This window comes from Limnohabitans sp. Rim8 (assembly GCF_945901735.1).
Classification (GTDB): domain Bacteria; phylum Pseudomonadota; class Gammaproteobacteria; order Burkholderiales; family Burkholderiaceae_C; genus Limnohabitans_A.
In genome coordinates this window covers 1-53,725 of sequence record NZ_CAMDLM010000001.1, presented here as the reverse complement: position 1 = coordinate 53,725, position 53,725 = coordinate 1, and the positions used below count along the sequence as shown (strand labels likewise).

The 53,725-nt window shown below is 58.9% G+C and carries 65 protein-coding genes, 5 tRNA genes and 1 pseudogene (1 of these 71 cut by a window edge); 55 read left to right on the top strand and 16 right to left on the bottom strand.

The window, feature by feature from the left end; translation table 11 throughout:
- From Q0O99_RS00355 to Q0O99_RS00345, 3 genes are all read left to right on the top strand, one after another.
- Window positions 1–704, top strand: partial view of a TPM domain-containing protein gene (locus Q0O99_RS00355; RefSeq protein ID WP_293747376.1) — the 3' portion only. 190 nt of this gene lie to the left of the window's left edge; the window shows 704 of its 894 coding nt (coding positions 191–894); its start codon lies off the left edge, out of view; it ends in the stop codon at window positions 702–704.
- A gap of 1 nt (window position 705) precedes the next feature.
- Entirely contained in the window at window positions 706–1,248 is a 543-nt protein-coding gene (locus tag Q0O99_RS00350; RefSeq protein WP_293747374.1) for a TPM domain-containing protein, read from the top strand.
- 71 nt (window positions 1,249–1,319) lie between these two features.
- A complete protein-coding gene (locus Q0O99_RS00345) occupies window positions 1,320–2,390 on the top strand; it encodes a DUF6352 family protein (RefSeq protein ID WP_293747372.1) in 1,071 nt (356 codons plus the stop codon).
- A gap of 13 nt (window positions 2,391–2,403) precedes the next feature.
- On the opposite strand, the gene Q0O99_RS00340 is transcribed toward Q0O99_RS00345, so the two are convergent.
- The 5 genes from Q0O99_RS00340 to Q0O99_RS00320 are packed head-to-tail and all read right to left on the bottom strand — an operon-like array spanning window position 2,404 to window position 8,065.
- The gene (locus Q0O99_RS00340) at window positions 2,404–3,786 is read right to left on the bottom strand and encodes a formimidoylglutamate deiminase (RefSeq protein ID WP_293747686.1); all 1,383 of its coding nucleotides are present in this window, start codon (window positions 3,784–3,786) and stop codon (window positions 2,404–2,406) included.
- Between the two features lie 12 nt (window positions 3,787–3,798).
- Window positions 3,799–4,410 (bottom strand): HutD family protein, encoded by a 612-nt coding sequence (locus Q0O99_RS00335; protein ID WP_293747370.1) that lies wholly within the window; start codon window positions 4,408–4,410, stop codon window positions 3,799–3,801.
- 4 nt (window positions 4,411–4,414) lie between these two features.
- The gene (locus tag Q0O99_RS00330) at window positions 4,415–6,595 is read right to left on the bottom strand and encodes a TRAP transporter permease (RefSeq protein WP_293747368.1); all 2,181 of its coding nucleotides are present in this window, start codon (window positions 6,593–6,595) and stop codon (window positions 4,415–4,417) included.
- Window positions 6,596–6,605: 10 nt separating this feature from the next.
- Window positions 6,606–7,097 carry a DUF1850 domain-containing protein gene (locus Q0O99_RS00325; RefSeq protein WP_293747366.1) on the bottom strand — a complete coding sequence of 164 codons (492 nt, stop codon included), beginning with the start codon at window positions 7,095–7,097 and terminating at the stop codon, window positions 6,606–6,608.
- Complete coding sequence (locus Q0O99_RS00320) at window positions 7,094–8,065, bottom strand: TAXI family TRAP transporter solute-binding subunit (RefSeq protein ID WP_108354446.1); 972 nt, start codon at window positions 8,063–8,065, stop codon at window positions 7,094–7,096. The genes Q0O99_RS00325 and Q0O99_RS00320 overlap by 4 nt, the downstream gene beginning before the upstream one ends.
- Before the next feature lie 186 nt (window positions 8,066–8,251).
- Here Q0O99_RS00320 and Q0O99_RS00315 point away from each other — a divergent pair, with 186 nt between their 5' ends.
- From Q0O99_RS00315 to Q0O99_RS00290, 6 genes are all read left to right on the top strand, one after another.
- Entirely contained in the window at window positions 8,252–9,262 is a 1,011-nt protein-coding gene (locus Q0O99_RS00315; RefSeq protein ID WP_293747362.1) for a LysR family transcriptional regulator, read from the top strand.
- Window positions 9,263–9,363: 101 nt separating this feature from the next.
- A complete protein-coding gene (locus Q0O99_RS00310; protein WP_293747360.1) occupies window positions 9,364–10,548 on the top strand; it encodes an FAD-binding oxidoreductase in 1,185 nt (394 codons plus the stop codon).
- A gap of 67 nt (window positions 10,549–10,615) precedes the next feature.
- Window positions 10,616–11,854 (top strand): ABC transporter substrate-binding protein, encoded by a 1,239-nt coding sequence (locus tag Q0O99_RS00305; protein WP_293747358.1) that lies wholly within the window; start codon window positions 10,616–10,618, stop codon window positions 11,852–11,854.
- Window position 11,855: 1 nt separating this feature from the next.
- Window positions 11,856–13,538, top strand: coding sequence for an ABC transporter permease (locus Q0O99_RS00300; protein WP_293747356.1), 1,683 nt, complete (start codon window positions 11,856–11,858; stop codon window positions 13,536–13,538).
- The gene (locus tag Q0O99_RS00295; protein ID WP_293747354.1) at window positions 13,535–14,278 is read left to right on the top strand and encodes an ATP-binding cassette domain-containing protein; all 744 of its coding nucleotides are present in this window, start codon (window positions 13,535–13,537) and stop codon (window positions 14,276–14,278) included. Before Q0O99_RS00300 ends, Q0O99_RS00295 begins: the two co-directional genes overlap by 4 nt.
- A gap of 18 nt (window positions 14,279–14,296) precedes the next feature.
- A complete protein-coding gene (locus Q0O99_RS00290; protein WP_293747352.1) occupies window positions 14,297–14,902 on the top strand; it encodes a CDP-alcohol phosphatidyltransferase family protein in 606 nt (201 codons plus the stop codon).
- A gap of 2 nt (window positions 14,903–14,904) precedes the next feature.
- Here Q0O99_RS00290 and Q0O99_RS00285 read toward each other — a convergent pair whose 3' ends face one another.
- The 5 genes from Q0O99_RS00285 to Q0O99_RS00265 form a co-directional block, all read right to left on the bottom strand.
- Complete coding sequence (locus Q0O99_RS00285) at window positions 14,905–15,309, bottom strand: VOC family protein (RefSeq protein WP_293747350.1); 405 nt, start codon at window positions 15,307–15,309, stop codon at window positions 14,905–14,907.
- Window positions 15,306–15,671 (bottom strand): DUF1801 domain-containing protein, encoded by a 366-nt coding sequence (locus tag Q0O99_RS00280; protein WP_293747348.1) that lies wholly within the window; start codon window positions 15,669–15,671, stop codon window positions 15,306–15,308. The genes Q0O99_RS00285 and Q0O99_RS00280 overlap by 4 nt, the downstream gene beginning before the upstream one ends.
- Before the next feature lie 85 nt (window positions 15,672–15,756).
- Window positions 15,757–16,602: a putative phage abortive infection protein gene (locus Q0O99_RS00275; protein WP_293747346.1), complete on the bottom strand. Its 846-nt coding sequence runs from the start codon at window positions 16,600–16,602 to the stop codon at window positions 15,757–15,759.
- 71 nt (window positions 16,603–16,673) lie between these two features.
- Complete coding sequence (locus Q0O99_RS00270) at window positions 16,674–17,126, bottom strand: hypothetical protein (RefSeq protein WP_293747344.1); 453 nt, start codon at window positions 17,124–17,126, stop codon at window positions 16,674–16,676.
- Between the two features lie 44 nt (window positions 17,127–17,170).
- Window positions 17,171–17,587, bottom strand: coding sequence for a TIR domain-containing protein (locus Q0O99_RS00265; protein ID WP_293747342.1), 417 nt, complete (start codon window positions 17,585–17,587; stop codon window positions 17,171–17,173).
- 421 nt (window positions 17,588–18,008) lie between these two features.
- Between Q0O99_RS00265 and Q0O99_RS00260 the strand changes: the two genes are divergently transcribed.
- From Q0O99_RS00260 to Q0O99_RS00235, 6 genes are all read left to right on the top strand, one after another.
- A complete protein-coding gene (locus Q0O99_RS00260) occupies window positions 18,009–18,410 on the top strand; it encodes a type I restriction-modification system subunit M N-terminal domain-containing protein (protein ID WP_293747340.1) in 402 nt (133 codons plus the stop codon).
- 30 nt (window positions 18,411–18,440) lie between these two features.
- On the top strand, window positions 18,441–18,698 hold the full coding sequence (locus Q0O99_RS00255) for a DUF4258 domain-containing protein (protein WP_293747338.1): 258 nt from the start codon (window positions 18,441–18,443) through the stop codon (window positions 18,696–18,698).
- Window positions 18,699–18,701: 3 nt separating this feature from the next.
- Window positions 18,702–18,899, top strand: coding sequence for a DUF2283 domain-containing protein (locus tag Q0O99_RS00250; protein WP_053173388.1), 198 nt, complete (start codon window positions 18,702–18,704; stop codon window positions 18,897–18,899).
- A 223-nt stretch (window positions 18,900–19,122) separates the two neighbouring features.
- Window positions 19,123–20,250, top strand: a complete 1,128-nt coding sequence (locus Q0O99_RS00245) for a Fic family protein (protein WP_293747335.1) — start codon at window positions 19,123–19,125, stop codon at window positions 20,248–20,250.
- 213 nt (window positions 20,251–20,463) lie between these two features.
- Window positions 20,464–22,626, top strand: a complete 2,163-nt coding sequence (locus Q0O99_RS00240) for an FAD-dependent oxidoreductase (protein ID WP_293747333.1) — start codon at window positions 20,464–20,466, stop codon at window positions 22,624–22,626.
- Window positions 22,623–23,378, top strand: a complete 756-nt coding sequence (locus Q0O99_RS00235) for a DUF3047 domain-containing protein (RefSeq protein WP_293747331.1) — start codon at window positions 22,623–22,625, stop codon at window positions 23,376–23,378. The genes Q0O99_RS00240 and Q0O99_RS00235 overlap by 4 nt, the downstream gene beginning before the upstream one ends.
- A 27-nt stretch (window positions 23,379–23,405) precedes the next feature.
- Here Q0O99_RS00235 and Q0O99_RS00230 read toward each other — a convergent pair whose 3' ends face one another.
- Window positions 23,406–24,155, bottom strand: coding sequence for an IclR family transcriptional regulator (locus Q0O99_RS00230; RefSeq protein WP_293747329.1), 750 nt, complete (start codon window positions 24,153–24,155; stop codon window positions 23,406–23,408).
- Window positions 24,156–24,306: 151 nt separating this feature from the next.
- Here Q0O99_RS00230 and Q0O99_RS00225 point away from each other — a divergent pair, with 151 nt between their 5' ends.
- From Q0O99_RS00225 to ubiA, 4 genes are all read left to right on the top strand, one after another.
- On the top strand, window positions 24,307–25,569 hold the full coding sequence (locus tag Q0O99_RS00225) for a Rieske 2Fe-2S domain-containing protein (RefSeq protein ID WP_293747327.1): 1,263 nt from the start codon (window positions 24,307–24,309) through the stop codon (window positions 25,567–25,569).
- Window positions 25,570–25,607: 38 nt separating this feature from the next.
- The gene (locus Q0O99_RS00220; RefSeq protein WP_293747325.1) at window positions 25,608–26,591 is read left to right on the top strand and encodes a tripartite tricarboxylate transporter substrate binding protein; all 984 of its coding nucleotides are present in this window, start codon (window positions 25,608–25,610) and stop codon (window positions 26,589–26,591) included.
- Between the two features lie 5 nt (window positions 26,592–26,596).
- On the top strand, window positions 26,597–27,376 hold the full coding sequence (locus Q0O99_RS00215; RefSeq protein WP_293747323.1) for an SDR family NAD(P)-dependent oxidoreductase: 780 nt from the start codon (window positions 26,597–26,599) through the stop codon (window positions 27,374–27,376).
- Window positions 27,377–27,492: 116 nt separating this feature from the next.
- Window positions 27,493–28,344: a 4-hydroxybenzoate octaprenyltransferase gene (gene ubiA, locus Q0O99_RS00210; protein WP_293747321.1), complete on the top strand. Its 852-nt coding sequence runs from the start codon at window positions 27,493–27,495 to the stop codon at window positions 28,342–28,344.
- Window positions 28,345–28,380: 36 nt separating this feature from the next.
- Here the strand turns inward: ubiA and proC are convergent, their stop codons facing one another.
- Window positions 28,381–29,205, bottom strand: a complete 825-nt coding sequence (proC, locus tag Q0O99_RS00205) for a pyrroline-5-carboxylate reductase (protein ID WP_293747319.1) — start codon at window positions 29,203–29,205, stop codon at window positions 28,381–28,383.
- An 88-nt stretch (window positions 29,206–29,293) separates the two neighbouring features.
- Between proC and glpK the strand changes: the two genes are divergently transcribed.
- From glpK to Q0O99_RS00110, 19 genes are all read left to right on the top strand, one after another.
- Window positions 29,294–30,796: a glycerol kinase GlpK gene (glpK, locus tag Q0O99_RS00200; RefSeq protein WP_293747317.1), complete on the top strand. Its 1,503-nt coding sequence runs from the start codon at window positions 29,294–29,296 to the stop codon at window positions 30,794–30,796.
- A 258-nt stretch (window positions 30,797–31,054) separates the two neighbouring features.
- Window positions 31,055–31,423, top strand: coding sequence for a 50S ribosomal protein L14 (gene rplN / locus Q0O99_RS00195; RefSeq protein ID WP_108354459.1), 369 nt, complete (start codon window positions 31,055–31,057; stop codon window positions 31,421–31,423).
- A gap of 9 nt (window positions 31,424–31,432) precedes the next feature.
- Window positions 31,433–31,753, top strand: a complete 321-nt coding sequence (rplX, locus tag Q0O99_RS00190) for a 50S ribosomal protein L24 (protein ID WP_108354460.1) — start codon at window positions 31,433–31,435, stop codon at window positions 31,751–31,753.
- A 2-nt stretch (window positions 31,754–31,755) separates the two neighbouring features.
- Window positions 31,756–32,295 (top strand): 50S ribosomal protein L5, encoded by a 540-nt coding sequence (gene rplE / locus Q0O99_RS00185; RefSeq protein ID WP_293747311.1) that lies wholly within the window; start codon window positions 31,756–31,758, stop codon window positions 32,293–32,295.
- 8 nt (window positions 32,296–32,303) lie between these two features.
- Complete coding sequence (rpsN, locus tag Q0O99_RS00180) at window positions 32,304–32,609, top strand: 30S ribosomal protein S14 (protein ID WP_293747684.1); 306 nt, start codon at window positions 32,304–32,306, stop codon at window positions 32,607–32,609.
- Window positions 32,610–32,627: 18 nt separating this feature from the next.
- Window positions 32,628–33,023, top strand: coding sequence for a 30S ribosomal protein S8 (gene rpsH / locus Q0O99_RS00175; RefSeq protein WP_293747309.1), 396 nt, complete (start codon window positions 32,628–32,630; stop codon window positions 33,021–33,023).
- 13 nt (window positions 33,024–33,036) lie between these two features.
- A complete protein-coding gene (gene rplF / locus Q0O99_RS00170; RefSeq protein WP_293747682.1) occupies window positions 33,037–33,570 on the top strand; it encodes a 50S ribosomal protein L6 in 534 nt (177 codons plus the stop codon).
- An 11-nt stretch (window positions 33,571–33,581) separates the two neighbouring features.
- Window positions 33,582–33,947: a 50S ribosomal protein L18 gene (gene rplR / locus Q0O99_RS00165; RefSeq protein WP_293747307.1), complete on the top strand. Its 366-nt coding sequence runs from the start codon at window positions 33,582–33,584 to the stop codon at window positions 33,945–33,947.
- A gap of 17 nt (window positions 33,948–33,964) precedes the next feature.
- A complete protein-coding gene (rpsE, locus tag Q0O99_RS00160) occupies window positions 33,965–34,483 on the top strand; it encodes a 30S ribosomal protein S5 (RefSeq protein WP_019429274.1) in 519 nt (172 codons plus the stop codon).
- Between the two features lie 14 nt (window positions 34,484–34,497).
- Window positions 34,498–34,680, top strand: coding sequence for a 50S ribosomal protein L30 (rpmD, locus tag Q0O99_RS00155; RefSeq protein ID WP_293747304.1), 183 nt, complete (start codon window positions 34,498–34,500; stop codon window positions 34,678–34,680).
- 10 nt (window positions 34,681–34,690) lie between these two features.
- On the top strand, window positions 34,691–35,122 hold the full coding sequence (gene rplO, locus Q0O99_RS00150; RefSeq protein ID WP_293747302.1) for a 50S ribosomal protein L15: 432 nt from the start codon (window positions 34,691–34,693) through the stop codon (window positions 35,120–35,122).
- A 22-nt stretch (window positions 35,123–35,144) separates the two neighbouring features.
- Window positions 35,145–36,464 (top strand): preprotein translocase subunit SecY, encoded by a 1,320-nt coding sequence (gene secY / locus Q0O99_RS00145; RefSeq protein ID WP_293747300.1) that lies wholly within the window; start codon window positions 35,145–35,147, stop codon window positions 36,462–36,464.
- A gap of 104 nt (window positions 36,465–36,568) precedes the next feature.
- Complete coding sequence (rpmJ, locus tag Q0O99_RS00140) at window positions 36,569–36,682, top strand: 50S ribosomal protein L36 (RefSeq protein WP_028820150.1); 114 nt, start codon at window positions 36,569–36,571, stop codon at window positions 36,680–36,682.
- 24 nt (window positions 36,683–36,706) lie between these two features.
- Complete coding sequence (rpsM, locus tag Q0O99_RS00135; RefSeq protein WP_019429278.1) at window positions 36,707–37,072, top strand: 30S ribosomal protein S13; 366 nt, start codon at window positions 36,707–36,709, stop codon at window positions 37,070–37,072.
- A gap of 19 nt (window positions 37,073–37,091) precedes the next feature.
- Entirely contained in the window at window positions 37,092–37,496 is a 405-nt protein-coding gene (rpsK, locus tag Q0O99_RS00130) for a 30S ribosomal protein S11 (RefSeq protein WP_019427456.1), read from the top strand.
- Between the two features lie 87 nt (window positions 37,497–37,583).
- Window positions 37,584–38,207, top strand: a complete 624-nt coding sequence (rpsD, locus tag Q0O99_RS00125) for a 30S ribosomal protein S4 (protein ID WP_062407211.1) — start codon at window positions 37,584–37,586, stop codon at window positions 38,205–38,207.
- Between the two features lie 100 nt (window positions 38,208–38,307).
- The gene (gene rpoA, locus Q0O99_RS00120; RefSeq protein ID WP_293747292.1) at window positions 38,308–39,300 is read left to right on the top strand and encodes a DNA-directed RNA polymerase subunit alpha; all 993 of its coding nucleotides are present in this window, start codon (window positions 38,308–38,310) and stop codon (window positions 39,298–39,300) included.
- An 81-nt stretch (window positions 39,301–39,381) separates the two neighbouring features.
- The gene (gene rplQ, locus Q0O99_RS00115; RefSeq protein ID WP_293747290.1) at window positions 39,382–39,768 is read left to right on the top strand and encodes a 50S ribosomal protein L17; all 387 of its coding nucleotides are present in this window, start codon (window positions 39,382–39,384) and stop codon (window positions 39,766–39,768) included.
- An 18-nt stretch (window positions 39,769–39,786) separates the two neighbouring features.
- Window positions 39,787–39,863: transfer RNA gene (locus Q0O99_RS00110), tRNA-Met, on the top strand.
- Window positions 39,864–39,963: 100 nt separating this feature from the next.
- Here the strand turns inward: Q0O99_RS00110 and Q0O99_RS00105 are convergent.
- Genes Q0O99_RS00105 through apaG form a run of 4 tightly spaced genes read right to left on the bottom strand, consistent with a single transcriptional unit; the run spans window position 39,964 to window position 42,361 of the window.
- Window positions 39,964–40,437, bottom strand: coding sequence for a CinA family protein (locus tag Q0O99_RS00105; protein WP_293747288.1), 474 nt, complete (start codon window positions 40,435–40,437; stop codon window positions 39,964–39,966).
- A complete protein-coding gene (locus Q0O99_RS00100) occupies window positions 40,437–40,907 on the bottom strand; it encodes a phosphatidylglycerophosphatase A (protein ID WP_293747680.1) in 471 nt (156 codons plus the stop codon). Before Q0O99_RS00100 ends, Q0O99_RS00105 begins: the two co-directional genes overlap by 1 nt.
- A gap of 56 nt (window positions 40,908–40,963) precedes the next feature.
- Window positions 40,964–41,923, bottom strand: a complete 960-nt coding sequence (thiL, locus tag Q0O99_RS00095; protein ID WP_293747286.1) for a thiamine-phosphate kinase — start codon at window positions 41,921–41,923, stop codon at window positions 40,964–40,966.
- A 45-nt stretch (window positions 41,924–41,968) separates the two neighbouring features.
- The gene (gene apaG / locus Q0O99_RS00090; protein ID WP_293747284.1) at window positions 41,969–42,361 is read right to left on the bottom strand and encodes a Co2+/Mg2+ efflux protein ApaG; all 393 of its coding nucleotides are present in this window, start codon (window positions 42,359–42,361) and stop codon (window positions 41,969–41,971) included.
- 29 nt (window positions 42,362–42,390) lie between these two features.
- Between apaG and rpe the strand changes: the two genes are divergently transcribed.
- The 17 genes and pseudogenes from rpe to rplK all read left to right on the top strand — a co-directional run.
- Window positions 42,391–43,071 carry a ribulose-phosphate 3-epimerase gene (rpe, locus tag Q0O99_RS00085; protein ID WP_293747282.1) on the top strand — a complete coding sequence of 227 codons (681 nt, stop codon included), beginning with the start codon at window positions 42,391–42,393 and terminating at the stop codon, window positions 43,069–43,071.
- 4 nt (window positions 43,072–43,075) lie between these two features.
- Window positions 43,076–43,807, top strand: coding sequence for a phosphoglycolate phosphatase (gene gph, locus Q0O99_RS00080; RefSeq protein ID WP_293747280.1), 732 nt, complete (start codon window positions 43,076–43,078; stop codon window positions 43,805–43,807).
- 285 nt (window positions 43,808–44,092) lie between these two features.
- On the top strand, window positions 44,093–45,592 hold the full coding sequence (gene trpE / locus Q0O99_RS00075) for an anthranilate synthase component I (protein WP_293747278.1): 1,500 nt from the start codon (window positions 44,093–44,095) through the stop codon (window positions 45,590–45,592).
- A gap of 2 nt (window positions 45,593–45,594) precedes the next feature.
- Window positions 45,595–46,176 (top strand): aminodeoxychorismate/anthranilate synthase component II, encoded by a 582-nt coding sequence (locus Q0O99_RS00070; protein ID WP_293747276.1) that lies wholly within the window; start codon window positions 45,595–45,597, stop codon window positions 46,174–46,176.
- Complete coding sequence (ltaE, locus tag Q0O99_RS00065) at window positions 46,173–47,240, top strand: low-specificity L-threonine aldolase (RefSeq protein ID WP_293747274.1); 1,068 nt, start codon at window positions 46,173–46,175, stop codon at window positions 47,238–47,240. The genes Q0O99_RS00070 and ltaE overlap by 4 nt, the downstream gene beginning before the upstream one ends.
- A gap of 4 nt (window positions 47,241–47,244) precedes the next feature.
- The gene (locus tag Q0O99_RS00060) at window positions 47,245–47,940 is read left to right on the top strand and encodes a LysE family translocator (protein ID WP_293747272.1); all 696 of its coding nucleotides are present in this window, start codon (window positions 47,245–47,247) and stop codon (window positions 47,938–47,940) included.
- A gap of 38 nt (window positions 47,941–47,978) precedes the next feature.
- Window positions 47,979–49,007 carry an anthranilate phosphoribosyltransferase gene (gene trpD, locus Q0O99_RS00055; protein ID WP_293747271.1) on the top strand — a complete coding sequence of 343 codons (1,029 nt, stop codon included), beginning with the start codon at window positions 47,979–47,981 and terminating at the stop codon, window positions 49,005–49,007.
- Window positions 49,008–49,144: 137 nt separating this feature from the next.
- Entirely contained in the window at window positions 49,145–49,933 is a 789-nt protein-coding gene (trpC, locus tag Q0O99_RS00050) for an indole-3-glycerol phosphate synthase TrpC (protein WP_293747269.1), read from the top strand.
- Window positions 49,933–50,694, top strand: coding sequence for a uracil-DNA glycosylase (locus Q0O99_RS00045; RefSeq protein WP_293747267.1), 762 nt, complete (start codon window positions 49,933–49,935; stop codon window positions 50,692–50,694). Before trpC ends, Q0O99_RS00045 begins: the two co-directional genes overlap by 1 nt.
- A 62-nt stretch (window positions 50,695–50,756) precedes the next feature.
- Window positions 50,757–50,842, top strand: a tRNA-Tyr gene (locus Q0O99_RS00040).
- Window positions 50,843–50,929: 87 nt separating this feature from the next.
- Window positions 50,930–51,003, top strand: a tRNA-Gly gene (locus Q0O99_RS00035).
- 30 nt (window positions 51,004–51,033) lie between these two features.
- Window positions 51,034–51,108: transfer RNA gene (locus tag Q0O99_RS00030), tRNA-Thr, on the top strand.
- A 73-nt stretch (window positions 51,109–51,181) separates the two neighbouring features.
- On the top strand, window positions 51,182–52,372 hold the full coding sequence (tuf, locus tag Q0O99_RS00025) for an elongation factor Tu (protein ID WP_293747265.1): 1,191 nt from the start codon (window positions 51,182–51,184) through the stop codon (window positions 52,370–52,372).
- 10 nt (window positions 52,373–52,382) lie between these two features.
- Window positions 52,383–52,458: transfer RNA gene (locus tag Q0O99_RS00020), tRNA-Trp, on the top strand.
- Window positions 52,459–52,557: 99 nt separating this feature from the next.
- Window positions 52,558–52,941 carry a preprotein translocase subunit SecE gene (gene secE, locus Q0O99_RS00015; protein ID WP_100120363.1) on the top strand — a complete coding sequence of 128 codons (384 nt, stop codon included), beginning with the start codon at window positions 52,558–52,560 and terminating at the stop codon, window positions 52,939–52,941.
- Window positions 52,941–53,522: a transcription termination/antitermination protein NusG gene (gene nusG / locus Q0O99_RS00010; protein WP_019430861.1), complete on the top strand. Its 582-nt coding sequence runs from the start codon at window positions 52,941–52,943 to the stop codon at window positions 53,520–53,522. Before secE ends, nusG begins: the two co-directional genes overlap by 1 nt.
- Before the next feature lie 126 nt (window positions 53,523–53,648).
- Window positions 53,649–53,725: pseudogene (gene rplK / locus Q0O99_RS00005) on the top strand (50S ribosomal protein L11); the annotation flags it as partial.

The window sequence follows — 53,725 nt, the reverse complement described above, 5'->3', positions numbered from 1 at the left end:
CCGCGCCCGAGGACATCGCCGACTTCACCCAACGCCTGGGCGATGCCTGGAAGATCGGTCGACGCGGTGTGGGCGATGGTTTGCTGTTGGTGGTGGCCCTGAACGACCGCCGTTTGCGCATCGCGCCGGCCAAGTCGCTGGAAGGCGCGGTGCCCGACTTGGCAGCCCAACGCATCATTGACCAGGTCATCACGCCCGCATTTCGCCAGGGCGATGTGGCCGGTGGGCTGCGTGCCGGCCTCAGCCACCTGCAAGCCCGCATCGAGGGCGAGGCCTTGCCACTGCCCAAAGCAGGGGCACAAGGCGGCCAACCCACTGGGGCTGCCAAGGTGGATTGGGTGAATCTGGCCGTTTTATTGCTGGTGGCTTTGCCCGCCGTGGCGGGCGTGTTGCGCCGTGTGCTGGGGCAGCGCTTGGGCGCATTGGCCAGCGGGGGCGTGGTCGGTGTGGTGGTTTGGAGCATGACCGGTCTGCTCTGGCTGGGGGGCATCGCCGCCATGCTGGGCCTGATGTCAGCGCTGTTCATGCAGGCCCTGCCCAGTGCTCTGGGGCGGCGCAGCCAGGGCGGCCGTGGCGGTGATTTTCCCGGTTGGGGCGGTGGCACAAGAGGTCACTCCGGTGGTTGGGGTGGGTCTGGTGGCGGTGGGTTCTCGTCCGGCGGCGGTGGTGATTTTGGGGGCGGTGGCGCCTCCGGGAGATGGTGACATGCGCGAATCGATGATGACCCATGGGGCGCGTTGGTGGCGACACCGCTGGATGCCCGAGCATGCCGCCGAGCGGGCCGTGCCCCCGGCCATGGCCGAGCAACTGCAGGCCCGGGTGAACGCCAGCGAAACGCGGCACAGCGGCGAAATTGTTCTGTGCGTCGAAGCCGCCTTGCCCAACAGGGACCTGTGGCGCGCGGGGCGAGAAGCACCCTTGCCTGCGGTGATACGAGAACGTGCACTCTCGTGGTTTGGCAAACTGCGCGTGTGGGACACCGAACACAACAACGGCGTGCTCATCTATTTGTTGCTGGCCGAACGCTGTGTCGAAATCGTTGCCGACCGGGGCATCAGCCGCCATGTGCCGGATGCGCATTGGCAAGCGGCGGTTCAAGCTTTGGGCCAGCACTTGCAAACCGGCGACTTCGACACCGGTCTCACGCAGGCCCTGCAGGAAGTCTCGGCACTGCTGGTCCAGCACTTCCCGCTGCAGGCGGGCGAAGCCAATCCGAACGAGCTGTGCAACCGGGTGGTTTGGGCCTGAATCAGCGGTCTGGTCAGAACCAGCACAATCGGCATCGACACCCCGCCGGGTTGCAAGACAAAAGAGCCAACATGCACAACTTCTGGATCGCTTGCGGTCACCAACACCTGACGCGCAATGCACGCGGCTGGCTCTGCGCTACCCCCGACTATTGGCGGCTGTGGCTGCAGCGCCCGGAAATGGCGCTGGTGCCCGAATCGTGCAAGGCCGAAAAACGCCTGCACAAGGCCTTGCTGGAAACGCCCTTGATGCAGGTTGCGCCTGCTGATCTCAAAGCCTTCAAGGACGACGATGCGCGTGAGAACTACGCCTTGTTCTTGCGCTTTCGCGACGACGTGGAAAGCGCAGGCTCACTGGAGTCGGCCTACATGGGCTGGATGCGCAGTGGCCAGATCCAGCTGCCGCCTTTGTTCATCGACTTGGTGGTGCAGGCCATCGTCTGCAATGTGCTGACTGGCGTAAATGACGCTTGGGTTTGGCGCGCCGCCGAGTTGTTGTTTCGCCGGCAACGCATCACCATCGAAGGCGGCCGTGTGCTGTCAGGCGACAGCGACACACTCGACACCTTGCAAGCCACCGGCGGCTTGGGCGAGATGGGCCGCTTGCTGATGGAAGGCGGCGCGCCGCTCAAGGCGGTCGATGTGAAAGTGCTGCACAAGGACAACGAAGACCGTTACCTGGCGCAGCGCGAGGGCCTCGGACGCTATGCATTTTTGCTGGACATGACGCACGAGATTCAAAACCAGTTGCCACACGGCTTGATCCTGAGCATGGTCAATGCACGCTCAGGGCTCAAGGCCTTGTCGGTGGTGTTGGCGCGCTGGGTGCAACACTTTTTGGGCGTGGCGGTGCAGATCGAGCCGGTGCAAAAAGTGGACGACCCGGCCTGGCGCTGGCATGTGGGGCTGGACGCCACGGCCACCGCTTTGCTCAATGATTTGTACCAAGGCACCGAGCTGTCAGCCCAGCGCCAACAACAACTCGTCAGCCTGTTCAAGCTGCGCTTTGACAACCCGCTCGACATGCGCGCCGATGTGCAGGGCAAGCCGGTTTACCTGGGCCTGGCGATGAACGAGCAAGGCTTGCTCAAGCTCAAACCGCAAAATCTTTTGCTGAATTTGCCGCTGGCCAGCGGGGGCTGAAAAAATCGCGCCATCAGGTTTTGAGCAAGTCATGGCGGGCTTGCACCAGCTCCGCCATGGCTTCGCTGTGCAGCGCATGGCGGCCTTCTTGCACCACCCGTTGGCCGCCAGACCAGACCTGTGTCACGGCGCTTTGGCGGCTGCTGGCAAAGACATGGCTGGCCAGCATCTGCTCGGGTGACAAGCCGGCCAAGGCCGGGTGATGGGCATCGAGCACGATGAAGTCGGCCTGCTGCCCCACGGCCAACCCAGCTATCGGGCGAGCCGCGGCCCGCGCACCACCGGCCACAGCCCCTTGCCACAGGGCTTGGGCCACGTCCGGTTGGCGCTCGTTGGCCGCCACATTGCGTTGCCGCAAAGACAGGCGCTGGCTGTATTCGAGCAGCATCAGGTCTTCTGCCGGGTTCACCGCGATGTGGCTGTCCGAGCCGATGCCCCAGGCACCTTGGTGGTTTTGCCAGGTCTTGAACTCAAAAATCCCGTCTCCCAGATTTGCCTCGGTGGTGGGACACAGGCCTGCCACAGCCCCCGAGCCCGCAGCGCGCTGGTATTCGTGTGCGTCCATGTGCGTGGCGTGCACCAGGCACCAGCGTGCATCCACGGGCGCATGGTCCAGCAGCCAAGCCACCGGGCGCTGTCCTGACCAGGCCAGGCAAGCATCGACCTCGGCCGTTTGTTCCGCGATGTGGATGTGGATGGGCGCGCTGGCGTCCAGCGCCTTCAGCCCAGCGAGCACCTCATGCAGGCTCTCGGGTGTTACCGCGCGCAAGGAGTGCGGCGCCAGCCCCAGCCGGGCAGATTGGGCATCGCAAGCGGGCCTCAAGCGTTCGAGCAAGCGCAGCATGGCTTCTGTGCTGTGCAAAAAACGCCGCTGTCCCTGCGAGGGCGCGGAGCCGCCAAAGCCACTGGTTTGGTAAAAAACAGGCAACAAAGTCATGCCCATGCCCGTGCGCTGCGCGGCCCGCAACAAGGCCAGCGACATCTCTGCCGCATCGGCATAGGCCTGGCCCTTTGCATCGTGGTGCAGGTAGTGAAACTCGCAGACACTGGTGAAGCCCGACTCCAGCATTTCCACATACAAGGCGGTGGCAATGGCCTCCAGTTGTGCGGGGCCCAGCTGGGCGGCAAATTGGTACATGAGCGCGCGCCAGCTCCAAAAGCTGTCTTGCGTGTGGCTGCGGTATTCCGTCAGGCCGGCCATGGCACGCTGAAAAGCATGCGAGTGCAAATTGGGCATGCCCGGCAGCACCGGGCCTGTGGCGCGTGGCACTTGGGGGCCGGCGGCCAGTCCTGCCTGGATGGCTTGCCATTGGCCTTGGACATTCCATTGCAGCAAGACATCTTGGGCCCAGCCGTCGGGCAGCAAGGCGTGTTCGGCAAACAACTGGTGATGCATCGGCATGGTGGTTCAGCTTGGGGTGGGCGTGAAGCGGACGGCCAGCAAGGCCGCATCCGGGTCTGAGTCAGTGCAGCGGCATGACCAAGCCAGCGTGTCGCCCTGCCACCAAAGGCCTGTTTGGGCGCTAAGCGCGTGCTGCTGGCCGCTGGCTGCGTCGGTGCCATCGGTCTGCACCTGCCATGTGCCCCGCATGGCCATCAGCAAGCCGGCCGGGGCGGGCAACCCAGTCTCATGACGGCGCAACACGCGCAACTCGGCCTGGCACACGCCGCGGCGCGTCATCACATTGAAGTCGTGGCAGTCCCCGTTCAGCAAACGCCCATGCACTGCGGCATCGCCAGAAAAGGCAAAGGGCTGCAAAGGCGTGTCCAGCGCATGCATCACACGGTCATCTGCGCTGCTCAACTGCACGCCGCCACCTTCGAGCAGCGTGATGACCCGGTCCACACCCGCGAACACCGAAAAATCACCGTCGCTGCCAATGTGCGCGATGCTGATCCGCCAGTCGAAGTTTTGCATGCCCGCTTGTGGTGGATGGCAAGCGATTTCACGCGTCACGCCGCCGCCGTTTTTCCAGGGGCTGGCGTGCAGTTGGGCTCGTTCAAAAAAATGAATGGGCATGGGCTCAGGCGGTGTTCGGCAAGGGGCGGCTGTGCCAAAGCAAGATCAGCAGCACGCCTGGAATGGCCACAGCCGCGACCACAGGATTGGCAAACACCAGGGAAATGGACAGGACATTCAACAACCAGAATGACAGTTTTCCGATGGGCCGGGCCACAAAGCCGGTGTAGGCCGCACCCAGCCCCATCACCGCCACGACAGCGCAAACAGTGGCCAGCAAGAAAGAGAACCAGGTGAAGTCAATGAACAACAAAGCAGGCGTGTAGACAAAAGCAAAGGGCACCAGCACCTTGCCCATGGACAGCCTGAAAGCCGTCATGCCGGTGCCCATGGGTTCGCTGCGGGCAATGCCGGCGGCTGCAAAGGCGGCCAGAGCCACAGGCGGTGTCACATCGGCCAAAACGCCGTAGTAAAAGACAAAGAAGTGGGTCGCCAGTTGCGGCACCCCCAGCCCTGCCAGCGCCGGGGCAACGATAGAGGCCAGGATGATGTACGTGGGCGTGGTGGGCACACCCGAGCCCATGATGATGCAAGCGGCTGCGGTGAACATCAGGCCAAAGAAAATGGTGACCTGTTTGAGTTCAAACCAGTTGAACACATCCAGCACCATGAACATTTGGGCGGCCAGGCCCGAGACATCGATCACCCAGGCTGAGAACTTGAAACCCATGCCGGTCAGCGTGGTGATGCCCAGCACAAAGCCGACGCAGGCACACGCAGCGCCAATGCCCAATGCCGCCTTAGCACCCATCTCGAAACCCTGAACCAGCGCTTGCGGCCCGACCGCCATGCCGGTCATGTTTTTGCCCAACGGCCCGATCAAGCGGGGAATCCACGAGCAAGCCACCGTGAGGGTGATGCCCCAAAAGGCGGCCAGAAAAGGCGTGTACTGCATCAACAGCAGCGTGACCATGACCACCAGCGGTAAGAACAGGTGCCATGAACTTTTGATCACCCAACTCAAGGACGGAATGTCTTTGGGGTCCATGCCCTGGAGCTTGAGCCGCTTGGCTTCCAGGTGCACCATGAACAAGATGGCAAAGTAGTGCAGCAGGGCCGGCACAATCGCCACCAAAATCAAGGTGTTGTAGGGAATGCCCAAGGTCTCGGCCATGATGAAAGCGGCTGCGCCCATGATGGGCGGGGTGATCTGGCCACCGCATGAAGCCGAGGCCTCGACCGCCCCCGCAAAGCGCGGCGAGAAGCCGACTTTTTTCATCATCGGAATGGTCATAACGCCAGTGGTCACGGTGTTGGCAATGGCCGAGCCAGAAATCATGCCAAACAGGCCCGAAGACACCACGCTGACCTTGGCAGGCCCGCCGGAAAAACGCCCCGCCGCAATGGTGGCCAGGTTCACGAACAACTGCCCCAGTCCGGTGAGCTGGGCCATGATGCCGAACAACACAAAGTGGAAAACAAAGGTGGCCACCACGCCCACCGGGATGCCGTAAATGCCTTCCGTGCCTTTGTACAAATGGGCCACGATGCGCGACAGGCTGTAACCCCGGTGCGACAAGCCGCCCGGCAAATAAGGCCCGAGCAAACCGTAAAAAATCGCTGCGATGGCCAGCAGTGGCAAGAAGATGCCCATGGTGCGGCGCGTGGCCTCGATCACCATGGCGATGGCGATCACGCCCATCATCAGGTCCAGCGGTGTGTGCTGGCCGGGGCGATCGATGTAGATGTGTTGAAAAAATACCAGCAAGTACAGTGAAAAGCCCGAAGCCAGCGCCGCAAACACCCAGTCTCGCCACGGAATGTGGGTGTGGCTGCCGTCAAAATGTTTGAACGGCAAGGACAAACCGGCCAACGCCACCAGCACCGCCAAAAAGGTGTAACGCATGGTGTCGGGGATGGGCTCGGAGAGTTTGTCCAGCAAGCTCCAGCCCATGAACAGGTAAAAGCCCACCAAGCCGATGGACACCGTCCACTCCCAATGGCCGGGCAAGCGCTTTTGACGCGGAAACACCAAAAAGCACAAGCCCAACACCACGGCCAGGTGAATGGCGCGGTGGGCGATTTCGTTTTCAAGGCCAAAACCGGCGGTGTAATAGTGCCAGGCTGACAGGCCTGCACACAACACCATCACGACTTTGGCACTCCAGCCAGCCAAGCGGCGAAAACTCGATTCGGGGTCAAACTGCTCGATCAGGCGATCGATTTCTTGTTGGCTGGTACTCATGGGTTTTCCATCATGGCAAAGGGCAATTCTCAGCCCGCATTTCTATTGATTTGGGGCTCAGCTGGCCCAGTAAAACTTCGCGCCCATTGGGCAACACCACCCGCATCGACTGGGCCGGCAAAGGCAAGACCACCAAAGGTTCAACCACCCGGTCCAGCAGCAAACGCCAGCCCATGCCATCGCGCAGCAAGCGTTCGCCGGGCGCGGCCGCCGATGGCAGACCGTAGCCCTCACCTTCAAAGCGCTCTTCCACCAAGTGCGCGCGCCAGCCCTGCGTGTTGTGACGCCAGACATAGCGGTCCAGCACGGGCGTGCCCAGCACCGAGTGGGTGAACGCCACATCGGCTGCGGGTTGATCCGGGTTCAGGGGCAATCGGGTCAAGGCACGGCCACTGCGGTGTTCGGTCAGCACCAGCTCGCAAGCGGGCGCAGCCCCAGGGGCTGCCCCTGCGCAGGCCACCAGCGCCCACGCCATCCAGGCGAGGCGCTTGGGACATGTCACTTGGCGATGCCCTTTTCCTTGAAGTAACGCAAGGCACCGGGGTGCAGGGGCACGCTGGCCACCGAGGTGGCGGTGTTCAGGTTGATGTTTTTGCCCTGCACATGCACCTGGCCCATGATGGCCGTGTTTTCATACAGCGCCTTGGTCACTTCGTAGGCCACGTTCTCGGGCACGCCATCGTGCGTGGCCCAAATGGCCATCACCGCCAGCGTGGGCACGGCGGCTGTTTGGCCCTTGTAGCTGTTGGCGGGCAGTTGCACTTGGGTGTAGTAAGGCTGCTCTTTGAGCAAGGTGGCCACTTCGGGGCCCGACAGCGGAATGATTTTCAGGGCGTGGCTTTGTGCAAAGTCGGTCACCGCCGCCACGGGCACACCGCCGGTGATCAAGGTGGCGTGCAAGTTGCCGTCTTTGATCTTGTCCACCGCTTGGGTGAACGAGGAGCTGTCTTCCTTCACATCGGTGCGGGCCATGCCGTGCACTTTGAGCAAATCGGTCACCAATTGGTACTGACCGGAGCCGGGCGCGCCCGACGAAATGCTTTTGCCCTTGAGGTCTTTAACGCCGTTGATGCCGGAGTCGGCACGGGTGATCAGCTGCACGGTCTCGGGGTACAGAGCGCCCAGGGCCCGTAGGTTTTTGAGCGGCGCGTTGGCAAACTGGGCTTTGCCGTTGTAGGCCGCGTCCAGGATGTCGGCGGCCACAAAGGCCGACTCGATGTCCTTGGTGCCCAGCAGTTTGGCGTTGCCCACCGAGGCACCAGCGGCCTCAGCGGTGGCGGTGATTTTCTTGCCGTCGACCGTGGCCTTGTTAGAAATCAGCTGGGCCAGCATACCGCCCAAGGGGTAATAGGTGCCGCCGGTGCCGCCCGTGGCCACACCGAAAAACACACGCTGTTGTGCGATGGCCGCGCCCGAAAGCAAAGCGGCAGAAGCCACCACGGTGATGGCCAGACGGCGATTGATTTTCATGGTTCATTTCCTTCAGGAATAGGTGAGAGGTTCACAATGGACTGGGCCAGGACCGCTTGCCGCGGACAGCCTGGTGGACAGGCTTACAGTGTGGGGTGGAATTGCAAGGCCGGTCCATCGTTTGCCAAAGTTGATGCTCAGCATCACAAAAACCAATGAAACTTTTCACAACCTGCACGCAGCCTCATGAAAAAACGCGCTTCTGACAAAGTGTCGCCTCCCTCGTGGGAGCAGTTGGGCATCTGGGTGGCCTTGGTGGAAACCGGTTCGGTGTCGGCGGCGGCGCAACGGCTGGACATATCGCAAGCGGGCGTGTCGCAGCACATCCGGCAGCTGGAAGAGACCTTGGGCGTGTCGCTGCTGGACCGCGCCACGCGCCCGGCGCACCCCACCGCCGCAGGACACCGGCTGTACGAACAGGCCAAAGATTTGTTATCGCGTGCGGGGCAAATGACACAAACCGTGCGTTCACTCAGCCGCAGCAAAAGGGCCATGCTGCGCATGGGTTGCGTTGATTCGTTTGCCGCCGTGATCGGCCCGCAGATGGTGCGTGGTTTGTCTGGGCGTGTGCAGCGCCTGCGTTTGGTCTCGGGCATCAACCCGGGGCTGGCCGACCTGTTTGACAACCACCAACTCGACGCGCTGATCACCACCGACGATCCCAAGTCCTTGCCCGGCAGGGAGTGCCTGGCTTTGTTCTCGGAGCAATTTTTGTTGGCTGTTCCGTCAGGTCTTCAGGTGCCACCCTCCGCCTCCCTTTCGCAACTGAGCCAGCTCAGGCCCTTCATGCATTACAGCACCCGCTCCAAAATGGGCGCGCTGGTGGACGCCTACCTGAGACGGCATGACCCCCTCATCGAGCGTGTGTTCGAATTTGACGCGACCGACCCCTTGCTGAGTTTGGTGCGCGAAGACCTCGGCATCGCCCTGACCACACCCATGTGCTTGTGGCAATCGCGCTACCACGCCATGAACCTGAAATACCTGCACTTGAATGCGCTGCGGCACCAAGGGCAGGCTTATCCGCCTTTGAAGCGAACCTTCTACCTCGTGTACCGCCCCGACGAGTTGGGTCCGCTGGCCCAGGACATCGCGGCCATGGTGCGGGTGGCGGTGCGCGAGTTGCAGCGCCAATGGGTGCTGGAGTTGAAAATTTCTCATGACTTGCTCAGCGTCGAAGAGGCCAGCGCGAGCTGAAGACGGATGGGCCAAGTGTGATGCTGATGATCAGCCAATGCAAAACTGATGGCCATTTCAGGCGCACACCTTAAGCTGGCCCTGAACTACAGGAGTCGGATGTGAGCCATTGGGATGCGATCGTGATTGGGGCCGGCGTGATCGGGACATCGGTGGCTTACAACTTGGCCGCCCTGGGTGCCAAACGGGTGCTGGTGCTGGAGCGCGATCAAATCGGCGTGGGCACCACTTCCCAGTCCAGCGGGATCTTGCGCACGCACTATTCGGTGATCGAAAACGTGGTGCTGGCCCAGCAGTCCTGGGCGGTTTTTAAAGACTTTGCGGGTCATTTGCAAGACGCGGACGCCTCGGCCGGTTTGGTGCGCTGTGGCTACCTGATTGCCGCGCCACAAGGCCCCAAGCTGGCGCCCCTGGCCCAGTCTTTGGCGGCCCAACAGGCACGCGGCATTGAGGTGCATCGCCTGAGCGCGCAAGAAGCCAGCGAGCGCCTGCCCATTTGCCGCTTTGACGATGCGGCCCTGATTGGCTTTGAGCCCGAGGCCGGTTTTGCCGATGCTTACCTGGTGGCCAGCAGCTACGCCCGCGCCGCCCGCAGGCTGGGCGTGAAATTCATGGAAGGCGAGTGCGTGACCCGGTTGGTGCTGACGCAGCAAACCGTGACCGGCGTGGAGACGACCCGTGGCGTGTTCCATGCCCCGGTGGTCATCAGCACGCAAAACATCTGGGCGCAAGAGTTGGCCCAATGGACGGGCATCCATGTGCCTTTGACGCCCGAGCGGCACAAAGTGATGGCCTTGCAAGGCCCCGAGGCCTACACCTACGCCATGCCGGTCTACAAAGACCTGGGCTCAGCCGGCATGCTCTATTGCCGCAGCTATGGCGGGCAACAAATGCTGGTGAGCGAAGGCACGGCAGGCGAGGCCCTGAGCGGTCCAGACAACACCCAAGGCAATGTGTCCATGGACGATGTGGTGCAAGTGGGCGAACAGGTGGCCGAGCGTTTTCCCTCTTTTGCTGAAGCCGGGCTGGCTTCTTCCTGGACGGGGGTGTACGACGTCACCCCAGACTGGAACCCGGTGCTGGGGGCGGTGCCCGATGTCCCGGGTCTGGTGGTGGGCTTTGGGTTTTCGGGGCACGGCTTCAAACTGTCCCCTGCCGTGGGCCGCGTGTTGGCCCAACAAGCCTTGGGGTTGCCCACCGATGTACCCTTGGCACCTTATGCGCTGGAGCGCTTCAGAACCGGGCAATTGCTGCATGGCCGTTATGGATCGGGGGCTGTGGCCTGAGTGAGCCCCGTGGCCTCTTCGGCTCAGCGAGAATCAGGCCTTTTGGGCCACTGACCCGGATGACTTCATGAACCTGTTCAATCGTCGCCAATCTCTCACGCTCTTGGGGGCCGCTGTGCTGGTGCCCAGTGTCACGCCCACATGGGCGCAGGGCACCCCGACTTCGCCCACGACTTTGACCCCCTTCTGGCCCGAGACCCTGCGCGCCGCACGTGGCCAGACCGTTTACTTCAACGCCTGGGCGGGCAGCGAGCGCATCAACGCTTACCTGCAATGGGTATCGGGTGAGTTGCAGCGGGACTTCGGCGTCAAGTTGCAGCACGTCAAGATCAGCGACGCGGCCGATGTGGTCAAGCGGGTCCGCGCCGAAAAGCAAGCCGGGCGCAAAGACACCGAAGGCACGGTGGACCTGATCTGGATCAACGGCGAAAACTTTGCCGCCATGAAACGCGATGCTTTGTTGTCTGCGCCCTTTGCGCCAACCCTGCCCAACTTCCAGTGGGTGGACACCGTGGGCAAGCCCACCACGCTGGTGGATTTTTCGGTGCCCACCGACGGGCTGGAGTCGCCCTGGGGCATGGCGCAGCTGACGTTTTTTGCCGACGCCAAACGCCTGCCCCAACTGCCGCAAAGCATGAATGAGCTGCTGGCGCTTGCCCGCAGCCAGCCGGGGCGCATCACCTACCCGCGCCCGCCCAACTTCCATGGCACCACCTTCGTCAAGCAGGCCTTGATCGAGCACGCGCCGGATGTGAAAGCGCTGGCCCAGCCCGTGACTGCCGCCGCACTGGAGGCACAAGCCGCGCCGCTGTGGCGTTTTCTGGATGCGCTGCACCCGCACCTGTGGCGCGGTGGCAAACAGTTCCCGCAAAATTCGGCCGCCCAGCGCCAGATGATGGCCGACGGCGAGCTGCTGCTGGCCCTCACGTTCAACCCCAATGAAGCCGCCAACGAGATCGCCGCCAAGCGCCTGAGCGCCGCGGTGCAAAGCTGGCAGTTCGCCAAGGGCACCATTGGCAACACGCACTTTGTGGCCATCCCCTACAACGCGCCCAGCAAAGCGGGCGCACAAGTCGTGGCCAACTTTTTGCTCTCGCCCGCCGCCCAAGCGCGCAAAGCCGACATCGACGTGTGGGGCGACCCCACCGTGCTCGATGTGGCGCGCCTGCCTGCGGCCGAACGCGCCCGCTTTGCATCGGCCATGCGCCCCGGGCAGCTGGCCCAAAGCGCCCCCGCACTGCCCGAGCCGCACGCTTCGTGGGTCGATGCGCTCGAAAAAGAATGGACACGCCGTTACGGCGTGTGACATGCCCAACTTGAAGGTGCTTGGACCTTTGCTGCTGGCGCTGCTGGCGGCCGTGCCCATTGGCGCAGCGCTGTGGGCGATGGGCGCGCAAATGCTCCATGCCACCGCTTGGCAAGCCCTGTGGGCCGACCCGCAAATTGGGCGCGCCTGGGGCATGACGCTGTGGACCGGTTTGGCCTCGACCGCCTTGGCCTGGATCACGGTGGCGCATGTGCTGACCAGCGGCTTCATCCGCCAACAACTGGGGCGCTGGCTGTTGCATCTGCCTGCCTTGCTGGCCACGCCGCACGCCGCCATGGCCATCGGCTTGGTGCTGTGGCTCTCGCCCAGCGGTTGGGCACTGCGGCTGGTGTCGCCGGGCCTCACGGGCTTTGACGCACCGCCGCCTTGGTTCACCACACAAGACCCGTGGGGCCTGGGGCTGATCCTGGCGCTGTGGCTCAAAGAGGTGCCGTTTTTGCTGTGGGTGGCTGCCACCCAAATGCAACGCGAAGACCTGCGCCGCCGCTGGCAAGCCGAATACGCGCTCGCCCAAACCCTGGGCCGCACGCCCGCACAAGCCTTTGCACAAATCATCTGGCCGCAACTGGCCTCGCGCCTGCGCTGGCCGCTCTTGGCGGTGCTGGCCTATGGCCTCACGGTGGTCGACATGGCGCTCATCATCGGCCCCGCATCACCACCCACCTTGGCGGTGCTGACCTGGCAATGGCTGAGCGATGCCGACCTGCTCACGCAAGCGCAAGGCGTGGCGGCGGCGGGGTGGTTGACGGGCACGGTGTTGGTGGCGGGCGTGGTCACGGCTTGGCTTGTAGGAGCTGCGTCCTCGCGGCGAATGCGGGGCTATGGCCAGCGCCTGATGCTGGCTTGGGCAGCGCACCTGCCCAAGCCAAGTTTTGTGGTGGGGTGGTCGCCAAATGTCGTTTGGACGCTGATCCTCAGCACCTACATCGCCGTCTGGTTCGCCCTGACCGTGGGCAGTGTCTCGGGCGTGTGGCCTTTCCCCCAAGTGTGGCCCGAGTTGTGGACGCTCAGCGCCTGGCAACAAGTGGCCAGCAGCGCCCACACCGTGTGGACCACCTTGGGCCTGGGCGTGGCGTCGGCCAGTGTGTGTTTGTTGTGGTCAGTGGCCTGGCTGGAGCTGGCCCCGCGCCGCTGGCAGCAGGCCTTGCAACCCTGGTTCTTGTTGCCGCTGGTCTTGCCTTCGGTGCTGTGGGTGGTGGGCTTGTACAGCCTGGCGCTGCATACCCGCCTTGAAGGCCAATGGCTGGGCCTGAGCCTGGCGCACGCGGTCATGGTCTTGCCCTATGTGGTGCTGGCGCTGGTGCCTGCGTATCAGGCGGTGGACCCGCGCCAAGCCGCGCTGGTGGCCAGCTTGGGCCAGGGCCGCTGGGTGTATTTGTGGCGTGTGAAGTGGCCATTGCTCCAACGCGCCATCGCCTCGGCTTGGGCCGTGGGCTTTGCGGTCAGCGTGGCGCAATACCTGCCCACGCTCTATGTGGGCGCGGGCCGCTTTGCCACCGTCACCACCGAAGCCGTCACCTTGGCTGCAGGTGCGCAACGCTCGCTCATGAGCGCCTACGCCGCGCTGCAAATGCTTTTGCCCATCGCCGCCTTTGCGCTGGCCGCGTGGCTGGGCAGGCCCCGCAGATTTGAGAAGATCGCCCCCATGAAAGCCACACCATGACCGACACCCCACCCGATGGCCTTGATCACGGCATGAAAGACGGCATGAACGACGGCCTGCACGTTCACATCGAACGCTTGGGCAGCGCGCATTACGCGCTGGTGAGCGGCCTGCGCCTAGACGTGCCGCCCGGCGAAATCCTCACGCTCATGGGCCCGAGCGGTTGCGGCAAAAGCTCGGTGCTCGCGTCAATAGCGGGCACGCTGACCAGCGTGTCCGAAGGGCTGTTGCCACTGCAGCTGCAAGGCACGGTGCAACTCAATGGCCGCGAACTCTCGCACCTCCCCACCCACCAACGCGGCGTGGGTTTGGTGTTTCAAGACGCCTTGCTTTTCCCGCACATGACGGTGGCCGAGAACCTGCTGTTTGCCGTGCCCGTCAATGACGTCAGGGGCACCAAGGCCAGCACCGCGCAGCGCCAAGCCCGCGTGCAACAAGCGCTGCAAGAAGCAGAGCTGAGCGGCATGGGCGAGCGCGACCCGTCCACGCTCTCGGGCGGGCAGCGCGCGCGTGTGGCGCTCATGCGTGCTTTGTTGGCCGAGCCGCAAGCGCTGCTGCTCGACGAGCCGTTTTCCAAACTCGACGCCGCCTTGCGCGCCCAGCTGCGCCCGTGGGTGTTTGCGCATGTGCGCGAGCGGCGCATCCCGGTGGTGCTGGTCACGCACGACGCACAAGACGTGGCCGACGCGCAGCGCGTGCTGCACTTGCGCGCCACCGAAGAAAGCCCAAGCCATGTTTGACCGCCATGTTTGACCGCCATGTTTGACCGCCACGCCCAAACCCTCTTGCGCCCCGCGCTAAACGCCGCCGCACGCGGCTTGGTGCGCGCAGGCATCAGCGCCGACGCGCTGACCTGGTTGGGCTTTGCCATCGGCATGGCCGCCGCCGTGGCCATTGCGTTGCAAGCGTGGTGGTGGGGCTTGGCGCTGCTGCTGGCCTCGCGCTTGCTCGACGGCCTGGACGGCAGCGTGGCCCGCCTGACCCAGCCCACCGACGCGGGCGGCTTCCTGGACATCGCGCTCGACTTCGTGTTTTATGCCTCCATCCCCCTGGCCTTTGCGGTGGCCAACCCCGCCACCAACGCCCTGCCCGCTGCCGCCCTGCTGGCCAGCTTCATCGGCACCGGCAGCAGCTTTTTGGCCTTCGCCGCACTGGCCGAAAAACGCGGCCTGACGGACACCGCCTTGCCGGGCAAAAGCTTTTACTTCTTGGGCGGCCTGACCGAAGCCACCGAAACCATCACCGTCTTCGCCGCCATGTGCGTGTGGCCTGAACACTTTGCGGTGCTGGCTTATGGGTTTGCTGTGTTGTGTGCCATCACTACGGGGATGCGGGTTTGGTGGGGGTATGGGCGGTTGGGGTGAGGTTAAGCCGCAATTGAGCCCCCTACTGGCGAGCAAATTTCCACCAAAGTTCCATCAGGGCAACGGACATAAGAGACAACTTGCCCCCATGGTTTTGTCTCAGGTTCTTTCAACTCGGTAGCCCCAGCGGTTAGGGCTTTGGCGTGCGCCTCGACAACAGACGGCGTCACCAAGGCTATTTCGACGCCAAGGGGTTTACTGGATTCACTTGCAGCGACAAAACCCGCAGGAAAATTCATTTTCCCTAGTTCGTGTGATGCAAAGGCGAGTGTTGTTTCGCCTGTTTCAAGCTCACCGTAATCGCCAGACTCATGCAGAAAGCGGCGTGACAGACCAAATGCGTCTTCAAAGAACGTCAAAGATGCAGCGACATTTGGAACGTAGATCATTGTGTAACCGAGTTTCATGCGTTGTCCTGTTTGGTGGCCTGCAAAGCAAGCAATAAATACTGAGCCAATTTTTTATCCTTGATCTGAGAGACAGACATCAACTTGACGTGCCGACGCCCCTTTCCTGTCCCTTCCAGAAACCCGAAAGGGTCAATGATTTTTGCGCCGTTTCCGAATTCGACAGTGACGTGCGCTTTGTAGGCGAAGACGCCACCAAACTGGACGCCTGAAGTAAAGAGGATGCCGCCGTATTTGACTTCTTCCGACGCGGATTCAATGGTGATTTTTATTAAGGCTCGAACGGCTCCGACGATCTCATAATTTTGCTCACTTACAAGACGGATGTCTTCAAGCAGAGCTTGAACAGATTTCTTTGTCATGTTGTGGGTCGATTCCTTAGCAGGCTGTCAGCTTTTTCGCATGACGTTGTCTCTCAAATTGAGCGAGGGGTTAGGCCTCACCGCGTTACAGCCAACTCTCAGGGTATTTACCACCGAAGGCAGCGGGCGAGTAGCGGTGAAGCAGGTCATCCGCAGGGAGCGTTGTGTCTGGCATCGTTTTGAGCAAGGCGAACTCCTCAACGAGGGGTTTGAACTTCTCGCTTCCCAAGTCTGACAGGCAGTTATAGAAGAGCAGCTTGAGTTCGGCACTCGACAGCTGAGCGCGTATGAGATTCGTATAGAAGCGTTGTTCGATGCTGCTCGTCCCTTTGACCAATTTGACGATGTTGTACAAGAGCCTGAAGTAGTGGCCGAGCGCGGCTTGGTGTTCCCTATAGAAGATTTCGTAGTGCGGCAGGAACGCTTCATATGTCTCGATCGCGCCATGGTTGATAAGTTGACCTTCGAGTTCGCCGAGGTAGTGCTGAAAGCAGGCGCGCCCCTTCAGGGACAGATTAAGGACTTCCATCGAAGCGACTATGTCGTTGTGGAGGCGCAGACTCTGAAAAAACGTACCTTCGAATGTCTGTTGCCGGAGCGTTTCATTCTGCTTAGTGAGCGCTTCTGCCGAGTTCCGTAGTTCCTTGACCGAGAGTCGAAGCTCGCGGACCTGTAAACCGAGAGTTGCCAGCAGCGCCAGCAACGCAAGCAGACTGAACGTTGGATTGAGCAAGCCCCCGACGTAATCTCCAAACTGACCCCACTTCTCTGGTTCCTTGGCCAATGGGCCGTGAAACTGCCAAACGTAGACCGCAACCACTACGACGGCGACAGCTATACCTACATAGGCCAGGCTCGTGAGCCTGGCCACGTGCTTGGTCGCCTCGGCAACCTCCGCATCGGCGGTGTCGTGTTTTTCTGCGGGCGGCATCGAGGTGTGTGTCCGTGAAGACTAACGTTTGAATTCAGCGGCTGCCGTAGGCAGTCCGTTGGAATGATTTGTTAGCCCTTACAGTACAAGGTGGCAGCAAGGAGGACATACAAAAAACCAAAGCAAACTGGAACCCAGTTCTCAACATGTGTAAGCGGCAGGTATTTTTTCCTGTCTTTTCCTGCCCCCAGTACAACCCACTCCTCGTCATATGGCGCAACTGGCAACATTTGCTCAAGTGCATGGACAACCTTGAATTTCCCTGAGTTGAGTTGCCGATAGGAGTGAACTACACGCCACCACACAAAACAAAGCAGAATTACTGCGATAAACGGCGTAAGCCCAAGCAAAGTTGGTTGTAGTACTTTTTCCTTTAGCAAGACTGTGAAGGCCGTAATTAGCGCTGTGTGGACGCCCACAAAGAATGAATTAGCCAGCATTCGTCTTGCACTGATCCGATCTGCCATCTCGACATACAGTTTGTACTGCTCAAAGAGATGCTTTTCAAATTCGGCACCGTACAACTCTTTGTTCTGCCTAATAAGACCCATATTCGTCACCGCGTAGATCAGATGGCGTGATTGCGGATGGCATCAACAATTGATTGGCTTTGCCATTTCACAATCTCATCAGCATTGTCTTTCACTATCTGCGATGTCTTTTCAGAAGCCCATGGCTCGACAGCAATGATGGGCTTGCTGTAGTCGGTCTTTGAAATCTGTATTTCTTTGTTGATCCACTTGGAGTAAGTGCTGTAGACACCCGCAAGCATCACGACGCAATTGACTGGAGCAATTTGAGCTTTGATTGCCGCATACAGCTCTGCCTCGTTTTTGGCGTTGTGGATTGGGTCATCCTTTGGTACGGAATAATTTGCCCAAGTGAAGTTGGGGTGCTCATCAAAGAACTTAACGAGCTTCTCGTAAGCATCGCCGTAAGTCCACGAGTGACTGATGAACAGTCGGTATGTCTTCAGTGCGGGCATGGTGCCTCCTAGTTGTTGATTGGAAGGGCTAACATGATGTAGATCGCAAAACCTGGTTGATACACCCGGCCCGTGTCGATACATCTTTTTGTTGAAATCGTCGCAAGCGGCTTGTGCCATGGGTTTCACACCAACCGCTGTGCGTGCATGCAGGTATAAATTTGCAGACCAAACCCGGCACCAACCCCTTGCAACCTCCCCACCGCACCATCCAGCGCAGCAGGCCCGAAGCGCCCAATTATAACCAAATAAATACTAAAAATTAGCTACAAAACGCCTTTACTCGTAAACCCCCATGCGCCCCCTCAACCCCACCCCAACCCCCAACCAAAGCTGGGCATAATCATTCACGCCCCCGCTGGCCACCCCGCCCAAACGCCCCTCGGCAAACCGCCAAAAACAACAGTCAGCCCCCGCACAGATGACCGCCAACGCCTTCCACAACATCGCGCAAATTGAAACCAGCCTGTGGGAAGCCGCCGATCAACTCCGTGCCAACTCCAACCTCACGGCCACCGAATACTCCATGCCGGTGTTGGGCGTGATTTTTCTGCGGCACGCCACCAACCGTTATCAGACCGCGCTGCAAGCCATCGAGGCCGCGCAGGCGGCGGGCACCATGCCCAAGCGCCCACTGGTCAAAGGCGACTTCATCAAGCGCCGCGCTTTGATGCTGCCCGAGGCCGCACGCTACGACACTTTGCTCAACCTGCCTTCGGGCGCCAGTTTGGGCGGCGCACTGGTCGCGGCCATGCATGCGATCGTGGCCGACTTGGCTTGCGTCTCGGGCTGTATGTTCGTGCAGAGCAGCCACTTCATCTGAAAAATAGTGTCTGCGTGCTACATTGATCCCATGTTGTTTAGCACACGTTTCAATTTGCCTGTTGTATTGACCATGCACGCCCGCAAACGGTTGCTTGATCATGCTATTTCCATCGAGGAGCTGATGCAAGTGATTGACACTGGTGAAACACGGTTCAAAGACCCAACCCATCTGTGGGCGTATAAAAATCTCCCTGGGCGAACTGATAATTTGGTCTGTGCGGTGCTGGTCCTCGAAGACGCCGTGGTCGTTAAAACCGTCATGCACGCATTTGTATTGGAGGATTAACCCATGAAAACCACCTACTACGACCAAGATGACATCTTGGTGATTCATCTCTCGGATAAACCCATTGCACGCGAGGTGTCGCAGGACTGGAACACGCATGTCAGCTACGCCGCTGATGGCACAGCCGTAGAAGTTGTCGTGTTGGACGCCAGAGCCAACGGCGCACTCCCGGTAGAAATCCTCCACGGCCAAGCAGCCTGATTGACCATCTCCCCATACCTGTCACTGCCCGAGCCACCCTACACGCCGCAAGACAAAGTGGACGTGGCGCAATTGGTTTACCAGCACATTCGGCAGCAGAGCTTGCGGGCATAGGCAAGCGGGTTTCAATTCAACGGGAATGCGGCTTCTATGTAGGCGATTGCGGTGAATACGTTGCATATTCACCGCAATATGTGCGGTGAATGTGGCGCATAATCACCGCATGCTCACTGAAAAGACCCCCCGCAAACGCACTTACCTTTGGCAGCGCCCCGACTGGCCGCAGTGGCGTTATGACGCGACTGCGCTGGCCGGGCCGTTGGCACAGTTGCACCGTGCGCAAGGTGAGTTGGTGGGGCGGATGGCCCACTTGGGGCTGGCGCAGCGCGATCTGGCGACTGTGCAAGCTTTGACGCAAGAGGTCATCACCACCAGCGCCATTGAGGGTGAAACGCTCAACCTAGAGGCGGTGCGCTCGTCCATCGCCCGGCGCTTAGGGGTTGACATTGGTGCGCTTGCACCCGCTGACCGCCATGTGGATGGCGTGGTGGACATGGTGTTGGACGCCACCCAGCAACACGCCCAGCCGCTCACAGCCGAGCGCTTGTTTGGCTGGCATGCGGCGCTGTTTCCCACCGGTTTCAGTGGCCGTGTGCGGATTCAGGTGGGCACCTGGCGCAACGACGCAGCGGGTCCGATGCAAGTGGTCTCGGGCCCGGTGGGCCGAGAAAAGGTGCACTTTGAGGCACCACCCGCCCACACCTTGCCCGCACAAACCGCTGCGTTTTTGGAGTGGTTCAACGCCGGGCCGGTGGGTGATGCGCTGGTGCACGCTGGGCTGGCGCATTTGTGGCTGGTGACTTTGCACCCGTTTGACGATGGCAATGGCCGCGTCAGCCGTGCTGTGGGCGACATGGCCTTGGCCCGAGCTGAAGGCTCTGCGCAACGCTTTTACAGCCTGAGTGCGCAAATTCAGCGCGAGCGTAAACAGTATTACGAGCAACTCGAAATCACCCAACGCGGCACGATGGACGTGACCCCGTGGCTGGATTGGTTTTTGGGCTGCTTGTTGCGTGCGGTTCAGGGTGCTGATGGTTTGTTGGTGGGCGTGCTGGACAAGGCGCAGTTTTGGCAAAGGTGGGCAGACACGCCGATGAATGCACGTCAGATATTGGTGCTGAACCGCATGCTCGACGGCATGGACGGCAAGTTGAACAACGCCAAGTGGGCCAGCATCGGACAATGTTCGGCCGACACGGCGCTGCGTGACATCAATGATTTGTTGGCGCGTGGTGTATTGCGCCGCTTGGAAGGTGGTGGGCGCAATACGGCCTATGCGTGGGTGACATAGGGTGTGTGCCACGCCCATCGCCCACGGGGGTGGGCTCCTACAAAAACCTGGGCTTTGCCTGTCGCGCAAGCCTTCAAGGGTCTGGAGCCCTATGAGGGAAGGCGGCAGCTGTAACTTATTGCTCTATCGTGCCGAATAAAAGGCATCTGCGGTTATGGTTCAAATCGCGAGTGGGGTGCTCATTTTCGGGCCCCGACCCTATTGGAGTTTTTTATGCGCCTTCGTCAAATTGTTTTGCTGCTCTTGCTGGCGCTGGCCATCGGTGCCTTTGTCGCGCTGGACCTCGGGCGCTTCTTGAGCTTTGAGCAACTCAAAGCCAGCCAGGCCAGTTTTGCGCAGCTGCACGTCGAGCAGCCGCTTGCGGTGGCGGCGGTTTATTTCTTGATTTATGTGCTGGCGACAGCGCTGTCCATTCCGGGGGCCGTGGTCATCACCTTGGCCGGTGGGGCTATTTTCGGCTTGTGGCCCGGTTTGCTGATTGTGTCGTTTGCGTCCACCGTGGGCGCGACCTTGGCGTTTTTGGCGTCGCGCTTTTTGTTGCGCGACTGGGTGGAGGCGCGCTTTGGTCAGCGCCTGGCCGACATCAATGCAGGCGTGAACCGCGAGGGCGCGTTTTACCTCTTCACTTTGCGCCTGATTCCGGTGGTGCCATTTTTCCTGATCAACCTGCTCATGGGCCTCACGCGCATGAAGACCTGGACGTATTACTGGGTCAGCCAGCTGGGCATGCTGGCGGGCACGGCGGTGTATGTGAACGCGGGCACGCAACTGGCGCAGCTCGAATCGGTGAAGGGCATTTTGAGTCCGGTGCTTTTGGGCAGCTTTGTGTTGCTGGGCATCTTCCCCTTGTTGGCGCGGCGTGTGGTGGCTGCCGTCCAAAAGCGCCAGGTCTATGTCCGCTGGGCCAGCGTGCGCCCCAAGACGTTTGACCGCAACCTGATCGTCATCGGCGGCGGTGCGGGCGGTTTGGTCAGCGCCTACATCGCCGCAGCCGTGAAGGCCAAGGTCACACTGATCGAGGCGCACAAGATGGGTGGCGACTGTTTGAATTACGGCTGTGTGCCGAGCAAGGCGCTGATCAAAAGCGCCAAGCTGGCCCAACAAATGCGTCATGCATCGAAGTACGGCCTGAGCGATGCGGCCCCGAGCTTCAGCTTCAAAGCGGTGATGCAGCGCGTGCACGACGTGATCAAAGCCATCGCGCCGCACGACAGCATCGAGCGCTACACCGGCCTGGGCGTGGAGGTGTTGCAGGGTTACGGCAAACTGGTGAACCCGTGGACGGTGGAAGTGGCTTTGAACGATGGGTCAACCCAACGCTTGACTGCCCGCAGCATCGTGATCGCCGCCGGTGCCCGCCCCTTCGTGCCGCCACTGCCCGGCTTAAACGATGTCGGCTACGTGACCAGCGACACCCTGTGGGAAGCGTTCGCCAAGCTCGATGAAGTGCCCCAGCGTTTGGTGGTGTTGGGCGGTGGCCCGATTGGTTGCGAGCTGGCGCAAAGCTTTGCCAGACTGGGCTCACATGTCACGCAAGTGGAAATGGGTGCTCGGATCATGATCCGCGAGGACGAAGAGGTCAGCGAACTCGCTAAAGCCTCGCTGGAGGCCGATGGCGTGCAAGTGCTCGCCGGCCACAAGGCGCTGCGCTGCGAGATGGTTGACGGCGAAAAGACCTTGGTGGTGGAACACGCCGGTGCAGAGCAGCGCATCGTGTTCGACCAGCTGCTGTGCGCCGTGGGCCGCGTGGCGCGTTTGCAGGGTTATGGACTGGAAGACTTGGGCATTCCCACCCACCGCACGGTAGACACCAACGAGTACCTGCAAACCATCTACCCCAACATCTACGCCGCAGGCGACGTGGCGGGCCCGTTTCAGTTCACCCACACCGCCGCGCACCAAGCGTGGTACGCCGCCGTGAACGCGCTGTTTGGTGAGTGGAAGCTGTTCAAGGCCGACTACTCGGTGATTCCGTGGGCGACTTTTATCGAACCCGAGGTGGCGCGTGTGGGCCTGAACGAGCAAGAAGCCAAAGAGCAGAACATTGCCTATGAAGTCACGAAGTACGGCATCGACGATCTGGACCGCGCCATCGCAGACAGCGAGGCCCACGGTTTTGTGAAGGTGCTCACCATGCCGGGCAAGGACAAGATTTTGGGCGTGACCATCGTGGGTGCCCACGCGGCAGATTTGCTGGCCGAGTACGTGCTGGCCATGAAGCATGGCCTGGGGTTGACCAAGATTTTGGGCACCATCCACACCTACCCCACGATGTCTGAGGCCAACAAATATGCGGCAGGTGAATGGAAGCGTGCCCATGCGCCGCAGAAGCTGCTGGCCTGGGTGAAGAAGTACCACGATTGGCGGCGTGGATGAAACTGTTTTTGAAGCACGCTCCTGCGCTGCTGGCGCTGGGCATAACTTGCGCCACGGCATCGGCCCTCGCGCAAACCCTCGCGCCCTTGGTGCCTGTCGACAGCACAACCGCCAGCCCATGGCGGTTTGTGGGCTTTCCCAAATCCAAGGCCGACATCCCGCCCACGCGCTTTGAATTGGCCGATGTGCAAGGCGAGCGGGCGCTGAAAGTCAGCACCCGCGCTTCGTATGGCACCTGGGTGCACGATCTGCCCAAGGCCAACCCGGGCCGACTGCAATGGCTCTGGCGGCTGGACCAGCCGCTCACGGGCGGCAAAGGGGCGGTCGACATCTTGACCAAAGCCGGAGACGACGCCGCCCTCAAGGTCTGTGTGATGTTTGACCATCCGCTGGACCGCGTGCCTTTTGCCCAGCGCACCTTGTTGCGCATGGCCCGCAGCGTGAGTGGCGAAGACCTGCCAGCCGCCACGCTTTGCTATGTGTGGGACAGCGTGTATCCCGCGGGCCTGCAAGGCGCTAACCCTTACACGCAGCGCGTGCGCTTCATCAGCTTGCAAGGCAAAGGCGCGCCTTTGGCCCAGTGGCAAACAGAAGCCCGCGACGTGGCCGCCGACTTTGCAAACTTGTTTGCCGATGAGCTGCCTGCAGGGGCAGGTGTTCCTAAAATACGTGCGGTGCTGATTGGGGCCGACAGCGACAACACCGGCGCTCAGAGCGTGGGTTGGGTTCGTGGCCTTCAGTGGCAACCCTAGACCGCCATCCCTGTGAAGCGATCAGGCTCAGGTGTGTCCCAAAGCCTGCGACAGGGCGGCGGCTTCTTTGACCAGCACGGCGCCGAACTGGCGCACCTTGCCCTCTTTGAGGCGGGCACCTGGCCCAAACACGGCGATGGAGCCAGCCACCTGGCCATGGCTGTTGAAGAACGGTGCCGCAATGGCCACGGCCCCTTCAATCAAGGCGTTTTTGCTGGTGGCGTAGCCCCGTTTCCTGATTTGGCGCAGCTCTTGCGCCAAGCGGATGGGGTCCAGGTTCAGGCCTTCGGCATAACGCTCGATGGCCTCGATGGAGGTGTTGGCATGTGCCAGGATGACCTGGCCACTGGCCCCCAAAACAATGCGTTCTTGGTAACCCACACCCCTTTTGAAGCTCAGCGCCTGGGGGCTGGCCAACTCGGCAACGCACAGCCGCATGGCGCCTTGCGGTACAAACAAGGCCACGGTTTCCTGGGTGGCGGCCCACACGCGCTGCATGATGGCTTGGCCCACAGCAGAGACATTCAGACCTGACGACCAGACGTGTGTGAGCTGCCCCACCGCTGGGCCGAGCCTGAACCGCTGGGGTTCGCCCGAAGACACCACAAAGCCTGAATGCACCAGCGTTTGCAGCAATCGGTACAAGGTAGGCCGACTCAAGGGGACGCGTTCGAGCAATTGCGCGGCGCTCAGTTCGTGCTCGTTGACCGAGAACGCTTTCAAAATGTCCAAAGCCCGTTCCACGGCCCGGACGCCATCGCCGCTGCTGATGCTCATGCCAAAACCCTTCAAAACCTTGCGTGTGCCGTGAGTATAGGAATGTCCGTCTGGTGGACAAGATTATCATTTTGAATAAAGCTGCACAGTTGGGCATGACTGTGACAGTCACTTATTCAAGCCAAGGAGACGCTTTTTCATGAACAAGGACATGTCTGAAACCCTGATTCGAGTGGGCCCCGGCACGCGCATGGGCAACCTGATGCGGCGTTATTGGGTGCCCGCTTTGAGCAGCAGCGAAATCGAGCTGGCCGACGGTCCGCAAGTGCGCATCGAGTTGTTGGGCGAAAAGCTGCTGGCCTTTCGCAACACCGATGGCCAAGCTTGCATGATTGGTGAGTTTTGCTCACACCGCGGTGTCTCGCTGTACTTTGGCCGCAACGAGGAAAACGGCATCCGCTGCGCGTACCACGGTGTCAAGTTTGACGGCCTTGGCCAGTGTGTGGACGTGCCGTCCAACCCCAAGGCCTGTGCGCACATGCACATCAAAGGCTATCCCTGCGTGGAGCGCGGCGGCATTGTCTGGACCTACATGGGCCCGCCCGACAAAATGCCCGAGCCGCCCGAGCTGGAGTGGTGCACCTTGCCCGATAGCCATGTGTTCGTCTCCAAGCGCCTTCAGTATTCCAGTTACCTGCAGGCCATGGAGGGTGGCATCGACACCGCCCATGTCTCGTATGTGCACCGCTATGAAGTGGACACGGACCCGATGCATCAGGGCGTCAAGGCGCTCGACTACATCAAGGCCGATGGCAATGTGGTGTTTGAAATCGAGAAGACCTCGTATGGGATGAGCTTGTATGGCCGTCGCATGGGTGAGCCCGACAGTTATTACTGGCGCATCACGCAGTGGTTGTTCCCTTGGTTCACCATGATTCCGCCGTTTGGCCACCACGCGCTCGGCGGCCATGCCTGGGTGCCGGTCAACGACCACGAGTGCTGGGCCTGGAGCATGAATTGGCAACCCAAGCAGCCGCTGAGCGCCGAAGAAAACGAAGCCATGGCCGCGGGCAAAGGGATCCATGTGGAATACGACGCGCCAGGCAGTTTTGTGCCCAAAGCCAATCGCGACAACGACTACCTGATGGACCGCAAGGCCCAGCAGGAAAAACGCGCTTACAGCGGTGTGTTCGGGTTTTCGGCGCAAGACTATTCCTTGCAGGAAAGTATGGGTTCCATCCAGGACCATGCGGCCGAAAAACTGTTGCCCACCGACCGAGCCATCGTCATGGCCCGGCGCATGCTGCACGATGCGGCGGTGGCGCTGGAGCAAGGCATTGAGCCCCCGGCATTGGATGCCTCTGAGCAACATGTTCGCCCTGCTGGCGTTTTGTTGCCCAAGGGCGATGACCCCATGGTTTGGGCCAAAGCGCACCTGGCCAATGGACTGGACGAACCAGTGTTTTCGATATGACCATTTTTTCATTGCACACACGCACAACAGGAGACAACATGAAAAATTTGAATCGTCGGCATTTGGCCACATGGGCTCTGGCCATTCTGGGCCTGAGTTCGGCCATGACAGTGGGTGCACAGGAGTGGGCGCCGACCAAGCCCGTGCGCATCATCGTGCCCATCACCGGCAGCACCAACGATGTGCTGGCGCGCTTGATCGCCCCCAAACTGCAAGAAGTTTTCGGGCAGCCCTTTGTGGTGGAAAACAAACCTGGAGCAGGTGGCAACATTGGCGCCGACATGGTGGCCAAAGCCGCACCCGACGGCCACACCTTGCTGATTGGCTACAACGGCCCATTGGCCATCAATGTCAGTTTGTTCGACAAAATGCCCTACGACCCGGTCAAGGATCTGGCCCCCATCACCTTGATGGTCAAAGCGCCGCAATACCTGGTGGTCAACCCGGCCTCGGGCATCACCAGCGTGAAGGACTTTGTCGAGAAGACCAAGGCCAACCCAGCCAAGTATTCTTACGGCTCGGTGGCTTTGGGCAGTGCCTCGCACCTGACCATGGAAATGTTCAAGTCGGCGGCCGGGTTCCACATCACCCACATCCCCTACCGTGGCGCTGGGCCTGCGGTCAGTGATTTGATAGGCGGCAACATCCAGGCGGGGTTCTTTGTGCCGGGCAATGTGCAGCAGTTTGCCAAGGAGGGGCGCTTGAAGTTATTGGCGACTTCGGGCCTCAAGCGCTTTGCCAGCACGCCCGACATTCCCACCCTCAGCGAGTCGGGTTACCCCGACTTCGAAGCCACCTCATGGATTGGTTTTCTGACCACGGGCGGCACGCCTGCGCCCATCATCGAGCGCTACAACCGCGAGATCGTGAAGATCGTTCGTTCGCCCGAGATCACCAAGCGCTTGCTGGACATGGAGTTTGAAATTGTGGCCACCACGCCCAACCAGTTCCGTGACTGGATTGGCTCGGAAATCAAACGCTGGGGCAAAGTGATCAAAGACACCGGCACCAAGGCGGAGTGAGCGGCATGGGGCAGCCACGTTTGCAAGGCCAAGTGGCGCTGATCACCGGGGCCGGTTCGGGCATCGGGGCAGCCACCGCCCATGTGTTTTGCCAAGAGGGTGCGGCGGTGTTTTTGGTCGATGCCGACGCGCAGGGCCTGACGCGCACACACCAAGCCCTTTTGCAGGCTTTTCCGAATGCCCAGGTGCGCTGCCTGGCGGCGGACGTGACCGATCGCGCCTTGGCTTTGCAAGCGGTGGACGACTGCGTAGCGGCTTTTGCAGGCTTGGATATCCTGGTCAACAACGCTGCCATGCGCAACTATTCGCCAGCCGCGGAGGCCACTTCGGCCGAGTGGCTAGCCATTGTGGGCGTCAACCTGGTGGGCATCACGAATTATTGCCATGCTGCTTTGCCGCACCTGCGCAGCACCGGCCACGGCAGCATCGTGAATGTGTCTTCCTGTTATGCCGTCAAGGGGCGCAAAGGCATGGCCTTGTACGACGCCACCAAAGCCGCGCAACTGGCCTTGACCCGGTCCTTGGCGTGTGAAGAGGCGGCGCACGGTGTTCGCGTCAACGCGGTATGCCCCGGCTCAACGCTGACGGATTTCCATGTCGCACGCGCACAAAAAATTGGCAAAAGCGTGGAGCAACTCAAGACCGAACGCAAAGACAGCTCTTTGTTGGGTCGCTGGGCCACCCCTGAAGAAATTGCCTGGCCGATTTTGTGGATGGCTTCGTCAGAGGGCTCGTTCATCACCGGCAGCACCTTGGTGGTGGATGGCGGCTTGCACATCGTTTGATGCAGATGGTGATCGGGTCGGGATTGGCGCGTTCGAGCCCGTTGCCGTCTGCGGCTTGGCCGATGACTTGAAGCCGCAGGCACTGCATCGCTTGATTGGGGACGGATAATTCGTGGATGACCCCCAAAATCAAGCTTTACTTGGACCTGATTCGCTGGAACCGACCTGCCGGCTGGCTGTTGTTGTTGTGGCCGACTTTGTCCGCCTTGTGGGTGGCTGCTGGCGGTTTTCCGGGTTGGCATTTGTTGGCGGTGTTCACGCTGGGCACCGTCCTCATGCGCAGCGCTGGGTGCTGCGTCAACGATGTGGCTGATCGCGAATTTGACAAGCACGTCAAACGCACGGCCTCACGCCCAGTGACCAGTGGACGTCTGAGCGTCAAGGAGGCGCTGGTTTTGGGAGTGGTGCTGGCGCTGCTGGCTTTTGTGCTGGTGCTTAGCACCAACCGCGCAACCGTGGCCTGGTCGTTTGCCGCTTTGGCGGTGACCGTGGTTTATCCCTATGCCAAACGCTTCGTGTCCATGCCACAGGCGGTGTTGGGGGTGGCCTTCAGTTTTGGGATTCCGATGGCTTTCGCCGCGGTCCAAAGCGAAGTGCCGACACTGGCCTGGGGCTTGCTTTTGGGCAATTTGTTTTGGGTGCTGGCTTACGACACCGAATACGCGATGGTGGACCGCGATGACGATCTGAAGATCGGCATGAAAACCTCGGCCATCACCTTGGGCAGATGGGATGTGGTCGCCATCGCGGTCTTCTATGCGGCCTTTTTGGTTTTGTGGGCGCTGTTGTTGGACGTGTCCGAACGCGGTGCTTGGCTTTGGGCGGGTTGGGCCGGTGCGGCCGCGCAGGCGATGTGGCATGTGTGGCTGATCAAGGACCGCAGCCGCGAGGGTTGCTTCAAGGCCTTTAGGCTGAACCACTGGGTGGGCTTCAGCGTGTTTGCGGGCTTGGTCTTGTCTTACACCTGATGTCCAGCGCCACTGGCAGGGATTGTTGACCCACGTTCAGGCCTTGCCAAATTCATCACCCAATTCGCGGGCGCGTTGCTCAGCCGCCTGCATGGCGCTCACAAAAGATGGTTTGATGCCGGCTGCTTCCATCGCGCTGATGGCTGCATAGGTGGTGCCGCCTTTCGAGGTGACCCGCTGGCGCAGCACTTCGGGCGATTCATGGGACGCCGCCGCCAAGGAAGATGCGCCCGAAAACGTGGCCACCGCCAGTTGATAGGCCTGTTCGGCACTCAGGCCCATGCCCACGCCCGCTTCGGTCATGGCTTCGAGGAAGAAAAACACATAGGCAGGGCCGGAGCCCGACAAGGCGGTCACCGCGTCCAGCAAAGATTCCTGCTGCACCCACAGGTATTGACCGGTCGTGCCAATGACTTGCGCCACCAGTTGCTGGTCGGTCGGGGTGACCGATGGGCAGGCAAACAAGCCGGTAACGCCCTGGCCCACCAGTGCCGGGGTGTTGGGCATGCAGCGCACCACCCGATCTGTGCCGACCCAGCGGGAAATGCTGTCGGTGCGGATGCCCGCCGCCACCGACAGGTGCAGCGCGCCTCGGGTGTAGGGCATGACCGGGGCGGCGGCTTCGCTGAAGATTTGCGGCTTGACCGCCCAGACCACCAAGTCCGCACCGGCCAAAGCAGGGCCTGCAACGGACAGTGCGGTGATGCCAAAGTCCTTGAGCAGTTTGTCGGCGGCTTCGGCAAAGGGTTCAACCACGGTGAATTGATCGGGTCTCATGCCTTGGCGGATCAGGCCTCCCATGATGGCGCTGGCCATGTTGCCGCCGCCGATAAAGGCCATGTGATTCGCAAAAGAAGTCATGGTGTCAGTCTCTCAGGTGTCTGGGTTGAAAGGTCAATCGGGGAATTGTCGCTGTTTGTCTGAGCGGCTTTGCGCTAATCTTGCGGGCATGGATTACATGCTCTCAATTGACCAAGGCACCACCAGCTCTCGGGCCGTGGTGTTTGACCATGGTGGCCGGGTGGTGGCCATGGCACAGCGCGAATTCACCCAGTTTTTCCCGCAACCGGGGTGGGTTGAGCACGATGCCAACGAAATCTGGCAAACCCAATTGGCTGTCCTGCGCGAGGTGCTGATGCATGCGGGCATCACGGCCCGCCAGGTGCGTGCTCTGGGCATCGCCAACCAGCGTGAAACCACGGTGCTGTGGGATCGCCAAACGGGTGAGCCCGTGGCCCCGGCCATCGTTTGGCAGGACCGGCGCACCACCGGATTTTGCGAGGCCCTGCGCGCTGCAGGCCACGCCCCGGGCATCGCCGCCAAAACCGGCTTGGTCATTGATGCTTATTTTTCAGGCACCAAGCTGGCGTGGCTACTGGACAATGTTCCGGGGGCCCGATTGCGGGCCGAGCGGGGCGAATTGGCCTTTGGCACCGTGGACAGCTGGTTGATGTGGCAGTTGACGGGCGGGCGGGTGCACGCCACAGAGCCCAGCAATGCCGCTCGTACGCTGCTTTTCAACCTGAAAACCGGCACCTGGGATGAGGACATGCTGGCGCTGCTGAACATTCCACACGCTGTTTTGCCACAGATATTGCCCTCATGCGGCCTGGTGGCCGTGACCGATACCCAATGCTTGGGGGGCAGTGTGCCCATTGCGGGCTGGGCGGGAGATCAGCAGGCGGCCCTTTTCGGTCAGGCCTGCTTTGCGCCCGGTATGGCCAAAAACACTTATGGCACGGGCTGCTTCATGCTGATGAACACGGGCGATCAGCCTGTGGCCAGTCAACACCAATTGCTCAGCACCGTGGCCTGGCAAGGTCCAAGCACTGCGCTGCGGCCCTTGGCCTACGCCTTAGAAGGTTCGGTGTTCATGGCTGGGGCCACGGTGCAGTGGTTGCGCGACGGATTGCAGATCATCGACAGCGCGGCCCAGGTTGAAGCCCTGGCTGCCAGCGTGCAGGACACGGGAGATGTCTTTTTGGTTCCCGCTTTTGCCGGATTGGGCACGCCCGACTGGGATGGCCAGGCCAGGGGCACCTTGGTGGGCATGACCCGGGGGACGGGGCGGGCGCACATTGCCAGAGCTGCTTTGGAGGCCATTGCCTTGCAGACGGCCGATGTCTTTCGTGCCATGAGCGCTGACAGTGGATTGGCGCTGACCGAGCTGAGGGTGGACGGAGGTGCCAGCAAAAACGACTTGCTGATGCAAATTCAGGCGAATGTGTTGGGCGTGCCGGTGGTGCGCAGCCACATCAGTGAGACCACGGCGCTCGGGGTGACGTATCTGGCGGGGCTGGCCATCGGGTATTGGTCAGGCGCAGAGGAGTTGACTGCGCAGTGGCAAGAGGAGCGGCGATTCTTGCCGCAATGGCAGGAATCCCAAAGAATGGCCCATGCGCAGCGTTGGCGAGAAGCCGTGGCTCGCTCACGATCGTGGGCTCAAAACTGAAACATGAGGGGGGTCGGCAGGACTCACCCTGGCGGTTCAACGCCAAAGCGCTGGCTTAAAAACAGGAAAATTTCGTCAACATGTTGTACACGACATTTTTTCTGGCATAATCGTGGGCTTCGCCTTTCAAAAGGCGCAGTTATCTGCCCAAACAGAAGCTCAGCAAGTGGTTTGCCGAGTGTATGACGGGTCCAAGACTGATTCCTGCAGGTTGGCTTTTCGGCCAGTTTGCTAGGAGTACAAGTTGGGAACAAAGAAATGATCCAGACAGAATCTCGGTTGGATGTGGCCGACAACACCGGCGCCAAGTCCGTGCTGTGCATCAAGGTGCTCGGCGGGTCTAGGCGTCGTTATGCAAGTGTTGGCGACATCATCAAAGTGAGCATCAAAGAAGCCGCCCCGCGTGGTCGCGTCAAAAAAGGCGAGATCTACAGTGCTGTGGTGGTTCGCACTGCCAAGGGCATCCGCCGTGGCGATGGCTCCCTCATCAAATTCGATGGCAACGCAGCCGTGTTGCTGAACGCCAAGTTGGAGCCTATTGGCACCCGCATCTTCGGTCCGGTCACGCGTGAACTGCGTACCGAGAAGTTCATGAAGATCGTGTCCCTGGCTCCTGAAGTACTGTAAGGACGCGCCATGAACAAGATTCGCACAGGCGATGAAATCATCGTCATCACAGGTCGGGATAAGGGCAAGCGCGGCAAAGTCACCGCCCGCGCAACCGACTCCCATGTTTTGATCGACGGTATCAATATCGTAAAAAAGCACGCCAAGCCAAACCCCATGAAGGGCACAACTGGCGGCATCATCGAAAAGGCCATGCCGATTCACCAGTCCAATGTGGCCATTTTCAATGCCGCAACGGGTAAGGCAGATCGAGTGGGAGTCAAACTGCAGGCTGACGGCAAACGCGTTCGTGTTTACAAGTCCAGCGGCGAAGAAATCAAGGTGGCATGAGCATGGCACGTTTGCAACAAATCTTCCGCGAAAAAATCGCACCTGACTTGACAGCCAAATTCGGCTACAAGTCACCTATGCAGGTTCCTCGCATCACCAAGATCACCTTGAACATGGGTGTGTCTGAAGCGGTCGCTGACAAGAAAGTCATGGACCACGCGGTGAGCGACTTGACCAAGATTGCAGGTCAAAAGCCTGTGGTCACCAAGGCCAAGAAAGCCATTGCCGGCTTCAAGATTCGTGAAATGCAGCCAATTGGTTGCATGGTCACTCTGCGCGGCGTTCAGATGTATGAATTCCTTGACCGATTCGTGACCGTGGCTTTGCCACGTGTGCGTGACTTCCGCGGTATTTCTGGTCGCGCTTTCGATGGTCGTGGCAACTACAACATCGGCGTCAAAGAACAGATCATTTTCCCTGAGATTGAGTACGACAAGGTAGATGCCTTGCGCGGTCTCAACATCAGCATCACCACCACGGCCAAGTCTGACGAAGAGTGCAAAGCACTTTTGGCAGCTTTCCGCTTCCCCTTCAAGAACTGAGGTGTCACGTGGCTAAAGTAGCTTTGATCGAGCGCGAGCTCAAGCGTGAAAAATTGGCAGCCAAGTACGCAAAAAAATATGCGGAATTGAAAGCCATCGCCAACGATTTCAAGCGCAGTGATGAGGACCGTGCAGCTGCCCGTATGGGTCTGCAAAAGCTCCCGCGCAACGCCAATCCGACCCGCCAACGCAACCGCTGTGAAATCACCGGTCGCCCACGTGGTACGTTCCGTCAATTTGGTCTGGGTCGCGCCAAAATCCGTGAAATGGCCTTCGCTGGCCATATCCCGGGCGTGACCAAAGCCAGCTGGTAATCGGCAGGAGATAACAACATGAGCATGAGTGATCCTATTGCCGATCTGTTGACCCGCATCCGCAACGCACAAATGGTGGCAAAAGCTGCCGTGATGGTGCCTTCTTCCAAAGTGAAGGTGGCCATTGTTCAAGTGCTGAAAGATGAAGGCTACATTGATGGCTTCCAAGTCAAAACCGAAGATGGCAAAGCCACCCTCGAAATCGCCCTGAAGTACTACGCTGGCCGTCCGGTTATCGAGCGTATTGAGCGCGTGAGCCGCCCCGGCCTGCGTGTTTACAAAGGCCGTGATGCCATTCCCCAAGTCCAAAACGGTTTGGGCGTGGCCATCGTCACCACCCCCCAAGGCGTGATGACCGATCGCAAAGCGCGTGCAGCCGGTGTCGGCGGCGAAGTGCTTTGCTACGTCGCTTAAAGGGAGAAAAAGAATGTCCCGCGTAGGAAAAATGCCTGTGACCATCCCCGTTGGTGTGGATGTGTCAGTTAAACAAGATCAAATCAGTGTCAAGGGCTTGGGTGGTCAACTGGCCATCGCATCCAACATGCTGGTGACTGTGACCAACGAGGGCGGCAAATTGAGTTTTGCCCCAGCCAATGATTCACGCGAAGCCAATGCCATGAGTGGCACCATGCGACAGCTGGTGAACAACATGGTGAATGGCGTGACCAAGGGCTTCGAAAAGAAGTTAAACCTGGTCGGCGTGGGCTACAAGGCGGCAGCATCCGGTGCCAAATTGAATCTGGCTGTTGGTTATTCACACCCTGTCAACATTGAAATGCCTGCGGGCATCACGGTGGCCACCCCAACCGCGACTGAAATCGTGATCAAGGGTGCCGACCGTCAACGTGTTGGCCAAATTGCTGCTGAGATCCGTGCTGTTCGTCCTCCTGAGCCTTACAAAGGTAAGGGCATCCGTTATTCGGATGAGAAGATCACGATCAAAGAGACCAAGAAGAAATAAGGAGCTGCACCATGTTGACCAAGAAAGAGCAGCGTCTGCGTCGTGCGCGACAAACACGCATCCGCATTGCACAGCAAGGCGTGGCCCGTTTGACCGTGAACCGTACCAACTTGCACATCTATGCCAGCGTTATTTCTGGTTGCGGCACCAAAGTTTTGGCGAGTGCATCCACTGCCGAGGCCGAAGTGCGCACGGCCTTGGGTGCGGTTGGCAAGGGTGGCAATGCCGCCGCTGCCGCAGTCATTGGCAAGCGCATTGCTGAAAAAGCAAAAGCAGCTGGCGTCGAGAAGGTCGCCTTCGACCGTGCAGGTTTCGCTTACCACGGTCGTGTCAAGGCTTTGGCCGAAGCAGCCCGCGAAGCAGGTCTGCAGTTCTAAACGGATCGGAGTAACAAATGGCTAAATTTACAGCAAAACCGCAGAGCGACGGTCCGGAAGACGGTCTGCGTGAAAAGATGATCGCGGTGAATCGCGTGACCAAGGTGGTCAAGGGCGGCCGTATCCTCGGTTTCGCAGCTTTGACCGTGGTCGGTGACGGCGATGGTAAGGTGGGCATGGGCAAGGGCAAATCGAAAGAAGTGCCAGCGGCTGTGCAAAAAGCGATGGAAGAAGCCCGTCGTAACCTCGCCAAAGTCCACCTCAAAAATGGCACCATTCACCATGCCGTGCACGGCCACCACGGTGCTGCCCGCGTGATGATGGCACCAGCGCCAAAAGGTACTGGCATCATCGCTGGCGGTCCTATGCGTGCTGTGTTCGAAGTGGTGGGCATCACGGACATCGTGGCCAAGAGCCATGGTTCATCCAACCCCTACAACATGGTTCGTGCCACATTGGACGCCTTGTCCAACTGCACAACAGCCTCCAACGTGGCTGCCAAGCGTGGCAAGTCCGTTGAAGAGTTGTTCGGCTGAACCGGAGATCGAACATGACGACACAATCAACCGTGAAAGTCCAATTGGTTCGCAGCCCAATTGGCACCAAAGTTACTCACCGCGCCACAGTTCGTGGATTGGGTCTGCGCAAGCTCAACTCCGTGAGTGAGTTGCAGGATACGCCCGCTGTGCGCGGCATGATCAACAAGATCAGCTATCTGGTCAAAGTTCTCTAAGAGGCCGATGATGGAACTCAATAGCATCAAGCCTGCAGAAGGCTCCAAGCACGCACCACGCCGAGTTGGCCGTGGTATTGGCTCCGGTCTGGGTAAAACAGCAGGCCGTGGTCACAAAGGTCAGAAATCCCGTTCGGGTGGTTACCATAAAGTCGGTTTCGAAGGCGGTCAGATGCCTTTGCAGCGCCGTCTGCCCAAGCGCGGATTCAAATCACACTTGCTGAAGTACAACGCAGAAATCACACTGACCACTTTGTCCCGTTTGGATTTGGCGGAAGTGGATGTTTTGACACTGAAGCAAGCCGGTCTTGTTTCACAAATGGCCAAAGTGGTCAAAGTGATCAACACGGGTGAGTTGACCAAGGCTGTCAAGTTGACAGGCATCGGTGCAACTGCGGGTGCAAAGGCAGCCATTGAAGCTGCTGGCGGCACCGTGGTCTGAAACTTGATGGACGAGACACAACGTGGCAACCAACGCTAATCCAACAGCCAAAGCAGGAAAGTACGGTGACTTGCGTCGTCGACTGGTCTTCCTGCTGTTGGCGTTGGTGGTCTACCGTATCGGAGCGCACATTCCTGTGCCCGGCATCGATCCTGACCAGCTCAAGCAGTTGTTCAACGGTCAACAGGGCGGCATTCTGAGCTTGTTCAACATGTTCTCAGGCGGTGCTCTGTCTCGCTTCACTATCTTTGCTTTGGGCATCATGCCCTACATCTCTGCTTCCATTGTGATGCAGTTGATGACTTACGTTGTCCCTACGTTCGAGCAAATGAAGAAGGAAGGCGAATCAGGTCGTCGCAAGATCACCCAGTACACGCGTTTCGGCGCTTTGGGCTTGGCACTTTTTCAGTCGTTCGGTATTGCCGTTGCGTTAGAAGCCTCTGCTGGTTTGGTGATCAATCCCGGAATGGGCTTTCGCATGACGGCGGTGGTCAGTTTGACGGCCGGAGCGATGTTCCTGATGTGGTTGGGTGAGCAGATAACAGAGCGTGGTCTGGGCAACGGCATCTCGATTCTCATCTTTGCAGGTATTGCTGCAGGTTTGCCTAGCGCATTGGGTGGTTTGTTTGAGCTGGTTCGGACGGGTGCGATGAATCCTCTGATCTCGGTGTTGATCATCGTGTTGGTGGGATTGGTTACTTACTTTGTGGTCTTTGTCGAACGCGGTCAACGCAAGATCCTTGTGAATTACGCACGCCGCCAAGTGGGCAACAAGGTGTACGGTGGTCAATCTTCGCACCTGCCCCTCAAGTTGAACATGGCCGGTGTGATTCCCCCGATCTTTGCTTCCTCTATCATTCTTCTGCCTGCCACTCTGATTGGTTGGTTCAGCTCAGGATCATCTGAAAGTGTCGTGGTTCGGTTCTTCAAGGATGTGGCCAGCGCGCTGGCGCCAGGCCAGCCGATCTACGTGATGTTTTACGCTGCCGCCATCATTTTCTTCTGCTTCTTTTACACAGCGTTGGTTTTCAACAGCCGTGAAACAGCCGATAACCTGAAGAAGAGCGGCGCTTTCATTCCTGGCATTCGCCCGGGTGATCAAACAGCCAAATTCATCGACAAGATCTTGTTGCGTTTGACCGCAGTGGGTGCAGCCTACATCACTTTTGTGTGCTTGCTGCCTGAATTTTTGATTCTGAAATACAATGTTCCGTTTTACTTTGGTGGCACTTCTCTGCTGATCATCGTGGTCGTGACCATGGATTTCATGGCTCAAGTGCAAAATTACTTGATGTCACAACAATACGATTCGCTTCTGAAAAAGGCGAGCTTCAAGTCCTGACCGACTTGTTGAAAGTTTGGTAATGAACCCTGAGCTCTGGCGAGGGGCCATATTTTTCACCTGGCCTGTGAAGTCTGGGTATCGATGAGTTTTAGGAGAGAACCATGAGAGTTTCTGCTTCGGTGAAAAAAATTTGCCGTAATTGCAAAGTCATCCGCCGTAAAGGCGTTGTTCGTGTGATCTGCACCGATCCACGTCACAAGCAGCGTCAAGGCTGATTGAATTAGTTTTAGAGGACGAAAATGGCACGTATCGCTGGCATCAACATTCCGCCGCACAAACATGCTGAAATTGGCTTGACTGCCATTTTCGGTATTGGTCGCACCCGGGCTCGACAAATTTGCGAGGCCTCCGGCATCGCTTATTCGAAGAAGATCAAGGACTTGACCGACGCAGACCTGGAAAAAATTCGCGACCAGATCGCAGTGTTCACCATTGAAGGTGACTTGCGCCGCGAAACCACCATGAACATCAAGCGTTTGATGGACATTGGTTGCTACCGTGGTTTCCGCCACCGTCGCGGTTTGCCCATGCGCGGTCAGCGTACACGTACCAACGCACGGACTCGCAAGGGTCCGCGTAAAGGTGCTGCGGCTCTGAAGAAATAAGCAGAATTGAGAAACCACCATGGCAAAAGCACAATCCAACAGCGCCGCACAACGTGTTCGCAAAAAAGTCCGCAAGAACATTGCTGACGGCATTGCTCACGTGCACGCTTCGTTCAACAACACCATCATCACGATCACCGACCGTCAAGGCAACGCCTTGTCGTGGGCTTCATCGGGTGGTCAGGGCTTCAAGGGTTCGCGCAAATCGACACCTTTTGCAGCTCAGGTCGCTTCTGAAGTGGCTGGCCGTGCTGCCCAAGAACAAGGCATCAAAAACCTAGACGTCGAGATCAAAGGCCCCGGCCCAGGTCGTGAGTCTTCGGTCCGTGCCTTGGGTGCACTGGGCATCCGTATCACATCGATCGCCGATGTGACACCGGTTCCCCATAACGGCTGCCGCCCTCAAAAGCGCCGTCGTATCTAAGTTTTAAATCAAGCCCACCGCCAGGCCATGCTTGCATCGCCTGGCTCCCGCATTTATGGATGCGGCAGCTGAATAAAGGAAAATCAAGTGGCACGTTACCTCGGCCCCAAGGCCAAACTTTCACGCCGTGAAGGCACGGATTTGTTCCTCAAGAGTGCACGGCGCTCCATTGCGGACAAGTCCAAATTCGACTCAAAACCAGGCCAACACGGCCGCACTTCAGGTCAGCGGACTTCAGACTACGGTTTGCAGTTGCGCGAAAAGCAAAAAGTCAAGCGCATGTACGGTGTGCTCGAAAAGCAATTCCGCCGTTATTTTGCAGAAGCTGACCGCCGCAAGGGCAATACAGGCTCAAACCTGTTGGCGTTGCTTGAATGCCGCTTGGACAATGTGGTTTACCGCATGGGTTTTGGCTCTACACGTGCAGAAGCCCGTCAGATGGTGTCTCACAAAGCGATCACCGTGAATGGCCAGTCCGTGAACATTCCTTCTTACCTGGTCAAGGCCGGTGATGTGGTGGCGGTTCGCGAGAAATCCAAGAAGCAAAACCGTGTGGTTGAGGCGCTGCAATTGGCCGCTCAAGTGGGTATGCCTGCATGGGTCGAAGTGAATGCTGATAAAGCAGAAGGCACCTTCAAGAAAGTGCCTGACCGTGACGAATTTGGTGCTGACATCAACGAATCGTTGATCGTCGAACTGTATTCACGTTAATACACTGTTTCAATCGTTCCCGGCGCACAAGGCATTGTGGGCCGGGTGCTTCATCAGCCTTACCGGTGTAACGAACCGGGGGTATTGAGAGGAAGTCTGAATGCAAACCAATCTGTTGAAACCCAAAGCTATCCAGGTCGAACAACTGGCAGCCAACCGTGCCAAAGTCACGTTAGAACCATTTGAGCGCGGCTACGGCCACACCTTGGGCAATGCGCTGCGCCGTGTTTTGCTTTCTTCTATGGTCGGTTATTCCGCCACTGAAGTGACCATTGCCGGTGTCGTTCACGAATACTCATCCATCGATGGTGTACAGCAAGATGTTGTGAACATCCTGTTGAACCTCAAAGGTGTCGTGTTCAAATTGCACAACCGCGATGAAGTCACGCTGAGCTTGCGCAAAGATGGCGAAGGTCCGGTCACTGCTGCCGACATCCAGACACCGCATGATGTTGAAATCATCAACCCTGATCACGTCATTGCAAACCTGTCACAAGGTGGCAAGTTGGACATGCAGATCAAGGTCGAGAAAGGCCGTGGTTATGTACCCGGCAGCATGCGCCGCTATGCTGATGAGCCGACCAAAGCCTTGGGCCGCATTGTGCTTGACGCGTCGTTCTCGCCCGTCAAGCGTGTGAGCTATACCGTCGAAAGCGCGCGTGTTGAGCAGCGTACTGATTTGGATAAATTGGTCATTGAAATCGAAACCAATGGTGCCATCACAGCAGAAGACGCTGTTCGCGCATCGTCCAAAATTCTAGTCGAGCAATTGGCTGTGTTTGCACAACTGGAAGGCAGTGAGCTGTCGGCCTTCGATGCCCCTGCAGTGCGCGGTGGTGCCGGCAGTTTCGACCCGATCCTATTGCGCCCTGTGGACGAGCTCGAACTCACCGTACGTTCGGCCAACTGCCTCAAAGCAGAAAACATTTATTACATCGGTGACCTGATCCAGCGTACCGAGAATGAGTTGCTCAAGACCCCTAACTTGGGTCGCAAGTCACTCAACGAGATCAAGGAAGTTCTGGCTTCCCGTGGTTTGACTTTGGGCATGAAGCTCGAATCCTGGCCACCAGCTGGTCTGGAAAAGCGTTAAGTTGAAGTTCCCGGTTAACTCCGGGTTGTGCACGGGCAGTACCTGATACGGCTGTCTGTTTAATAAAGAAAGGTAAGCACCATGCGCCACGGACACGGACTCCGTAAATTGAACCGCACCAGCGAGCACCGCCTCGCCATGTTGCGCAACATGATGAACTCGCTCATTGAGCATGAAGTCATCAAAACAACACTGCCTAAGGCCAAAGAGCTGCGTCGCGTCATTGAGCCGATGATTACTTTGGCCAAAGAAGACAGCCTGTCCAACAAGCGTTTGGCTTTTAACCGCCTGCGTGACCGTGACAGCGTCATCAAATTGTTTGCTGATTTGGGCCCACGTTTCGCCAAGCGTCCTGGTGGTTACACGCGCATCCTGAAAATGGGTTACCGCGTGGGTGACAATGCACCGATGGCTTTGGTTGAATTGGTCGATCGCGCTGAATCACCTGCTGATTCAGCCGCAGAGTAAGCTATAATTCGAAGATATCGCGGGGTGGAGCAGTCTGGTAGCTCGTTGGGCTCATAACCCAAAGGTCGTTGGTTCAAATCCGGCCCCCGCAACCAAATGTCAGCACAAGCTGAACATCAAAAAAGCCCTCTTAGGAGGGCTTTTTTGTGGGCCTTTACACGGCCAAGATGATCGACTACAGCGATGAGTGCACGCTTATGCGCTCAGTCTTTCTAGCAAACCCTGCAAGGCAGCCTCGACAGTCAGCCTTCGAATAGTTTGGCGATCGCCATCGAGGTATTTGAGTTCGGCAGAGGTTTTGCCGCCAACACACCAAGCAATCCATACGGTGCCCACTGGCTTACCAGGGCTGCCACCCGTTGGGCCCGCAACACCTGTCACGGCCACAGCCGCAGCCGCTTTGGATCGGTACACTGCGCCCAGGGCCATGGCCCGCGCGACAGGTTCGCTGACAGCGCCATGCAACTGAATCAATTCCGGTGAGACGCCCAACATGTGCGACTTCGCTTCGTTGGAATAGGACACAAATCCACGCTCAAACCAAACACTTGACCCAGGCAAGTCGGTGCATTGAGCTGCGATCAGACCGCCTGTACAACTCTCGGCGGTTGCCAACATCCAGTGCCGCGCAGTCAGTAGGTGGGCAACACGTTCAACCAATGCCTGCATCACCAGATCCTCCACAAAGCCATCACCAGCAGGGTGCAAAAAACGGCCACCAGGTCGTCCCAAAGGATGCCCCAACCGCCGCGCCAGCCAAAACCTTTGAACAATCGATCAGCCCAAGCGACAGGGCCTGGTTTGACCGCATCAAAAAAACGGAACAGCACAAATGCGGCCAGTTGAGTGCCAAAACCACTGGGGGTGAGCATAAAAAGGATCAGCCACATGGCCACAATTTCATCCCAGACAATGGCACCGGGGTCACTGATGCCCATGTGGCGGGCGGTCACGGTGCAAGCCCACCAGCCCACAAGCACAGCACACGCGATGATCCACACTTGGCTTGAAATGCTGAACTGTTGCTGAATCAAAAGCCAAGACACCCAACCCCATAAACTGCCCACTGTGCCTGGTGCTTTCGGAGAAAGTCCAGAGCCGAAACCCAGGGCAATGGCGTGTGCAGGGTGCGACAGCATGAAGGCGGCACTGGCGCGCACAGGGGCATGCGGTGAATCAGTCAAGGCGGCCCTCTTCAAGCAAAGTGGTCAAAAGAAGACAGCGCATGGGTGACCGCCAGACCGTGTGCGTCACGCAAAATCAGACCACGCTGTGCGGTGATGTGTCCGATGCGCGTGACACGTGTGCCCGTCATCTCCGCGGCAAGCTTTACTTGTCGCGCAGCAGAAGGCGGGGCCGTGAAAACCAGCTCGTAATCGTCGCCGCCTGAAAAAACACAATGGAGGGCCAGCGGTGCAGGGCAGTGCCACAGTGCATTGGTCGCCATCAGGCTGCTGGCAAGGGAAACATCGATCTCGGCCCCCACATGGCTTGATTGGAGAATGTGTCCCAAGTCGCCAACCAAACCGTCGCTGATGTCGGCCATGGCGGTGGCCGTCCCGCGCAGGGCTTGGCCAAGCGTCACTCGCGGATCTGGGCATTCCAATCGCTGACGGGCGGCCAAAAAAACTGCTTCGGGCAGGCTGATCGCGCCACGAAAAACTTCGAGGGCCAAACGTGCATCGCCTAAAAATCCACTGACATACACATCGTCATCCACTTGGGCATGGCGACGCAAAATCACTTGTCCATGCGGCACATCGCCCATGACCGTGATGGCGATGTTCAGCGGGCCCTGGGTGGTGTCTCCGCCAATCAGTTCGCAAGCATGGGCATCGGCCAGGTCAAACAATCCCTTGGTAAAGCTGGACAGCCAATCTTCGTCAACCCGTGGCAATGATAGGGACAGCAAAAAAGCCTGGGGTGTCGCACCACACGCAGCCAAGTCGCTCAAGTTAACAGCCAATGACTTATGGCCCAGATGAACGGGGTCCACGGTGCTCAAAAAATGGCGGCCTTCGACCAGCATGTCGGCCGACAAGGCCAACTGATGGCCCTCGCGGGGTGTCCAAACGGCACAGTCATCACCCACACCAACGTTGGCTTGGCGCGGTGGACGCTTGAAGAAGCGTTCAATCAGGTCAAATTCACCCATGGCGCAGAGCTTAACCGCAAGTCAAGCGGCAGGATCGAGACAGGATCAATGCAGTGTGCGCCCGGTGGATGAGCTGCCCGAGGCATCCAGCACAAACTTGGCAATGGGCGCATCAAAACGCTGGCCATCATCAGAGACAAAAAAATAGCTGCCGTGCATGGTGCCACTGGCAGCACGCAAACGGCAGGCGCTGGTGTACTGGAAAGCCTCACCGGGCCGCAGCAGCGGTTGTTGCCCTACAACCCCCAAACCCTTGACCTCGTCCATGTGGCCCTTTTCGTCTTGGATGATCCAGTGGCGGGAAATCAGCTGTACCGGCGTCTTGCCAGTGTTGGTCACCGTCACGGTGTATGAGAAAGCATAAACATCTTGCAAGGGGTTGCTTTGCTCGGCAACGTACTGGGGCAAAACATCAATATGAATTTGGTGAGCAGACATGGGTGCATGTTAACTGCGACAATTCTGGCATGACAAGTCGCTACAAAATTGCCCCTTCCATTCTCTCGGCTGATTTCGCCTGTCTGGGTGCTGAAGTCAAAAGCGTCATCGACGCCGGTGCCGACTGGATCCATTTTGATGTGATGGACAACCATTACGTGCCCAATCTCACCTTTGGCCCTATGATTTGCGAAGCCCTCAAGCCATACGCCAAAACAGCGGCCGGTGTCGCTGTTCCGATAGATGTGCATTTGATGATTTCTCCTGTGGATGCCCTGGCGGCATCATTTGCCGATGCGGGCGCTGATCTGATCAGCTTCCACCCGGATGCCAGTGCGCATGTGCACCGCAGCATTCAGGCCATCAAAAGCAAGGGCCTCAAGGCGGGCCTGGTGTTCAATCCGGCCGAACCCCTGGATGTGCTGGAGTGGACGATCGACGAGATTGATCTGATCCTGATCATGAGCGTGAACCCGGGTTTTGGTGGTCAAAGCTTCATCGAGTCGGCCTTGCGCAAGGTCGAATTGGCGCGTCAATGGATAGAGCGCAGCGGCCGAGACATTCGCCTGGAAGTGGATGGGGGCATCAAGGCTGACAACATTCGCCGAGTAGCCGATGCAGGAGCAGACACCTTTGTGGCGGGCAGCGCGATCTTTGGCAAACCCGACTACAAAGCGGTGATCGACCAGATGCGTGTCGCTTTGGGTTGATGCCATGAAAACTGTGCTGGATCTGATAGAGGTCGATGCGGTCATTTTTGACCTGGACGGCACTTTGGTGCACACATTGGGAGACTTTCAGGTGGCCTTGCACCGGACCATGGCCGATTTGGACTTGCCTCCGGTCTCGGATGCGCTCATCGAGCAAACCATTGGCAAAGGCTCCGAGCACCTGATCCGCACCTTGCTGGCGCATCAAATCAATCGGCCCGAAGTCAAAGGCGTGGGCCAGGCATGTCCGGCCCTGTCGGTGGACGCCCTTTTCGGTCGCGCATGGCAGCGCTACCAGCACCACTATTTGTCGATCAATGGTCAGTTTGCCAATGTCTACCCGGGCGCTCTGGCGGCGCTCGAGGAGTTGGCCGCCCAGGGCATGCCCTTGGCCTGCCTGACCAACAAGCCATTGGCCTTTGCCCAGGCCTTGCTGAAAGAAAAGTCACTGACGCACTTTTTTGGTCCCGTGTTTGGGGGTGACAGTTTCGAGCGCAAAAAACCCGACCCCCTGCCCTTGCTGAAAACCTGTGAGGCGCTGGGCACGGCCGCAGCACGCACCTTGATGGTGGGAGATTCCAGCAACGACGCGCAGGCCGCCCACGCTGCGGGCTGCCCGGTGGTGCTGGTCACGTACGGCTACAACCACGGTCAGCGCGTGCAAGACACGCCTGCCGCTGCTTGGTTGGACACGCTGGCCGACTTACCAGAGCGTTTGCAGACCACGAGCCAATGACTTGAGCCCAAGCAGGCTGCCGATGCAGTGGAAAGCGGCAACCGGGCTTTGCTACACTTAACAGACCATGTTCATCGTCCACAACCACTCCAGCGCAGCCAGCCTGCCGAGCCATTCCCCTGCGGAAGGCCGGGGAGCCTGGCCTTGGCGTCGGCCAGCCTGACCCCATCGACTGTGCGGCTTGCCCGCCACCCGCGCCCGTTTTCATGCTCAACATGACCGGGCACCTGGATGAATGAAAAGCACCTCGAACGAGGTCGCTGAGCGCTTTGGAGGCTCTAGCCTGTGATCACCGAACTTGAATTCAAAAGCCTGGCCAGCCAAGGCTACAACCGCATTCCCCTCATGCTGGAGGCCTTTGCGGACCTGGAAACCCCCCTGTCGCTTTACCTGAAGCTGGCCCACACCAAGGACAACGGCAAATACAGCTTTTTGCTCGAATCGGTGGTGGGCGGAGAGCGGTTTGGTCGCTACAGCTTCATTGGACTGCCCGCGCGCACCTTGTTGCGCGCCAGCGGATTTGGCGCAGAAGCCAAGACCGAAGTGGTGTGCGACGGGTTGGTGATCGAGACCGCTGCGGGCAACCCGCTCGATTTCATCGAGCAATACCAAAAGCGTTTCAAGGTGGCTTTGCGCCCAGGTTTGCCGCGTTTTTGTGGTGGCTTGGCGGGCTACTTTGGCTACGACGCGGTGCGCTACATCGAGAAGAAACTCGAAAAATCCTGCCCGCCCGACACCCTGGGAACGCCCGACATCTTGCTGCTGCAGTGCGAAGAACTGGCGGTCATCGACAACCTGTCGGGCAAGTTGTACCTGATCGTGTACGCCGATCCGGCCACGCCTGAAGCCTTTGTGGGCGCGAAAAAACGCCTGCGCGAGCTGAAAGAGCAGCTCAAATACTCGGTCAGCGCCCCGGTCGTCAAACCCACCCAGTCATACCCGGCCGAGCGTGACTTTGCCAAGGCCGATTACATTGCCGCTGTGGAAAAAGCCAAAGAGATGATCGCGGGCGGCGATTTCATGCAGGTGCAAGTGGGGCAACGCATCAAGAAACGCTACACCGAAAGCCCGCTCTCGCTTTATCGGGCGCTGCGCTCGCTCAACCCCAGCCCCTACATGTATTTCTACAACTTCGGCGACTTCCATGTCGTCGGGGCCAGCCCAGAGATTTTGGTGCGCCAAGAGCTGACCGAAGAGGGCGCCAGAGTCATCATCCGTCCGCTGGCGGGCACACGCCCACGCGGCGCAACCCCGGAAAAAGACAAGGCTGCAGAACAGGAATTGATCAACGACCCGAAAGAGCGGGCCGAGCATGTGATGCTGATCGACTTGGCCCGCAACGACATTGGCCGCATCGCCCAAATTGGCTCGGTGAAGGTAACCGAAGCCTTTGTCGTCGAGCGCTACAGCCATGTGATGCACATCGTGAGCAACGTCGAAGGCTTGCTGAACGAGGGCATGAGCAACATGGACGTGCTCAAAGCCACCTTCCCGGCTGGTACTTTAACCGGTGCCCCCAAGGTGCATGCCATGGAGTTGATCGACCAGTTCGAACCCGTCAAGCGCGGCATTTATGGTGGTGCCTGCGGCTACATCAGTTATGCGGGTGACATGGACGTTGCCATCGCCATTCGAACTGCGGTCATCAAGGACCAGACGCTCTATGTGCAGGCGGCTGCGGGCGTGGTGGCCGATTCGGTGCCTGAGATGGAGTGGCGCGAAACCGAGCACAAGGCGCGTGCCTTGCTGCGCGCCAGCGAGTTGGTCGAAGAAGGCTTGGAGTGACCATGGCGAAAAAAATCAAACTCCTGATGGTCGACAACTACGACTCCTTCACCTTCAACATCGTGCAGTACTTTGGAGAGCTGGGCGCAGACGTCGAAGTCTTTCGCAACGACGAAATCACCCTGGAAGGCATTGCCGCGCGCCAACCTGATCGCTTGGTGATCTCGCCGGGGCCCTGTTCGCCAGCCGAGGCGGGGATCTCGGTGGCGGCCATCCAGCACTTCGCGGGCCAACTGCCCATTCTGGGCGTGTGCCTGGGGCACCAAAGCATGGGTGCGGCCTTTGGCGGCAAGATTGTTCGTGCACAACAATTGATGCATGGCAAGACCAGTGTCATCACCACCACGCAAGAAGGCGTTTTCGCTGGCTTGCCCAAACAACTCACTGTCAACCGCTACCACTCGCTGGCCATTGAGCGGTCCAGTTGCCCGTCTTGCCTGAAAGTCACCGCCTGGACCGAAGATGGTGAGATCATGGGCGTTCGCCACACCGAACTCGACATCGAGGGCGTGCAGTTTCACCCGGAATCCATCCTCACAGAGCATGGCCATGCCATGCTCAAGAACTTTCTGGAGCGGCCATGATTGATTTACGCAGCGACACCGTCACTCAGCCCACCGCAGCGATGCGCGAAGCCATTTTGCGCGCGCCCTTGGGCGATGACGTTTTTGGCGACGACCCCACGGTCAATGCCTTGCAAGAACGCATCGCCCAGATCACGGGCAAAGAAGCGGCCTTGTTCATGCCCTCGGGCACGCAGAGCAACTTGTGCGCCTTGATGGCCCATTGTGAGCGGGGCGACGAGTACATCGTGGGGCAAAACGCCCATACCTACCGCTACGAAGGCGGCGGCGCGGCCGTGCTGGGCAGCATCCAGCCGCAGCCCTTGGCGCAAAACGCTTCGGGTGAAATGTCGCTGACCGACATTGCCGCAGCCATCAAACCCATCGATTGCCACTTTGCACGCACCCGTCTGCTGGCGCTGGAAAATACCTGGAATGGTCACCCCATGTCGCAAGCTTATCTCGCGCAAGCCACAGGCTTGGCCCGACAGCATGGCTTGGCCGTGCACCTGGACGGCGCACGGCTGTTCAATGCTGCCGTGGCACAGGCCGAAGGTGGGTTGGTCACAGCCAGCGTGCGCCGCATCGTTGACCACTTCGACAGCGTGTCCGTGTGCTTCAGCAAGGGCTTGGGTGCGCCCGTCGGCTCGGCCTTGTGCGGCTCCCATGAGTTGATCACCAAAGCGCTGCGTTGGCGCAAGGTTTTGGGGGGCGGCTTGCGTCAGTCCGGTATTTTGGCGGCTGCAGCTTTGCACGCCCTAGAGCACCATGTGGACCGCTTGGCGCAAGACCATGCGCTGGCAAAGCGGCTGGCCCAAGGACTGCAAGGCGTGCCGGGCCTGAGTGTGCGTTCTGCGCAAACCAATATCGTTTTTGTGGATGTGGCCGATGGACGTGGCCCGGTTCTACTCGAGGGTCTGAAAGCCCAGGGCGTTTTGGCCACAGGCTTGATTGGATTGCGCTTTGTCACGCACTTGGGGGTGGATGCTGCGGGCATCGACCATGCCATCGCCTGCATCAGGCGCTTGATGGCGAATGCATCTGCACCGACAAGTCCGGCTCCCACCCGAGTTGGCGTTTACTGAAGCCATGCCCGAAACGCAGCAAGTTCTGATGTTCATGCTGGCCGGTGTGCTGCTCAACCTCACCCCCGGGCCGGATGTGCTCTACATCGTCAACCAGTCCTTGCGCGGCGGTGTGCAGCGTGGGTTGGTCGCCGCCTGGGGCATCACAGCCGGGTGTTTTTTGCATGTGGCTGCGGCCGCTTTGGGACTGGGGGTCGTTTTGGCCACCTCGGCAGACGCCTTCAACCTGATCAAGTGGATGGGTGCTGCGTACTTGGTGTGGATGGGTGGGCGTCTGTTGTGGCGCACATCCTCAGCCCATGGCGATGGCAACAGGGCTCAGGAACAGTCGGTGATGGACCACTCTGGCCGGCATTTGTATGGTCCTGCCTCCAAGGAGATGACCGGTTTACTGGCCGTTTTCTTTGGCGCCTTTGCCACCAACGCCCTGAACCCGAAAGTGGCGCTTTTTTTTCTGGCCTTTGTGCCGCAATTCATCCCGGCGCAGGCGCCTGACCCGACCTGGTCTTTTGTGCTCTTGGGCTGCTTGTTCAATCTCAACAGTTTGCTGGTGTGCATGGGCTGGGTCTTGGCCGCCTCTTGGCTGGCTCGCCGGGCCCAAGGCATGCAGCGCGTCATGCACCACATGGACCGGCTGGCCGGCTTGCTGTTTGTCGGCTTTGGCCTGAAGCTTGCATTGACCGACGCGCATTCGCACTGAACTTTCTACGTACCCCATCATCCGAGAGAAAACCCACCATGCCCATCACCCCTCAGGAAGCGCTGCAACGCACCATCGAGCACCGCGAAATTTTCCATGACGAGATGCTGCACATCATGCGCATGATCATGAATGGTGAGTTGTCACCCGTCATGACGGCGGCGCTCATCACGGGCCTGCGCGTGAAGAAGGAAACCATTGGCGAGATCACCGCCGCCGCTCAGGTCATGCGGGAGTTTTCGACCAAGGTCCATGTGCCCGACCCCACGCACCTGGTGGACATTGTGGGCACGGGGGGCGATGGGGCCCATACCTTCAACATCTCGACCTGTGCCATGTTTGTGGCCGCTGCAGCTGGGGCCAAAACCGCCAAACACGGTGGACGCAGCGTCAGCAGCAAGTCTGGCAGCGCCGATGTGGTCGAGGCACTGGGTGGCAACATCCACCTGACGCCAGAGCAGATTGCCCGCTCGATCGAAGAAGTGGGCATCGGCTTCATGTTCGCCCCCAACCACCACCCGGCCATGAAAAACGTGGTTCCGGTGCGCAAGGAGCTGGGCGTGCGTACGATTTTCAATATCCTTGGGCCCTTGACCAACCCGGCCAGCGCACCGAACATCTTGATGGGTGTGTTTCACTCCGACCTGGTGGGCATTCAGGTGCGCGCCTTGCAACGCTTGGGGGCTGAGCATGCGGTGGTGGTTTATGGCCGCGACGGCATGGACGAAATCAGCCTGGGCGCGGCCACCTTGGTGGGGGAGCTCCAAAACGGCCAGATCACTGAATACGAAATCCACCCTGAGGACTTTGGCCTGACCATGGCCAGCAACCGGGCCCTGAGGGTGGACACGCCCCAGGAGTCCATGGCCATGCTTCGTGGTGTGCTGGACAATCAGCTTGGCGCAGCGCGCGACATCGTCATGATCAACGCGGGCGCAACCCTTTACGCGGCCAATGTGGCCAGCAGCATCGCCGATGGTTTGGCGCGCGCGCGCGTGGCCATCGAATCTGGTGCGGCCAAAGCCAAGCTGGCGCAGTTCGTGGCCTTTGGTCAGTTGGCGGCTTGAGTTGTGTGGCAGGACGAAGGGGCTTGGATCGCCGGGGGCGTTTCGCCGTTGTTTATGGTGGTCGGGTTGGTGATGCACTGCGCCATTGTTCGCATTTTGAAAAAACGGTGCCATCGCGCCCGGACAGAAAGAAAATCATGACTGACATCCTCGACAAAATTGTCGCGGTCAAACGCGAAGAAGTGGCTGCGGCCCTGAAGCAAAAATCGCTGGCCGTGGTGCGCGCCGATGCCGAAAGCCGCGTCCTGACCCGTGACTTTGAAGGCGCGATGCGTGCCAAGATCGCTGCAGGCCAAGCTGCGGTGATCGCCGAAATCAAAAAAGCCAGCCCCTCAAAAGGCGTGCTGCGCGCCGACTTCATCCCGGCCGACATCGCCCAAAGTTATGCCGAGCATGGCGCAGCGTGTTTGTCTGTTTTAACGGACAAGCAGTTTTTTCAGGGCAGAGTGGATTTCCTCAAGCAAGCCCGTGCCAGCTGCGACCTGCCGGTGTTGCGCAAAGACTTCATGATCGATGTGTACCAGGTCTATGAAGCCCGGGCCATGGGGGCCGATGCCATCTTGCTCATCGCCGCTTGCCTGGACGATGGCCAAATGACCGAGATGGAAGCGGTGTCCCGCAGCCTGGATATGGCGGTGCTGGTGGAGGTGCATGACCGGGCCGAATTGGAGCGCGCCCTGAAGCTGAAAACCCGCCTGGTCGGCATCAACAACCGCAATCTGAAGACCTTCGAAGTGTCCTTGCAAACCACCCTAGACATGTTGCCCGATGTACCGGCCGATCGCTTGTTGGTGACCGAAAGCGGTATTCAAACCCCGGAAGATGTCCTGCGGATGCGCGAGGCGAAAGTCAATGCCTTTTTGGTGGGCGAAGCCTTCATGCGTTCGAGCGAGCCCGGCGAGGCGCTGTCTAAACTATTTGCCTGATGTCCCGCATGCTGGGTCAGCAGAGTCTGGCGTTTGAAGACGGGGCTTTGGTGGCCGATCGGTTGCTGAACTGGCCCCCTGATCTGCAAAGACTGGATGAGGGGTGGCGGACGCATGTGGTCGAGTTTTTGGCCTCGGCGGTCGGGCATGCCTTGTCTGCGCGCTTGACCGATGCCCTGAATTCTGGAGCCATCATCTACCCACCAGACCCTTTTCGGGCGCTGAGCATGACCCCGCTGAGCCAGGTGCGTGTGGTGATTTTGGGTCAAGACCCTTACCACGGACCGGGCCAGGCAGAAGGATTGGCCTTTTCTGTGGCGCATGGGGTGCGCTTGCCACCCAGTTTGCGCAATATTTTCAAGGAGTTGCAGCAAAGTCTGGGTGTGACGATGCCCACTCACGGGTCACTGGTGCGCTGGGCAAGGCAAGGTGTCTTGCTGCTCAACACTTGTTTGACGGTACAAGATGGGCAAGCGGCCAGCCATGCTCGGTGGGGTTGGGAGATTTTGAGCGATGAACTGGTCAAAATTGTGGCCCAAAGTTCATCGCCGGTGGTGTTCATGTTGTGGGGTGCACAAGCGCAGGCCAAAAAAACGTTGATCGAACAAACTGCAAGCGCTGCCAAGCATTTGTTGCTGCAGGCCAATCACCCGTCTCCCCTTTCGGCCTTGCGCCGTCCTGTTCCCTTTCTGGGCTGCGATCACTTCGCTCAGGCCAATTCATTTCTTGAAGAATGCGGCGGAAAAGCCATCGACTGGTGAAAATTTTGTGGGCCGTCTTGCAGTGCGTCACAAAAAGATGTCATAATATAAGACTCGCTTCTGGAGGGGTGCCCGAGTGGCTAAAGGGGGCAGACTGTAAATCTGTTGGCTTACGCCTACACTGGTTCGAATCCAGTCTCCTCCACCAGCAAACTGGCTTAAGCTGGATTGATTTGAGCAATTGGAAATGGTTTCCAAGCATTGGCGCAGCATCCACTCGTGCGGCGCGATCAGTGCGGGAGTAGTTTAATGGTAGAACCTTAGCCTTCCAAGCTAATGACACGGGTTCGATTCCCGTTTCCCGCTCCATCGAACCGGTTGAGTTTGTCAGATGTTTTCGCCCTTGTGGCTCAGTGGTAGAGCACTCCCTTGGTAAGGGAGAGGTCGCGGGTCCGATTCCCGCCAAGGGCACCAGTTTTGGGGCGTACACCGTAAGTTGTGCGCCCTCTGTTTTGGTTGTTGACCGCTACTTTTCGGAGTCGAAGATATGGCAAAAGAGAAATTTGAACGGACCAAGCCCCACGTTAACGTGGGCACCATCGGTCACGTTGACCATGGCAAAACCACGTTGACAGCGGCCATCACGACCGTGTTGGCTGCCAAGTTCGGTGGTGCTGCCAAAGCGTACGACCAGATCGACGCGGCGCCCGAAGAAAAAGCCCGTGGTATCACGATCAACACCGCCCACGTCGAGTACGAGACGGCTAACCGTCACTATGCGCACGTGGACTGCCCTGGCCACGCTGACTATGTGAAGAACATGATCACGGGTGCTGCCCAGATGGACGGCGCTATTTTGGTTTGCTCCGCAGCTGACGGCCCAATGCCTCAGACCCGCGAGCACATCTTGTTGGCCCGTCAAGTTGGCGTGCCTTACATCATCGTGTTCCTGAACAAGTGCGACATGGTCGACGACGCTGAGTTGTTGGAACTGGTCGAGATGGAAGTTCGCGAGTTGTTGTCCAAGTACGACTTCCCAGGCGACGACACACCGATCGTGCAAGGTTCTGCCAAGCTGGCTTTGGAAGGCGACAAAGGTCCTCTGGGCGAGCAAGCCATCATGAAGTTGGCCGAAGCTCTGGACACCTACATTCCTACGCCTGACCGCGCAGTGGATGGCTCGTTCCTGATGCCTGTGGAAGACGTGTTCTCCATCTCTGGCCGCGGCACTGTGGTGACTGGCCGTATCGAGCGCGGTATCGTCAAAGTCGGCGAAGAAATCGAAATCGTGGGTATCAAAGACACTGTCAAGACCACTTGCACAGGCGTTGAGATGTTCCGCAAGTTGTTGGACCAAGGTCAAGCGGGCGACAACGTCGGCATTTTGCTGCGCGGCACCAAGCGTGAAGACGTCGAACGCGGCCAAGTGCTGTGCAAGCCAGGTTCGATCAAGCCCCACACCCACTTCACGGGCGAGATCTATGTCTTGTCCAAAGACGAAGGTGGCCGTCACACGCCATTCTTCAACAACTACCGTCCTCAGTTCTACTTCCGTACGACTGACGTGACAGGCGCGATCGAATTGCCAGAAGGCAAAGAGATGGTGATGCCTGGTGACAACGTGTCGATCACTGTGAAGTTGATCAACCCCATTGCAATGGAAGAAGGCTTGCGCTTCGCCATCCGCGAAGGTGGCCGCACGGTTGGCGCTGGCGTCGTTGCCAAGATCATCGCTTGAGAGGTTTCGTAGGGGTATAGCTCAATTGGCAGAGCGTCGGTCTCCAAAACCGAAGGTTGTAGGTTCGATTCCTACTGCCCCTGCCACCTGAACAGGTGGATTTTCAAGCCCGCTAGTCCCTAGCGGGCTTCCTTGTCTGATAAGGGTCTTCGTTCATCGGGGGCTCAACAAAGGTTTCAAGCCGTATGGCAACGTCTGAAGTTCAAACAGTGAATGCTGCGGGTGACAAGATGCGAGTGGCATTGGCTGCTGCATTGGTCATTGGTGCGCTCGTGGCCTTTTACATGTTGGCTGGCCGAGGTGGATGGGTTCAGTGGGCGGGCTTGTTGGTCGGCTTGCTGGCTGCAGTGGCCGTGTTCTTCACTTCTGAGTCGGGACGCCAGTTGATCGCTTTCGGTCGGGATGCCGTGCGGGAAGTCAAGAAGGTTGTCTGGCCCGAGCGTAAAGAAGCCATGCAAATCACGGCATACGTTTTTGCTTTTGTGGTGGTGATGGCACTGTTCTTGTGGCTCACCGACAAAACTCTGGAATGGGTTTTCTACGATCTGATTCTTGGGTGGAAAAAATAATGAACGATGCAGTAGTCAACGCCCCCATGGCGGGCTCTTCGACCAATCCAGATCTGAAATGGTACGTGGTACACGCTTACTCCGGGATGGAAAAAGCGGTCGAGCGAAACATCATCGAACGCATTGCGCGTTCAGGCATGGAAACCAAATTTGGTCGCATTCTGGTGCCGACCGAAGAGGTTGTAGAAGTTAAAAACGGCCAAAAGCGCACGACTGAGCGTAAATTTTTCCCCGGCTATGTGCTGGTAGAAATGGTCATGGACGACGAAACCTGGCATTTGGTCAAGCACACCAACAAAGTCACAGGCTTTGTGGGTGGGGCCAAGAACCGACCAGCCCCAATTTCCGAGGCCGATGTTCAGAAAATCGTGAGCCAGATGCAAGAAGGCACCGACAAACCCCGCCATAAGGTGGAGTTTGAAGTGGGTGAGTACATCCGCGTCAAAGAGGGTCCGTTCACCGATTTCAATGGCACGGTCGAAGAAGTTAACTACGAGCGCAACAAAATGCGTGTTTCGGTGACTATTTTCGGTCGTGCAACACCTGTTGAGTTGGAGTTCGGACAGGTCGAAAAAACCTGATTGGTTTTTTCTAAATTCTCTGTTTGGCGCTACCCGACTCGGCGCCCGACAATATTCCCGAGTCGTTAACCCCGGGGAGCCCAAAGCCATTTGGTTTTGAGCGTTAAAACCCGCAAGGAGAAAAGCATGGCGAAAAAAATTGTCGGCTTCATCAAGCTGCAAGTGCCAGCTGGTAAAGCCAACCCATCACCACCCATTGGTCC

Coding starts and splice junctions, on each gene's coding strand:
- Q0O99_RS00060 (WP_293747272.1), top strand. CDS start 47,245: ATGCCCGAAACGCAGCAAGTTCTGATGTTCATGCTGGCCGGTGTGCTG.
- trpC (WP_293747269.1), top strand. CDS start 49,145: ATGACTGACATCCTCGACAAAATTGTCGCGGTCAAACGCGAAGAAGTG.
- Q0O99_RS00220 (WP_293747325.1), top strand. CDS start 25,608: ATGAAAAATTTGAATCGTCGGCATTTGGCCACATGGGCTCTGGCCATT.
- tuf (WP_293747265.1), top strand. CDS start 51,182: ATGGCAAAAGAGAAATTTGAACGGACCAAGCCCCACGTTAACGTGGGC.
- gph (WP_293747280.1), top strand. CDS start 43,076: ATGAAAACTGTGCTGGATCTGATAGAGGTCGATGCGGTCATTTTTGAC.
- glpK (WP_293747317.1), top strand. CDS start 29,294: ATGGATTACATGCTCTCAATTGACCAAGGCACCACCAGCTCTCGGGCC.
- rplR (WP_293747307.1), top strand. CDS start 33,582: ATGTTGACCAAGAAAGAGCAGCGTCTGCGTCGTGCGCGACAAACACGC.
- Q0O99_RS00335 (WP_293747370.1), bottom strand. CDS start 4,410: ATGCCCATTCATTTTTTTGAACGAGCCCAACTGCACGCCAGCCCCTGG.
- Q0O99_RS00305 (WP_293747358.1), top strand. CDS start 10,616: ATGAACCTGTTCAATCGTCGCCAATCTCTCACGCTCTTGGGGGCCGCT.
- Q0O99_RS00235 (WP_293747331.1), top strand. CDS start 22,623: ATGAAACTGTTTTTGAAGCACGCTCCTGCGCTGCTGGCGCTGGGCATA.
- rpsE (WP_019429274.1), top strand. CDS start 33,965: ATGGCTAAATTTACAGCAAAACCGCAGAGCGACGGTCCGGAAGACGGT.
- Q0O99_RS00290 (WP_293747352.1), top strand. CDS start 14,297: ATGTTTGACCGCCACGCCCAAACCCTCTTGCGCCCCGCGCTAAACGCC.
- Q0O99_RS00070 (WP_293747276.1), top strand. CDS start 45,595: ATGGCGAAAAAAATCAAACTCCTGATGGTCGACAACTACGACTCCTTC.
- Q0O99_RS00340 (WP_293747686.1), bottom strand. CDS start 3,786: ATGCATCACCAGTTGTTTGCCGAACACGCCTTGCTGCCCGACGGCTGG.
- proC (WP_293747319.1), bottom strand. CDS start 29,205: ATGACTTCTTTTGCGAATCACATGGCCTTTATCGGCGGCGGCAACATG.
- Q0O99_RS00105 (WP_293747288.1), bottom strand. CDS start 40,437: ATGCAGGCATTGGTTGAACGTGTTGCCCACCTACTGACTGCGCGGCAC.
- rplX (WP_108354460.1), top strand. CDS start 31,433: ATGAACAAGATTCGCACAGGCGATGAAATCATCGTCATCACAGGTCGG.
- Q0O99_RS00045 (WP_293747267.1), top strand. CDS start 49,933: ATGTCCCGCATGCTGGGTCAGCAGAGTCTGGCGTTTGAAGACGGGGCT.
- Q0O99_RS00260 (WP_293747340.1), top strand. CDS start 18,009: ATGACCGCCAACGCCTTCCACAACATCGCGCAAATTGAAACCAGCCTG.
- Q0O99_RS00350 (WP_293747374.1), top strand. CDS start 706: ATGCGCGAATCGATGATGACCCATGGGGCGCGTTGGTGGCGACACCGC.
- Q0O99_RS00315 (WP_293747362.1), top strand. CDS start 8,252: ATGAAAAAACGCGCTTCTGACAAAGTGTCGCCTCCCTCGTGGGAGCAG.
- thiL (WP_293747286.1), bottom strand. CDS start 41,923: ATGGGTGAATTTGACCTGATTGAACGCTTCTTCAAGCGTCCACCGCGC.
- Q0O99_RS00240 (WP_293747333.1), top strand. CDS start 20,464: ATGCGCCTTCGTCAAATTGTTTTGCTGCTCTTGCTGGCGCTGGCCATC.
- rpmJ (WP_028820150.1), top strand. CDS start 36,569: ATGAGAGTTTCTGCTTCGGTGAAAAAAATTTGCCGTAATTGCAAAGTC.
- rplF (WP_293747682.1), top strand. CDS start 33,037: ATGTCCCGCGTAGGAAAAATGCCTGTGACCATCCCCGTTGGTGTGGAT.
- ubiA (WP_293747321.1), top strand. CDS start 27,493: ATGACCCCCAAAATCAAGCTTTACTTGGACCTGATTCGCTGGAACCGA.
- Q0O99_RS00255 (WP_293747338.1), top strand. CDS start 18,441: ATGTTGTTTAGCACACGTTTCAATTTGCCTGTTGTATTGACCATGCAC.
- Q0O99_RS00250 (WP_053173388.1), top strand. CDS start 18,702: ATGAAAACCACCTACTACGACCAAGATGACATCTTGGTGATTCATCTC.
- Q0O99_RS00215 (WP_293747323.1), top strand. CDS start 26,597: ATGGGGCAGCCACGTTTGCAAGGCCAAGTGGCGCTGATCACCGGGGCC.
- Q0O99_RS00330 (WP_293747368.1), bottom strand. CDS start 6,595: ATGAGTACCAGCCAACAAGAAATCGATCGCCTGATCGAGCAGTTTGAC.
- rpsH (WP_293747309.1), top strand. CDS start 32,628: ATGAGCATGAGTGATCCTATTGCCGATCTGTTGACCCGCATCCGCAAC.
- Q0O99_RS00225 (WP_293747327.1), top strand. CDS start 24,307: ATGTCTGAAACCCTGATTCGAGTGGGCCCCGGCACGCGCATGGGCAAC.
- apaG (WP_293747284.1), bottom strand. CDS start 42,361: ATGTCTGCTCACCAAATTCATATTGATGTTTTGCCCCAGTACGTTGCC.
- trpD (WP_293747271.1), top strand. CDS start 47,979: ATGCCCATCACCCCTCAGGAAGCGCTGCAACGCACCATCGAGCACCGC.
- rplQ (WP_293747290.1), top strand. CDS start 39,382: ATGCGCCACGGACACGGACTCCGTAAATTGAACCGCACCAGCGAGCAC.
- Q0O99_RS00275 (WP_293747346.1), bottom strand. CDS start 16,602: ATGCCGCCCGCAGAAAAACACGACACCGCCGATGCGGAGGTTGCCGAG.
- Q0O99_RS00295 (WP_293747354.1), top strand. CDS start 13,535: ATGACCGACACCCCACCCGATGGCCTTGATCACGGCATGAAAGACGGC.
- rplN (WP_108354459.1), top strand. CDS start 31,055: ATGATCCAGACAGAATCTCGGTTGGATGTGGCCGACAACACCGGCGCC.
- Q0O99_RS00245 (WP_293747335.1), top strand. CDS start 19,123: ATGCTCACTGAAAAGACCCCCCGCAAACGCACTTACCTTTGGCAGCGC.
- Q0O99_RS00280 (WP_293747348.1), bottom strand. CDS start 15,671: ATGACAAAGAAATCTGTTCAAGCTCTGCTTGAAGACATCCGTCTTGTA.
- rpe (WP_293747282.1), top strand. CDS start 42,391: ATGACAAGTCGCTACAAAATTGCCCCTTCCATTCTCTCGGCTGATTTC.
- Q0O99_RS00320 (WP_108354446.1), bottom strand. CDS start 8,065: ATGAAAATCAATCGCCGTCTGGCCATCACCGTGGTGGCTTCTGCCGCT.
- nusG (WP_019430861.1), top strand. CDS start 52,941: ATGAACGATGCAGTAGTCAACGCCCCCATGGCGGGCTCTTCGACCAAT.
- ltaE (WP_293747274.1), top strand. CDS start 46,173: ATGATTGATTTACGCAGCGACACCGTCACTCAGCCCACCGCAGCGATG.
- rpsK (WP_019427456.1), top strand. CDS start 37,092: ATGGCAAAAGCACAATCCAACAGCGCCGCACAACGTGTTCGCAAAAAA.
- Q0O99_RS00345 (WP_293747372.1), top strand. CDS start 1,320: ATGCACAACTTCTGGATCGCTTGCGGTCACCAACACCTGACGCGCAAT.
- rplE (WP_293747311.1), top strand. CDS start 31,756: ATGGCACGTTTGCAACAAATCTTCCGCGAAAAAATCGCACCTGACTTG.
- rpoA (WP_293747292.1), top strand. CDS start 38,308: ATGCAAACCAATCTGTTGAAACCCAAAGCTATCCAGGTCGAACAACTG.
- rpmD (WP_293747304.1), top strand. CDS start 34,498: ATGACGACACAATCAACCGTGAAAGTCCAATTGGTTCGCAGCCCAATT.
- Q0O99_RS00265 (WP_293747342.1), bottom strand. CDS start 17,587: ATGCCCGCACTGAAGACATACCGACTGTTCATCAGTCACTCGTGGACT.
- Q0O99_RS00300 (WP_293747356.1), top strand. CDS start 11,856: ATGCCCAACTTGAAGGTGCTTGGACCTTTGCTGCTGGCGCTGCTGGCG.
- Q0O99_RS00100 (WP_293747680.1), bottom strand. CDS start 40,907: ATGCTGTCGCACCCTGCACACGCCATTGCCCTGGGTTTCGGCTCTGGA.
- rpsM (WP_019429278.1), top strand. CDS start 36,707: ATGGCACGTATCGCTGGCATCAACATTCCGCCGCACAAACATGCTGAA.
- secE (WP_100120363.1), top strand. CDS start 52,558: ATGGCAACGTCTGAAGTTCAAACAGTGAATGCTGCGGGTGACAAGATG.
- Q0O99_RS00230 (WP_293747329.1), bottom strand. CDS start 24,155: ATGAGCATCAGCAGCGGCGATGGCGTCCGGGCCGTGGAACGGGCTTTG.
- rplO (WP_293747302.1), top strand. CDS start 34,691: ATGGAACTCAATAGCATCAAGCCTGCAGAAGGCTCCAAGCACGCACCA.
- Q0O99_RS00285 (WP_293747350.1), bottom strand. CDS start 15,309: ATGAAACTCGGTTACACAATGATCTACGTTCCAAATGTCGCTGCATCT.